The organism is Streptomyces alanosinicus (genome assembly GCF_014650595.1).
Lineage (GTDB): Bacteria > Actinomycetota > Actinomycetes > Streptomycetales > Streptomycetaceae > Streptomyces > Streptomyces alanosinicus.
This window is the reverse complement of sequence record NZ_BMVG01000052.1, coordinates 1-44,176: the sequence shown is the minus strand read 5'-3', so window position 1 is coordinate 44,176 and position 44,176 is coordinate 1. Positions and strand designations below refer to the sequence as shown.

At 68.9% G+C, this 44,176-nt stretch carries 46 protein-coding genes and 4 pseudogenes; 30 read left to right on the top strand and 20 right to left on the bottom strand.

What is annotated here, in order from left to right:
• The first annotated feature begins 626 nt into the window (after positions 1 to 626).
• The 3 genes from IE277_RS42240 to IE277_RS42230 are packed head-to-tail and all read left to right on the top strand — an operon-like array spanning position 627 to position 2,944.
• Positions 627 to 1,637: a DUF6192 family protein gene (locus IE277_RS42240; protein WP_308433476.1), complete on the top strand. Its 1,011-nt coding sequence runs from the start codon at positions 627 to 629 to the stop codon at positions 1,635 to 1,637.
• 3 nt (positions 1,638 to 1,640) lie between these two features.
• Positions 1,641 to 2,054: a hypothetical protein gene (locus IE277_RS48355; RefSeq protein WP_229882432.1), complete on the top strand. Its 414-nt coding sequence runs from the start codon at positions 1,641 to 1,643 to the stop codon at positions 2,052 to 2,054.
• A 35-nt stretch (positions 2,055 to 2,089) separates the two neighbouring features.
• The gene (locus IE277_RS42230; RefSeq protein ID WP_189959012.1) at positions 2,090 to 2,944 is read left to right on the top strand and encodes an IS5 family transposase; all 855 of its coding nucleotides are present in this window, start codon (positions 2,090 to 2,092) and stop codon (positions 2,942 to 2,944) included.
• Positions 2,945 to 3,006: 62 nt separating this feature from the next.
• On the opposite strand, the pseudogene IE277_RS42225 reads toward IE277_RS42230, so the two are convergent.
• Positions 3,007 to 3,690, bottom strand: a pseudogene (locus IE277_RS42225) (transposase); the annotation flags it as partial.
• A 137-nt stretch (positions 3,691 to 3,827) separates the two neighbouring features.
• Positions 3,828 to 4,238 carry a winged helix-turn-helix transcriptional regulator gene (locus IE277_RS42220; protein ID WP_189959011.1) on the bottom strand — a complete coding sequence of 137 codons (411 nt, stop codon included), beginning with the start codon at positions 4,236 to 4,238 and terminating at the stop codon, positions 3,828 to 3,830.
• 117 nt (positions 4,239 to 4,355) lie between these two features.
• On the opposite strand from IE277_RS42220, the gene IE277_RS42215 reads away from it, so the two are divergent.
• The 7 genes from IE277_RS42215 to IE277_RS42185 all read left to right on the top strand — a co-directional run bounded on the left by IE277_RS42215 (position 4,356) and on the right by IE277_RS42185 (position 9,751).
• Positions 4,356 to 5,069 (top strand): DsbA family oxidoreductase, encoded by a 714-nt coding sequence (locus tag IE277_RS42215; RefSeq protein WP_189959010.1) that lies wholly within the window; start codon positions 4,356 to 4,358, stop codon positions 5,067 to 5,069.
• A gap of 42 nt (positions 5,070 to 5,111) precedes the next feature.
• Entirely contained in the window at positions 5,112 to 5,777 is a 666-nt protein-coding gene (locus IE277_RS42210; protein ID WP_189959009.1) for an NAD(P)-dependent oxidoreductase, read from the top strand.
• A gap of 237 nt (positions 5,778 to 6,014) precedes the next feature.
• Positions 6,015 to 6,308 (top strand): SDR family oxidoreductase, encoded by a 294-nt coding sequence (locus IE277_RS42205; protein WP_229882431.1) that lies wholly within the window; start codon positions 6,015 to 6,017, stop codon positions 6,306 to 6,308.
• A 35-nt stretch (positions 6,309 to 6,343) separates the two neighbouring features.
• Positions 6,344 to 7,114, top strand: a complete 771-nt coding sequence (locus IE277_RS42200; RefSeq protein WP_189959008.1) for an SDR family NAD(P)-dependent oxidoreductase — start codon at positions 6,344 to 6,346, stop codon at positions 7,112 to 7,114.
• Between the two features lie 56 nt (positions 7,115 to 7,170).
• Positions 7,171 to 7,542 carry a DoxX family protein gene (locus tag IE277_RS42195; RefSeq protein WP_189959007.1) on the top strand — a complete coding sequence of 124 codons (372 nt, stop codon included), beginning with the start codon at positions 7,171 to 7,173 and terminating at the stop codon, positions 7,540 to 7,542.
• 149 nt (positions 7,543 to 7,691) lie between these two features.
• Positions 7,692 to 8,225: a cupin domain-containing protein gene (locus IE277_RS42190; RefSeq protein WP_189959006.1), complete on the top strand. Its 534-nt coding sequence runs from the start codon at positions 7,692 to 7,694 to the stop codon at positions 8,223 to 8,225.
• A gap of 359 nt (positions 8,226 to 8,584) precedes the next feature.
• Positions 8,585 to 9,751 (top strand): ISAs1 family transposase, encoded by a 1,167-nt coding sequence (locus IE277_RS42185; protein WP_189959005.1) that lies wholly within the window; start codon positions 8,585 to 8,587, stop codon positions 9,749 to 9,751.
• Between the two features lie 38 nt (positions 9,752 to 9,789).
• On the opposite strand, the pseudogene IE277_RS48350 reads toward IE277_RS42185, so the two are convergent.
• From IE277_RS48350 to IE277_RS49930, 3 genes and pseudogenes are all read right to left on the bottom strand, one after another.
• Positions 9,790 to 9,906: pseudogene (locus IE277_RS48350) on the bottom strand (SAM-dependent methyltransferase); the annotation flags it as partial.
• Positions 9,907 to 9,959: 53 nt separating this feature from the next.
• Complete coding sequence (locus IE277_RS48345; protein WP_229882430.1) at positions 9,960 to 10,538, bottom strand: hypothetical protein; 579 nt, start codon at positions 10,536 to 10,538, stop codon at positions 9,960 to 9,962.
• 28 nt (positions 10,539 to 10,566) lie between these two features.
• A pseudogene (locus IE277_RS49930) lies at positions 10,567 to 10,893 on the bottom strand (hypothetical protein); the annotation flags it as partial.
• Positions 10,894 to 11,125: 232 nt separating this feature from the next.
• Here IE277_RS49930 and IE277_RS42175 point away from each other — a divergent pair.
• From IE277_RS42175 to IE277_RS42165, 4 genes are all read left to right on the top strand, one after another.
• The gene (locus IE277_RS42175; protein ID WP_229882429.1) at positions 11,126 to 11,860 is read left to right on the top strand and encodes an NsdA family TPR-like regulatory protein; all 735 of its coding nucleotides are present in this window, start codon (positions 11,126 to 11,128) and stop codon (positions 11,858 to 11,860) included.
• Positions 11,830 to 12,099: a hypothetical protein gene (locus tag IE277_RS48340; protein WP_229882428.1), complete on the top strand. Its 270-nt coding sequence runs from the start codon at positions 11,830 to 11,832 to the stop codon at positions 12,097 to 12,099. Before IE277_RS42175 ends, IE277_RS48340 begins: the two co-directional genes overlap by 31 nt.
• 16 nt (positions 12,100 to 12,115) lie before the next feature.
• Entirely contained in the window at positions 12,116 to 12,589 is a 474-nt protein-coding gene (locus tag IE277_RS42170) for a hypothetical protein (RefSeq protein ID WP_189959003.1), read from the top strand.
• Between the two features lie 298 nt (positions 12,590 to 12,887).
• Positions 12,888 to 13,076 (top strand): hypothetical protein, encoded by a 189-nt coding sequence (locus IE277_RS42165; RefSeq protein ID WP_189959002.1) that lies wholly within the window; start codon positions 12,888 to 12,890, stop codon positions 13,074 to 13,076.
• Between the two features lie 108 nt (positions 13,077 to 13,184).
• Here IE277_RS42165 and IE277_RS42160 read toward each other — a convergent pair whose 3' ends face one another.
• The 6 genes from IE277_RS42160 to IE277_RS42135 all read right to left on the bottom strand — a co-directional run bounded on the left by IE277_RS42160 (position 13,185) and on the right by IE277_RS42135 (position 16,769).
• A complete protein-coding gene (locus tag IE277_RS42160) occupies positions 13,185 to 13,682 on the bottom strand; it encodes a hypothetical protein (protein WP_189959001.1) in 498 nt (165 codons plus the stop codon).
• Positions 13,683 to 13,722: 40 nt separating this feature from the next.
• Complete coding sequence (locus IE277_RS42155) at positions 13,723 to 14,304, bottom strand: cupin domain-containing protein (RefSeq protein WP_189959000.1); 582 nt, start codon at positions 14,302 to 14,304, stop codon at positions 13,723 to 13,725.
• 29 nt (positions 14,305 to 14,333) lie between these two features.
• Entirely contained in the window at positions 14,334 to 14,660 is a 327-nt protein-coding gene (locus IE277_RS42150; RefSeq protein WP_189958999.1) for a hypothetical protein, read from the bottom strand.
• Between the two features lie 73 nt (positions 14,661 to 14,733).
• A complete protein-coding gene (locus IE277_RS42145; protein ID WP_189958998.1) occupies positions 14,734 to 15,609 on the bottom strand; it encodes an endonuclease/exonuclease/phosphatase family protein in 876 nt (291 codons plus the stop codon).
• 3 nt (positions 15,610 to 15,612) lie between these two features.
• Positions 15,613 to 16,260: a 2'-5' RNA ligase family protein gene (locus tag IE277_RS42140; protein WP_229882427.1), complete on the bottom strand. Its 648-nt coding sequence runs from the start codon at positions 16,258 to 16,260 to the stop codon at positions 15,613 to 15,615.
• A gap of 53 nt (positions 16,261 to 16,313) precedes the next feature.
• Complete coding sequence (locus tag IE277_RS42135) at positions 16,314 to 16,769, bottom strand: hypothetical protein (protein ID WP_189958997.1); 456 nt, start codon at positions 16,767 to 16,769, stop codon at positions 16,314 to 16,316.
• Positions 16,770 to 17,751: 982 nt separating this feature from the next.
• On the opposite strand from IE277_RS42135, the gene IE277_RS42130 reads away from it, so the two are divergent.
• The 6 genes from IE277_RS42130 to IE277_RS42110 all read left to right on the top strand — a co-directional run bounded on the left by IE277_RS42130 (position 17,752) and on the right by IE277_RS42110 (position 27,784).
• Positions 17,752 to 18,852 (top strand): Rieske 2Fe-2S domain-containing protein, encoded by a 1,101-nt coding sequence (locus IE277_RS42130; RefSeq protein WP_189958996.1) that lies wholly within the window; start codon positions 17,752 to 17,754, stop codon positions 18,850 to 18,852.
• Positions 18,842 to 19,069, top strand: coding sequence for a DUF5988 family protein (locus tag IE277_RS49925; protein WP_373310997.1), 228 nt, complete (start codon positions 18,842 to 18,844; stop codon positions 19,067 to 19,069). Before IE277_RS42130 ends, IE277_RS49925 begins: the two co-directional genes overlap by 11 nt.
• A gap of 9 nt (positions 19,070 to 19,078) precedes the next feature.
• Positions 19,079 to 24,454 (top strand): type I polyketide synthase, encoded by a 5,376-nt coding sequence (locus IE277_RS42125; RefSeq protein WP_268252728.1) that lies wholly within the window; start codon positions 19,079 to 19,081, stop codon positions 24,452 to 24,454.
• 149 nt (positions 24,455 to 24,603) lie between these two features.
• On the top strand, positions 24,604 to 25,401 hold the full coding sequence (locus IE277_RS42120) for a hypothetical protein (protein WP_189958994.1): 798 nt from the start codon (positions 24,604 to 24,606) through the stop codon (positions 25,399 to 25,401).
• The gene (locus tag IE277_RS42115) at positions 25,398 to 26,816 is read left to right on the top strand and encodes an NAD(P)/FAD-dependent oxidoreductase (RefSeq protein WP_189958993.1); all 1,419 of its coding nucleotides are present in this window, start codon (positions 25,398 to 25,400) and stop codon (positions 26,814 to 26,816) included. The genes IE277_RS42120 and IE277_RS42115 overlap by 4 nt, the downstream gene beginning before the upstream one ends.
• Positions 26,813 to 27,784 carry a spirocyclase AveC family protein gene (locus tag IE277_RS42110; protein WP_189958992.1) on the top strand — a complete coding sequence of 324 codons (972 nt, stop codon included), beginning with the start codon at positions 26,813 to 26,815 and terminating at the stop codon, positions 27,782 to 27,784. Before IE277_RS42115 ends, IE277_RS42110 begins: the two co-directional genes overlap by 4 nt.
• A 566-nt stretch (positions 27,785 to 28,350) precedes the next feature.
• Here IE277_RS42110 and IE277_RS42105 read toward each other — a convergent pair.
• Complete coding sequence (locus tag IE277_RS42105; RefSeq protein WP_229882425.1) at positions 28,351 to 28,815, bottom strand: MarR family winged helix-turn-helix transcriptional regulator; 465 nt, start codon at positions 28,813 to 28,815, stop codon at positions 28,351 to 28,353.
• 128 nt (positions 28,816 to 28,943) lie between these two features.
• Between IE277_RS42105 and IE277_RS42100 the strand changes: the two genes are divergently transcribed.
• From IE277_RS42100 to IE277_RS42090, 3 genes are all read left to right on the top strand, one after another.
• A complete protein-coding gene (locus IE277_RS42100; protein ID WP_189958991.1) occupies positions 28,944 to 30,023 on the top strand; it encodes a YhgE/Pip domain-containing protein in 1,080 nt (359 codons plus the stop codon).
• A 40-nt stretch (positions 30,024 to 30,063) separates the two neighbouring features.
• Complete coding sequence (locus tag IE277_RS42095) at positions 30,064 to 30,843, top strand: pentapeptide repeat-containing protein (RefSeq protein ID WP_229882424.1); 780 nt, start codon at positions 30,064 to 30,066, stop codon at positions 30,841 to 30,843.
• Between the two features lie 122 nt (positions 30,844 to 30,965).
• The gene (locus IE277_RS42090; protein WP_189958990.1) at positions 30,966 to 31,505 is read left to right on the top strand and encodes a DUF4158 domain-containing protein; all 540 of its coding nucleotides are present in this window, start codon (positions 30,966 to 30,968) and stop codon (positions 31,503 to 31,505) included.
• A 519-nt stretch (positions 31,506 to 32,024) separates the two neighbouring features.
• Here the strand turns inward: IE277_RS42090 and IE277_RS42085 are convergent.
• Together IE277_RS42085 and IE277_RS49920 are read right to left on the bottom strand one after the other, a co-directional pair.
• Positions 32,025 to 33,773: an RHS repeat-associated core domain-containing protein gene (locus tag IE277_RS42085; RefSeq protein ID WP_189958989.1), complete on the bottom strand. Its 1,749-nt coding sequence runs from the start codon at positions 33,771 to 33,773 to the stop codon at positions 32,025 to 32,027.
• Complete coding sequence (locus tag IE277_RS49920) at positions 33,739 to 33,960, bottom strand: helix-turn-helix domain-containing protein (RefSeq protein ID WP_189958988.1); 222 nt, start codon at positions 33,958 to 33,960, stop codon at positions 33,739 to 33,741. Before IE277_RS49920 ends, IE277_RS42085 begins: the two co-directional genes overlap by 35 nt.
• Before the next feature lie 150 nt (positions 33,961 to 34,110).
• On the opposite strand from IE277_RS49920, the gene IE277_RS42075 reads away from it, so the two are divergent.
• From IE277_RS42075 to IE277_RS42065, 3 genes are all read left to right on the top strand, one after another.
• Entirely contained in the window at positions 34,111 to 35,640 is a 1,530-nt protein-coding gene (locus IE277_RS42075) for an FAD-dependent monooxygenase (RefSeq protein WP_229882423.1), read from the top strand.
• A 178-nt stretch (positions 35,641 to 35,818) separates the two neighbouring features.
• A complete protein-coding gene (locus IE277_RS42070) occupies positions 35,819 to 36,427 on the top strand; it encodes a CatB-related O-acetyltransferase (RefSeq protein WP_189959014.1) in 609 nt (202 codons plus the stop codon).
• Between the two features lie 235 nt (positions 36,428 to 36,662).
• Positions 36,663 to 37,961: an erythromycin esterase family protein gene (locus tag IE277_RS42065; RefSeq protein ID WP_189958986.1), complete on the top strand. Its 1,299-nt coding sequence runs from the start codon at positions 36,663 to 36,665 to the stop codon at positions 37,959 to 37,961.
• 27 nt (positions 37,962 to 37,988) lie between these two features.
• Here IE277_RS42065 and IE277_RS42060 read toward each other — a convergent pair whose 3' ends face one another.
• The 4 genes from IE277_RS42060 to IE277_RS50285 form a co-directional block, all read right to left on the bottom strand.
• Positions 37,989 to 38,291, bottom strand: coding sequence for an RICIN domain-containing protein (locus IE277_RS42060; RefSeq protein ID WP_229882422.1), 303 nt, complete (start codon positions 38,289 to 38,291; stop codon positions 37,989 to 37,991).
• A gap of 44 nt (positions 38,292 to 38,335) precedes the next feature.
• A complete protein-coding gene (locus IE277_RS48330; RefSeq protein WP_229882421.1) occupies positions 38,336 to 38,623 on the bottom strand; it encodes a cytochrome P450 in 288 nt (95 codons plus the stop codon).
• Between the two features lie 8 nt (positions 38,624 to 38,631).
• Entirely contained in the window at positions 38,632 to 39,558 is a 927-nt protein-coding gene (locus IE277_RS42055) for a cytochrome P450 family protein (protein ID WP_229882420.1), read from the bottom strand.
• Between the two features lie 64 nt (positions 39,559 to 39,622).
• Entirely contained in the window at positions 39,623 to 39,709 is an 87-nt protein-coding gene (locus IE277_RS50285) for a hyalucidin A family RiPP precursor (RefSeq protein WP_506005353.1), read from the bottom strand.
• 410 nt (positions 39,710 to 40,119) lie between these two features.
• Between IE277_RS50285 and IE277_RS42050 the strand changes: the two genes are divergently transcribed.
• The 4 genes from IE277_RS42050 to IE277_RS48320 are packed head-to-tail and all read left to right on the top strand — an operon-like array spanning position 40,120 to position 42,046.
• The gene (locus IE277_RS42050; RefSeq protein ID WP_229882419.1) at positions 40,120 to 40,260 is read left to right on the top strand and encodes a hypothetical protein; all 141 of its coding nucleotides are present in this window, start codon (positions 40,120 to 40,122) and stop codon (positions 40,258 to 40,260) included.
• Positions 40,260 to 40,586 carry a helix-turn-helix domain-containing protein gene (locus IE277_RS42045; protein ID WP_189958985.1) on the top strand — a complete coding sequence of 109 codons (327 nt, stop codon included), beginning with the start codon at positions 40,260 to 40,262 and terminating at the stop codon, positions 40,584 to 40,586. Before IE277_RS42050 ends, IE277_RS42045 begins: the two co-directional genes overlap by 1 nt.
• Positions 40,583 to 41,458, top strand: a complete 876-nt coding sequence (locus IE277_RS48325) for a hypothetical protein (RefSeq protein WP_229882418.1) — start codon at positions 40,583 to 40,585, stop codon at positions 41,456 to 41,458. The genes IE277_RS42045 and IE277_RS48325 overlap by 4 nt, the downstream gene beginning before the upstream one ends.
• 18 nt (positions 41,459 to 41,476) lie before the next feature.
• Positions 41,477 to 42,046, top strand: a complete 570-nt coding sequence (locus IE277_RS48320; protein ID WP_229882417.1) for a site-specific integrase — start codon at positions 41,477 to 41,479, stop codon at positions 42,044 to 42,046.
• Positions 42,047 to 42,123: 77 nt separating this feature from the next.
• Here IE277_RS48320 and IE277_RS42035 read toward each other — a convergent pair whose 3' ends face one another.
• Entirely contained in the window at positions 42,124 to 42,999 is an 876-nt protein-coding gene (locus IE277_RS42035) for a phosphotransferase family protein (protein ID WP_229882433.1), read from the bottom strand.
• 285 nt (positions 43,000 to 43,284) lie between these two features.
• Positions 43,285 to 43,745, bottom strand: a pseudogene (locus IE277_RS42030) (helix-turn-helix domain-containing protein); the annotation flags it as partial.
• Between the last annotated feature and the right edge of the window lie 431 nt (positions 43,746 to 44,176).

Below are 44,176 nucleotides of genomic sequence, written 5' to 3'. Positions count from 1 at the left end.
GACATAACCGCGGCCGCGCTCGACCGTCAGCTCCATCTCCAGCTTGCCCTTGCCGTTGAGTAGGTCTTTTTGATCCCTGGCCGTGAGGTGTGTACGGCTGGATCATCTGGGTTGTGGGGGCTGACAAGACGGCTCGGCGGTATTGCCGGGAGTGCGGTGATCCACTGCCGCAGACGATGGCGGCGGAGGCACTGTTCTGTTCAGGTCGGTGCAGGTCAAGGCGATGGCGGAGGCGTCAGAAGACCCGTGAGCGAGTCATCGCGATACAGCGTGGCGAGCAGGCGGAGTGCCCGGTATGTGGCGGGTCGTGGACGGTGGGGGTGGAGCGGTCGAGGGCGGCTGTGTACTGCTCGACCGTCTTGCCGGGTGAGGGCATGCCGTCAGCGGCGGGCGTCGCGGAACGGCGTTACGGAAACGCCGTAGCCGAACGCCTCGCGAACACCTCGAACACCCTTCGTTTTGCAGGGGGGTTGGGAGCGACTGACGGGTGCTTCGAGCGCCCCTGGTTCACGCTCTGCCCCGGCGTGTCGCGCCCGCGTCACGGTGGACGGTGACCGGGGCCGGCGCCCCTTTGACCGGTCACGTCGTGGTGGCCGGGCGGGGCCCGGGCAAGGGCGGTGGTCTTCATGACCGACGTGGCCGACCGGGTTGGGAATGTCACCCGGCAGCGTTACGAACAGCTCGTCACCCAGGCGAAGGACCTGATCGCGCAGGTCGCCCGCGCGCAGTTCGCTTTGGGGGACATGGCTCTGGAGATCGAGCCGATGAGGTCGGTGGGCGGGTCGATGCCGAACGGCACGGACGACCTGTTCACGGTGACGGAGTCGTTGCAGATGTTCGCGGACGACATCGGCGTCGAGCGGCGGACGGTCGAGGACTGCCGCTACACCGCCAACCGGTGGCCGAAGGGACGTCGCAAGGAGGGGGTGTCGTTCACCGTCCATCGCATCCTGGCCTCGGTTGTGGACGAGGACGAGCGGTGGGCGGCGATCGAGGACGCGCCATTCAACCCGCGCACCGGCGCGAGGCAGTGGACGCTCGATGGCGCGAAGCGGGTCGTCGGCCAGCGCGTTGACCGCCCGGTGACGGTGGATGAGAAGATCCAGGCTGTCGCCGATCTGACCCGTGATGACGAGGTCGCCGCGCAGGTTGCCACCGATCTGCTGAAGCGGCCGGCGGTGACCGAGCACGTCACTCCAGCTGAGCGGGTGCGGGTTGTCACGGAGCTGACCAGGGACGACACGGTCGCGAAGGAGGTCACGACCGGCTTGTTGCGTCGGCCGGCCGTCGCCCGGACGGCGATGCGGGACGACACCACCCGGATGCTCGTCAACCGTGCGCAGTTCGACAACTCGAACGAGACGCGCGAGCGGATCCGGCAACGCACTCCGGCCGTCCGCGTGATCGAGCACACCATTGAGTACCTCGACCTGGTCGGCTCCTGCCACGGTTTCGTCGCCACCCTGGGTCGGCTGGTCCCGCAGCTGCGTGGGCAGGAGTCCACCGAGGACGAGCGCGAGACCGTCCGCCGGCAGATCGGCCGGGTCCGTGCGGCGGCGGACTGGCTCGAAGGCGCCCTCGACAATGGCGAGTTCACCCTGGACGAGCAGCTCGTGCAGCTCCTCAAGGGCGAGTAGGCCATGCCGCGACGCCGGGAAGCCCGGCCGCTGGCCGAGCACTACGGCGACCTGGTCCGCGTCGCCCTGATGGAAGCACGCCCCGCGGGCCTGCACACCTACCAGCTCATGGCCGCCACCCGTCTGACCCGCTCGCAGGTCGGCCGCGGCATCCGGCACGTCCGCGACGTCGTCGCCGCGGAGAACCTGACCCCGATCACCTGGACCCGCCGGGACGGCTTCATGTTCTCCGACGACCCCGCCGACTGGATCGAGTACGACAAGCGGCAGTTCCGGCAGATCCTCGGCCGGCTCACCCGGGTGATCACGGGCACGCTCGACCCTCACCTGGCCCGCTACCCCGACGACGAATGGGCCCAGCTCGCCACCGCCCAGCTCACCGGCGTCCGCGCCACCCTCGCCCAGCTCTCCAAATAGCCCCGTCCACCACCGATCACTCTGCCGAGCCAGTCATGCCCGCTGCTTCCCGTCGCCGCCGCTACCCGTCCGACACCTCCGTCGCCGAATGGGCCCTCCTCGAACCCTTGCTGCCGGTCCCGGCCTGCCAGACCAAGGCCGGCGGCCACCCCGAGAAGTGGCCCCGGCGGGAGATCGTCGACGGCATCCGCTACATCGTCGACAACGGCGCGAAGTGGCGGGCCCTGCCTGCGGACTTTCCCCCGTGGGAGACGGTCTACGGGTTCTTCTGGAGGTGGAACCGGGCCGGGGTCGTTACCTACATCCGTGACCAGCTCCGCCGGAGAATCCGTACCGGCAAGGGCCGCTGCCCTCACCCGGTGACCCTGATCGTGGACTCCCAGTCGGTCAAGGGCGCCTCCACGGTCGGCCGGGACAGCCGCGGCTACGACGCCGCGAAGAAGATCAACGCCCGCAAGCGACATATCACCGTGGACACGCTCGGCCTGCCCGTGATGATCACGGTGACGCCCGCCGACATCCAGGACCGCGATGCCGCCCGCGACGTGTTCTGGCGCCTGCGTCTCACCCAGCCGCAGATCACCCAGGTCTGGGCCGACCGCGGCTACGCCGGCGAACTCGTGGACTGGGCCCGCGAACGCCTCTGGCTCACCCTGCGCATCGTCTCCCGGCCCAAAGGCGTGAAGGGCTTCGTCGTCCTGCCCCGCCGTTGGAAAGTCGAGCGCACGATCGGCTGGTGCATGAACGCTCGCCGCAACGCACGCGACTACGAACGCCTCCCGCAGCACTCTGAAGCGCACCTGAACTGGGCACTCATCACCATGATGACCCGACGCCTGACCCGCAAGACCCCCCGGGCAGGCAGCTGGTCGAAGAAGTCGCCAGGCTGATCAGGGCTGATTCCATACGAGCGTATAGCGCCAGAACAGCCGTCGTCGCAACCGTGCCCCGGCATGACGCGGTCGGAGCGGACCCGGCCGACCTCGACCGGCAGATCGCGCAGGACCCAGGCCAGGCGGGTGACGTCGTAGCCGGCATCGCTGACGATCACGATGTCCGGGTCCCCGGCTTGCCACTGACCTGCGGCGATGAGCCGTTCAACGACTCCCCGGAGCTGGGCGGCGGTGACCGCGGTGGCGTCGTCCACCGGTCCGAGCCGGACAACGTCCAGGATCGCGGTCCAAGAGGTGGCGCCCGGCTCCAGGCCGGCGACGAAGGAGTAGGGCCAGCCCGGGATGAACTGCGACGCCGTCTTGGCCCGGCCATAGACATGGCAGAACAGCCGCTCGGCCGAGCACGGCGCGTCCGAACGAAGCCATGGCGACACATCGACGGCCAGGACCAGACGCCCGCCGTCGAACCGCGGCAGCGACAGCCCGGCCAGCACCGTCCGCACCTGCTCGACATCGATCCGGCCGTGGTTCAGGCCTCCGTACATCGCTCCGTGCCCACGCCGGTGCTCGGGCAGCAGCGTCAGGTCCACCGGGGACTTCACCGCACCGTTCGCACACAGCACCGCATCTGTCAGCTCGAACAACTCGTCGCGCCGAGCGGTCAGACACTCGTAGAACTCGCCCCGGAAGCGTGACGCTTCCGCGAACGCATCCCTCCGCACAACATCAGGCAGCAGAGTCACCCTCACGGCCTTCGTCTCGGTCACGTGCACCTTGGTCGGAGCACAGGATCAGACGAAGGCCGCCCCCTGTCCGGCAAACCCCCAGGTGAGCGACTCAGTACGAGACACCGTTCGAGGCCGGAAGAAAAAGAACAAGCTCAGGACCGGGCTGCTGGTGCCGCAGCGCGGGCCCGGTGCGCGCGGATCTCGTCGTGGTGGTCGGCGGCCCAGCCGATCAGGGATGTCACGATCTCGTGGAGGCCGCGCCCCAACGGGGTGAGGGAGTACTCGACGCGCGGTGGAACCTCCGCGTATGCGGTGCGGGTGATCAGACCGTCCTCGTGGAGCTGGCGGAGCGTGAGGGTGAGCATCCGCTGGGAGATTCCGGGGACCTGGCGCTGCAGGTCGGTGTAGCGCAGCGGGCCGGCCTCCACCACCGCGATGAGCAGCAGGCTCCACTTGTCGCCGACGCGGTCGAGGACCTGCCGGATGAACTCCATGTGCTCGGCGGGGATGCGGGCACAGGGCCCCACCGCCGCAGCGCCGCCCGAACTGCCGGTGACCTCCATGACGCACATTCCTCTCCGGCACGAACACCAATGTGCCTTTTGTATCGACTTCCATACTGGCCCATCATGGCGCTACGAACAAAAAGTAGGAAGCAAGCGCAGGCAGGGAGACGCGTCATGAAGATCGAGATCTGGGCCGAGGTCACCTGCCCCTGGTGCGGACTGGGCAGCCACCGTCTGGACCGGGCCGTGGAGCGGTTCGAGCACGGCAATGAGGTGGAGGTCGTCCACCACTCGTTCCCGCTGAGCAGCTCCTTCCCCGTGGATGAGACGTTCAGCGTCCGTGACGCGCTGCTGCGCCGGCACGGCATGGGCGGCTCCCAGGCCGAGGCGTCCACGCGTGGGATCGAGGCGCTGGCCGCAGCCGAGGGACTCACCCCCTACAGGGTGCTGGACAACCTGGTCGGCAACACCGACCTGGCGCACGAGTTCCTCGCCCATGCCTCCGCCGAGGGCAAGAACCGCGAAGCCTGGGACGCGATCTTCCGCGCCTACTTCGGCCAGGCCCGCCCCGTCTTCAGCATGGACGACCTGCTCGACCTGGGCCAGGAGATCGCTCTGGACCGCGAGGGCACCCGCCGGGCGCTCACCGAGCACCGCTACCAGCGGCAGGTCCGCGACGATGCCGCCCGCGCCCAGCGCCTGGGCGCCACCGGCGCGCCGTTCATCGTCATCGACGGCAAGTACGGCATCCCCGGGGCCCAGGACAGCGACGGCCTTCTCGACGTGCTGCGCACGGCCTGGGACGCATCCCACCCGCTCACCCTGACGACCGACGGCGACGCTCCGCTCTGCGGCCCCGACGGCTGCGCCGTACCGGCCCACAGCTGACCTCCACCGGTCACTCCCCTGCCCGAAAGGCGTTTGATCACCATGAGTAGCCTCCTGGTCCTCGGCGGCAGCGGCCGCACCGGCGCCCACGTGCTGGAGTACGCGGCCCGGCGCGGCCACCGTGTCCGCGCCCTCGTCCGAAACCCCGACAAGGTGCAGGCACCGGCCGGCGTCGAGCTGATCCAGGGCACCCCTGCGAACATCGACGACATCCGCCGGGCCGCCGAAGGCACCGAGGGGGTGATCAGTGTGCTGAACAACGGCCGCGCCTCCGACAACCCGTGGGCCAAGCCGGTCAGCCCGCCGATGTTCATGACCGACGCCGCCCGCCGCACGCTCACCGTCATGGGCGAGCAGGGCATACCCCGCATCGTGCTGACGTCTACGCAGGGCGCGGGCGACGACTGGGCCCGGCTCAACCCGCTGGTCAAGGCGTTCATCGAGCTGTCGAACATCAAGGCGGGCTTCGAGGACCACACCGGTGTCGACCAGGTCGTCCGCGCCTCGTCCGGCATCGACTGGACCCTGGCCCGCGCCGTCACCCTGACCGACAAGCCCCTGAGTGGTCCCGTATGGGCAGCCGAGGCCGGAACCGAAAAGCCCGGCGCACGGATCAACCGCGCCGACCTCGCCCAGTTCCTCGTCCAGACGATCGAGGACGACACCTGGATCCGCAAAGCCCCCCTCGTCTGGAACACACGAGGATGACCCGCCCCATGATCCACACCCACCTCATGCGCAACAGCTTGGCGCGCCGTCCGTCGACTGCGACGCCGGACTGGAGTGACGTGACAACAACTGACACCCCCCGCACCGGCATCGCGTTCAACCAGCGCCTGCGCGTCGTGTTCGACGATCTGCGAGTCGGACGTCGACAATCTCCAGCCGCAGATCGAGTACACCTTCTACGGCGCTGTCACCGCGGCCCGCGCGGTGCTGCCCGCGATGCGCGAGGCCGGCGTGGGGACGCTGCTGTTCACCACCGGCGGCGGATCGATCCACCCGGTCCCCATGTTCGGCAATGTCAACGCCGCCGCTGGCGCCCTGCGCAACTGGGTGCTCAACCTGCACAGCGAGTTGGCGGGATCCGGTATCTACGCTGCGCACATCGCCATCAACACCTGGCTCGGCGAGGGCGGCCCCGAGGGCATCCCCTCGGCCAGCCCCGAGCAGGTCGCGCCCCTGTACTGGGACCTGTACGAGCGCCGCGACCAGGCCGAAGCCGTCTTCAACGGCTGACACCCCCACTTCCCGAACACCGCGAGGACACCAGCATGACCAGCACGCTCAGCGGCAAGACCGCTCTCGTCACCGGATCCAGCCGCGGCATCGGCCGGGCCACCGCCCTCGGCCTCGCCCGCGAGGGGGCCCTGGCCGCCGTGCACTACGGGCGCGACAAGCAGGCCGCCCAGCAGACCGTCGACCTTATCGAGAAGGACGGCGGACGGGCCTTTGCCGTCGGCGCGGAACTGGGCACGCCCGGCGCCGTCGACCAGCTGTTCCACCAGCTGGAGGCCGGACTGCGCGAACACACCGGCGAGACCGTCCTGGACATCCTGGTGAACAACGCCGCCGCGACGACGCCCGCCGGCGTCGCCCCGGAAGAGGTGTCCGCCGAGCAGATCGACGAGATCTTCGCAGTCAACGCCAAGGCCCCCTTCCTCCTCGTCCAGCGAGCTCTCGGGCTGATCCCGGACGGCGGACGCTTTATCAACATCTCCTCCGCGGTCACGCGCATGGCTGAGCCGTCGCAGGTCGTCTACGCGATGTCCAAGGGCGCGCTCGACCAGCTCACGCTGCACTTCGCCCGGCACCTCGCCCCTCGGCACATCACGGTCAACAGCGTGCTCCCCGGTCTCACGGACAACGGCAGCGCGGTCTTCCAGATGCCCGGGGCGCGCGAACAGATGTCGCAGCTGTCGGCGTTCAAGCGCCTCGGTGAGCCGGAGGAGGTCGCCAATGTGGTGGTCTTCCTCGCCACCGACCGGGCGCGCTGGATCACCGGAGCCTCCCTCGACGCCACCGGCGGCAGCCTCCTCGGCTAGCGGCCCGCTCCGCCGCGTCCCCTCCCTCGCTCTCTCCCCGAAAGACTCCACCCCTGATGAACATCTTCCTGTGGATCGTGCAGGCCGTACTGGCCGTCATGTTCGCCATGGCCGGTGTCATGAAAACCACCCAGCCCAAGGACAAGCTCGTCGAGAAGCTGCCCTGGGTGGCCGACTTCTCAGCCGGCACCGTCCGCTTCATCGGCATCGTGGAATTCGCCGGCGCCCTCGGGCTGATCCTGCCCGCGGCCACCGGTATCGCCACCGTGCTGACACCACTGGCCGCCGTCGGCCTCGGTATAGCGATGCTGCTGGCCGCGACGTACCACGCCCGCAAGAAGGAATTCCCCGCGATCGGCCTCAACGCCGTCCTGCTGATCCTTGCCGTACTGGTGGCCTGGGGACGCTTCGGCCCGTACAGCCTCTGAAGCCGCCATCGCTCCGATTCCCATGTACGGGGGCCCGGTTCGTCACAGATCACCGGGCCCCATCGCCCGCCCCACTTCTTACTGCTCCGCCCTGACCGCCCCACCGGCGTTGTACAAGTGGTCGAATCACGAGAAAAGGAGTTCCAAAGATGAATGCAGAGCAGACCAATTCCGATCGATCCTCGAAGAAGGCTCGATTCATCAAACTTGGACCAGGCAAGGGTCTGGAAACTCGCGTCAACATCGCACCGCTCTACTTGCTCAAAGCGGGCGCCGCCCATACCGACGGCCAGTACTCAGTCCTTGAGGTCTCGGTGAACCACGACCTCCCACTCCACATCCACGACACCGCTGACGAACTCTTCTTCCTGCTGGAAGGCACGCTACGGGTGACCTTTGACGACGAGCAGCATGAGGTCGGCCCGGGTAGTTTTATGTTCCTGCCTGCAGGGATTCCCCATGCGGTTAAGCCGGTAGGGGAAACCGTGCCGCGTCTTCTGCAGATCTCGGTTCCCGGAGGTTTCGAGCACTTCATCGAAGATATGGTTGAGCTTCAAGCCAAGGGTAAGGCGATGGACTTGGATTCGGAGGAGTTCCGAGAGTTCTCGCGTAAGCAGGACTGGACCTTGCTCGGGTCGGCTGGAAGCGCTGATCCCAACACTGACGAACCGCAGGCTTCGTAGCTGCTCCGGAATCCGGGCTGGTCCTTTTCCAATTTGATGACGGGTGGATGATCCTCCTGTAATTGTTGCCTTGATGGCATTTGAAAAGAGCCGCGGGCAACGGCTGAGCGGCAATCGGCCGAGCCGGCGAGGGTCCGCAGCTTGGCGCGGGTCCGGCCGAGACCACTGGTCAGAGGGTTCCGGCGGGACCAGGGGCTTTGTATGAAAGCGATCGGTCCGGGTTCGGTGCAGTGATCCGTGACGTGCCGTCATGTCTTGGTCTGGGGCCGGTAACAGAGCAGGCACGGCGCCGGTGATCATGTGGTTGTCGAGACCCATGAGAACCGAGCGAGACCGTGCCTGCCCCCGCATCATCTCCCATGCCCTGCGTGCTGGACCAACTGACCCGCACCGAAGCCGCCGCGCCCGTCGCCGATGCCGTGCGACTGCACCACTACCTGGCCCTCGTACCCGACCCGAGGGGTCGCCGGGGCCGCTTGTACCCGCTGGTCCCGCTGCTGTCGGCCGCCGCGGCGAGCGTCCTGGCCGGTGCACGGTCGCTGACCGCGATCGGTGAATGGCTCGCCGACGCTCCGCGCTGGGCGTTGCGAGCCCTGGGCTTCGCGCCCGACCCGCTGACCGGCCGGATCCCGGTGCCGCACCCGGGCACCGTGCGCCGGCTGCTGGCCCGTCTGGACGGTGATGCGCTGGACGCCGCGATCGGCTCCTTCCTCACTGCCCGGAATACCCCCACCGCCGCGGGCGGGCTGCGGCCGATCGCCGTGGACGGCAAGACCGTACGCGGCTCGCGCACCGCCACCTCCCCGGCCATCGCCCTGCTGGCCGCCATGACCCACACCGGAGACGTCCTCGCCCAGCGCCAGGTCGCCGACAAGAGCAACGAGATCCCCGCCTTCGCCCCGCTGTTGGACACCCTCGACCTGACCCACACGGTGATCACCGCCGACGCCCTGGACACCCAGCACGCCCACGGCACCTACCTGCGCGAGCGCGGCGCCCACTACATCGCCCACGTCAAGGCCAACCACCCCGGCCTCTTCGACCGCGTCCGCCGTCTGCCCTGGCGCGAGATCACCCTCGACCACTACGAGCGCACCCGCGCCCACCACCGCCAGGAGATCCGCAGGCTCAAGACGGCCGCCTTCGACCACATCGACTACCCCGACGCGAAGCAGGCCCTCCAAGTCGTCCGCTGGAGACGGGACTTCACCAGCGGCAAACTCACCATCGAACGCGTCTACCTGATCACCAGCCTGCCGCCCGGCGCAGCCACCGGCGCCCAACTCGCTGCCTGGATCCGCGGCCACCGGACGATCGAGAACCTGCTGCACCACGTCCGCGACCGCACCTTTCGCGAGGACGACTCCAAAATCCGCACCGCCGCCCTGCCCCGCACCATGGCCAGCCTGCGCAACCTCGCCATCAGCGTCCACCGCCAGGACGGCCACACCAACATCGCCGCAGCCCTCCGCCAGAGCGCCCGCGAACGCCTCCGACCCCTGACCGCCCTCGGCATCACCGGATGAACCCGGACAAGATCACTTCACGCAAAGACCCTGCGGTCAAACAGTCTCGGTAGCTGCCTCAGAATCCAGCGGCGGTAGTGAGCGTTGTGGCCCCAGGGATAGGCGGCATTGAACCGTTCAAGAGCCCGAAGGACACGAGGCGACAAGACCTTCATCCACCCAGTTCATCAAGTCCCGGCAGCATGCACACCCCCTTCCGGAACAAAGATCAACAACGCCGGAAGGAAGAAAAACACCTACTGAGGTTCGCGACGAACTCCTCCTCGAGATGCGAAGCCACGTCCACTGCCGACACCTCGGGGCCGGCCACGACCCTCTCCCACAACTGCGCACCCTTCGTGAGCGCCGCTGTGACCTCAGCAGGTGTGAGCTGTCGCCACGAAAGCCCGCGGCGTCGCAGTACGACACCAACCGCCTCCGCCCAGTCTTCGGGGTTCACCCCCGGCCCGGCCTCATGATGGGCAAGGTCGTGCACCGGAACAGGCGGTAGTCCGCGGCTTCGAATGCGCTCCATGCCGAGTCCGGCCGCGAGCGCTGCCGCGGTCTTCGCGGTGTCACGCTCCAGACTTCCGGGCCGGCTATGGGTCCATTCCGGGTCCAAGTCGATGAGCAGGCCTGGGGCCGGCTCGGGGAGGTACAGGTCGAAGCGATCTTCCCTGCGCCCGGGCAGGCGGAGGCGGTGGTCCAGTCTTACGCTGAGCCCGGACGCAGCCTCGACGAGCATGGCGACCTTGCATTCGAACGGCGAGCGGCGCGTGCCCGGTGCAGTCCGGGCATCCGCGTCCATTGGTACGGTTGGCGAGCGTCGCCGGCCAGAAATGCCCTTGAGCGCACTCCCACTCGCACAGATCGTGAGACTGCGGGCGCAGGGTGTCCGGACTACGGTCGGGTCGGCTGAGGTTTCGGCGGAACTGCCGTGCCAGCGCAGGATTCAGATCGGCCAGCGATTCCCCCGGGCCGGGGGCCCGGTTGCGGCGCTTCCAGCACTCAGGGCACCCCGGGGGGGTGTTCCGTCCCCACGCGTGGGGGTCTGTCCGGTAGCGCCCTCCCGTCTGCTTGTACCGGCACGTTCCGTCCCCACGCGTGGGGGTTCGTCCATGGCTGCCAGATTCTCCTGCGCGGCTCGCACGTCCGGCTCCCACGCAAGGGTTCCTTCCTCATCGAAACCAGCAGGTCATCGACGGTTTCCTTATCGGAACTCTCGCCAAACCGTCTTGTGATTTCGTGCCTAAGTGTCCAGCCTCATAGACGACATCCCCCCACATCACCGCAGGTCACGCCAGCTTTTCGCCTGGACATTTTCACGCGAGCTGCTTGAGACACTTTCACGCGAGTTACCACCAGGCGCAGGTTCAGGCGAGAGACGACGATCCCATGCACCGACGCACTGTCCTCGGTGGCGCGGTCGCCGCGATGGCAGCCCCCATCCTGGCCGCCGTGCCGGACACGCACGACAGGGCCGGCGGACAGGCCGCCGCCCTGCGGCTGACCACGAGCGCCTACCGCAGACTCGACGGCACCACCCCCTCCCGGGACCTCGCCGACGCGGTGGACGGCCATATCCGGCTCATCCAGACCATCACCCGCAGCGCAGCCAGCGACGCAGACCGGGCGCGGCTGGCCGCCGTGGGCAGCGAGGCCGCCTCCTTCGCAGGCTGGCTCGCGTGGGACAAGGGCGACCACGGGTCGGCCCGCTCCTGGTACGGCGGAGCCGTCAAAGCCGCACGAACGTCCGGAAACTCGCTCCTGACCGCCTACCAGACCGGCACGCTCGCCCAGTTCGAGGCACACGCCGGCAACGGCGTTCAGGCCCTGAACCTCGCCCGCCGTGCCCGCCGCGTGCTCGGCGAACAGCGCCCGGCCGTCGCCGACGCCTGGCTGTCCTGTGTCGAGGCCCTCGGGCACGCGGCAGCCGGGGACCAGCGCAGGGCTGACCAGACCCTGACCGCACCCCGCGCTGCGGCGGAGGCGCTGACGGCCGACCAGGATCCGCCACCGTGGCCGTGGGTGTTCTCCTTCACTCCGGACAACGTGGCCGCTTGCCGCGTCACCTGCGGTGCACGCCTCGGGCTGCCGGGATGGTGCTTGATCAGGACGTGGAGGCCCTGACCACCGGCCATGCGAAACAACGCGCACTGCTGGTGCTCGACATCGCCGCCGGGCACCTCGCCGGCGGGCGGGTGGAGGCCGCGTTCGCCCTCGCCTCCAGCGCGCTCGACACCGGCCTTCAGTACCGGTCCGGGCGGATCGTGGAACGCGCCCGTGCCGTGCGCCGTAGCCTCACCACCAGCTCACCGCCCAAAGTGGTGCGGGACTTCGACGAACGCCTCCACGGCGTCTACCTGTAGGGAGGATGACCACGGCATGAGAGTGGGAATCACCGGACACCGCGGGCTGAGCACGCAGGTCGAGGGACAGGTACGGGCTCTCCTGGCCGACCAGGTCAAGGAGTACGCCCAGGCCGAACTCGTGGGCGTCTCGTGCATCGCCGACGGCCCCGACGCCTGGTTCGCCGAAACCGTCCTGCAGCACGAAGGCCGACTTGAGGTCGTCATCCCTGCCACCGAATACCGCCAAAGCCTGCCCGACTGGCACCACCCCGTCTACGACCGTCTCCTCTCCCGCGCCGCCGACGTCCACCACACCGGCATCACCGAGTCGACCTCCGAAGCCCATCAGGCCGGATCCGAAATCCTCGTCGGCCTGGTGGACGAGCTGATCGCCGTGTGGGACGGGAAACCGGCGCGGGGATACGGGGGGACTGCGGACGTGGTGGCATACGCCGAACGGACCGGCGTCCCAGTGCGGGTGCTGTGGCCCCAGGGCGCCAGCCGATGACAGCAGCATGCTCGCGCCCTCCGCCACCGTGGCACGCGAGTGGGTCGACCGATGCCGATCCGAATGGAGCCCCGCGTGACCACGGCGCCCGCCATCGACCTGCGCCGCTACGGACACACCGACGCCATCCAGGAGCTGCCAGGCGGGCGGCCACATCCTGCTGACCAGCCGTGGTCGGGGGTCATGGTCGGGGTTGACGGCAGCGTGGTCGGCGCCGTGGTCGGTCTGGCCATCGGTGGGGGCCGTCGTTCAAGGTGGGGCGATGAGCGAGCTCTGACCCGGTGACATTACTGACGAGATGCGCCAAGCCGTGGACACGGCCCGGCGGCAGGGACTGCAGAAGGACCTGCGCACCCTCGCGGCCAACATCCGCGCCGACGCCGAAGGCCGGTACGCCGGCGCGGAGCCCGGCTGGCAGGCCGGAGTCGAGTGGACGCTGCTGTGGATCGAGAGCACCGCCAGTCAGCTGACCGAGGGCAGGCCGTAGCAGGCCAGCGGTCTCCTCCACCTGCTTGTCGAACCTCGTCTGTGCCATCGGCCGTGCCCTTTCGGTGTGCGTCCAGGCGCCTCACACCCGGAAGCAGACACCCCCTTCCTATCCGGCCATGGCATGGGCGAAGGGGGCCGCAATGGGGATCGGTGACGCCTGTCCTGCCACAACTGGGTACGAGTGCTGAGCCGAGGAGTCCTTGCCCACGGGATCTTTCAGACCCGTCCGGGTGGGCGCAACGATGAGCTCCGCTCCGCGGGCCTTCGCGCTGACGGGAATGCCCGCCGCCCGCCGTGCCCTGCGGTACGTCAGTGCCCACCCCATGTCGCGGCGGATTTTCCCGTCTGGGTCGAGTTCCGTACGCCACCACAGCCAGCCGAACATCATTTCGCGGCCATCGGCGCCAGGGGCTGCGAAGGCGAACGTCGCGGTGCGGCCCACCTTTGTCAGTGCTTCGGCTGTCTGCTGAGCCTTGCCGAGTGCGATCAGGTCGCGGCGGATGTCCTTCCGGGCAAGCTGGCGGATGCCACGGACGAACATGAGGAGGAAGATGGCGACGCCCAGCGCGATGACGGTGCCGACAAACGCCCAAGTCGTGCTCATCGTGCGGCCACCCGCCGAGGCAGCTCGCCGGTGCTCCCTGTCACGGCTTCATCCGGGGGTTGAGGGCGACCAGCCGGTCCCGGAAGCTGGTGTCGGGAGTGTTGTCGTACGTCCGGCCGGTTTCGGGGTCGAGGTAGCCCCAGGCGCCTTGTCGGCCTGCGCCGCAGAGCATCAGCGTCAGGGTCCTGCCGGGCTCCGAGATCGCCGTGACTTCGTGGTACACGTCCAGGGGCAGGTGGTTGGAGCCGCCGGCGGTGTGCGTGTGGGTCTCGGTTGCGACCTTGCCGTCGACGAGGGTGTACCGCTGCTCGGTGTAGGCGCCAGACAGGACGTGCGAGGTGAACTCCCACGGGTGGTTGTGCGGCTTCGGGCTCTGGCCATCGCGGAGGTCGGGCGCGAACCACAGGTTGATTTTCCTGGTGTGGGAATCCTCCCGCCGCAGGACCAGCTCGCCCTTGTAGCCCTGCTCGTCCGGGTCCGGCACGAGGGTCCAGCTCTCGGGGCTGGTGAACGTCTCCCAGGCGAGGGTCTCCTCCGGGGCGTGCTCCTTCAGGCCGTTCACGGCAGCCTCGTACAGGTCCAGGTCGACGGCGAGACCGGGAACGACCTCAACGCGGTCCACGCTTCCTCCTTGATCAGGGGATGGGGTATTTACGGCAGTTCGAACGCGTTCCACAGGACGTGGCGGGCGAAGTGCAGTTGTGAGGGGTGCAGCTGCAGGCCATCGGTCCGGATGATGACCTCACTGGGCGCGGAGAACGGCGCCGACAAGATGGCCTGCACCGTTCGGCAGTCATCGCACCCCTCCCGCGGCCGGAGAACGTCGGCCCTGTGGTCGTCCTGCAGGTGGGCACCGGCCGCGAGAGCGATCCTCTCCTCGTCGACTGCCCCCTGGGCCGGGTCTTTCATGCACTGCCACCAACTGTCTGCGAACTCACGGCAGATCGCGCAGTCAGCGACTTCCTCAACCGACGTCATGCCTCAGTCCCCGAAAGCGCCGCCGCAGTGCGCGCGGCGCGGGTCAGCCTCATCATCGGCGCACCCTTGGCTGTCAGCGGTACGCCCACGGGCGGTCGGTGTCGATTGCGTCGGTGTCGAGCTGGAAGGCCAGGCCGTCGTGGTCGCTGGCGCCGGCGGGCTGATCGAGTCGCCGGTAGCCGGAGACGGCGGGAGCCAGCGGGCCGGACACCCACACCTGGTCGATGCGGTCGTCGGTGGCGGTCGGCTCGAGCAGCGCCTGGTCCTTGGTCTGCTCGAACAGGTGCCAGGCGACGTCGACGTAGCCGTTGTGTGCGAGCTTGCCGGTTACGCGCCGGTCCGGCTCCAGGTCCAGGGGCGCGATCATGTCCCCGCGTGGCAGCAGCGTGCGTGAGCCGACGTTGTACGGGCGCATCTCGGCATAGTCGGGCAGCGGGTGGCTTGAGGCGGCCGGCGGGTAATTGACGTCACCAGCCAGCACGGCGTAGGGCCCGTAGCGGTAGCCGCGGGTGGCGGCGTAGTTCGCCTCGATCAGGGCCTGTTCGGCGGAGAACGGGGTGAAGTGGAGCGGGAGGAAACTCAGCGGCGCCGGCAGGCCGGGGATGTCGAAGCTGGTCACCGCGAGCCCGTGCAGGGCCTCGGTGCCGAAGTCCGGGTTGTGTCGGCGCCAGCGGCCCAGGACTTCCCGGCGGTAGAGCAGCGCGGTGCCGTAGCCGCTGCGCGACGGGGCGAGCGGAGCCGCGTCCAGGTCCAGGTCCTCCAAGGCGCGGGCGAGCTGCTTGTGTCCGTAGAGGTGCCAGTCGACGACCTCGCACAGCATGACGACGTCGACCCGGTCGGCGGCACTGTTGATCCGCTCAGACAGTTGCGGCCAGCGGTCCTCGGGGTTGCCGTCCCCGTCCTTGAGGCCTCCGTGCCCCAGGTTCTGTACGACGATGGTCAGCTGCACCGGTCATCCCCTCGTTGTGGTGTCATCGGCCGGTTCCGTCAAAGGGACGTCGGCCAGGTGCTCCCAGACGATGTGACGGCCGTCGTGCCACTGCGAGACCAGTGCCAGGGTGGGGAAGGTGAGCGTCGCCTCGCTGCCGTCGATGTCGCTGAGCGACTGCTTCAGCTCGCCGCGGTCGGCGAGATGTGCGTCGCGTCCGGCGTACGAGATCGATGTGTGCGGGTAGTAGGTCGCCGGGATGAGCGGCCAGCGTTCGCCGACGACCTCGCGCGTCGCCGTCCAGGTCGCCTCCCACAGGCGGCGGGCCGCGCCGCCCGGCCGGGCGGCGCACTCGATGGCCACGTTCCCGATCGCCGGGCGGGCAAAGGTCAGCTCCACCGCGCCGGTCCCGGCCACGGCCTTGCGGACCCGGGAGGTGATCTCCTTCACCTCCTGGTCGCTGGCCTCCTGCTCGGGCCCGGAGTGCAGCACGGTCACGTGCAGCCACTTCGCGGGTACCGCCTCCAGGCCCGGGCGGTGGGTCAGCTCCCGGTACCGTTCCACCAGCTCGCGCGCCGCCGCCGGTTGGGGCAGCAGGTGCCAGTGAAGGTCTCGGCGTCCGGCCGGCCACGCGTTGGTACGGCTCTCCACACGCTCGAAGAAGTTCTGCAACGCCCCTCCCCGTTCGTCGATGTGGTGGTGACGGTACCCGCGCCGATGGTGGGTCAGCGCTTCTTCTTGGGCTTCTTTCGCGTGGGCTGGGCACGCTGCCCCGTTCGCGGCCCGCGGGGCGGAGGTCCGGACGGCTTCAGTGGCGTGGCGGCCGCCGCCTGCAGGATGGTGAGCAGCTTCGACTTGAGCATCTGCGCCTGCTCCGGCGTGGTCGCGGCCGCGGGCGTCCCCAGCAGGTGCGCCTTGAGGACGGCGAGAATGTCCCACTCCCACGGCCCGCGCTGGGACGGCTGGCGGGGGATGAGCCGGGCGTAGGAGTCGTCGTACAGCTGCGCGAGGAACTGAAGCGCATCGGCGTCGGAGACGTCGATGACACGCTCGCGGGCCGGGGCGCCGATGGCACGTCCTTCCACCTCGCGCAGGTGGCGTACGAGCGTCAGCCGCAGGGCTTGCGGGGCGGGCACGTAGCGCGGGTGGGTGTTCATCGCGGCGGCCACCGCAGCAGCCACGCAAAGGTCCACCGGACCAGGCGAGTTGAGAGTCATCGGGCCGGTGCCGGCAGGAATCTCACGCAAGACAGCGAGGGCGGCCTCACGATGGGCAGCGGGCCCGTGCTGTTCGATCAGCCCGATGGCTGCTTCGGCCATCACTTCGTTGGGGACGGTGACGTGGAGGACCTCCTGGATCGCCCGGAGCGCGTGGTCCAGGAGCCGCAGGGCCTCCTTGGTGGCGAACTCGTACCGCTCTGTAGGTCCGCAAATGGAATGTCCCGTTCCGCTGTGGCAGGCTGGTCTTCCCTGTCTGTCTCACTTCGGGGACACGGCACTTCTGTCTCGCGATCTTGTCCCTGCGCCCGCGGCGGGCCGACCACTTGGCCACCAGATTGGATGTCGAGGGAGCGTAAGACGGCAGCGCCCCGTGCAACACGGTTGTGCAGCTGCGCGTACGTGTGGGTTCTGGCGCCGTCGGCCGTGGCGATCTGAACGGGGACCTGCTGGAGACAACGGTGCAACATCTGCGTGATGCCCAACAGTTTGCTCCTGATGTCGGGGGTGTCAGCCGATCTCTTGTCTCGCGGCTCGGCCGGGCAAGTCAATGGCGCACCCAGCGGTCCCGCGGCAGCGGTCCTCCGCCACCCCGCAGCCTGGCGTGTCTGAGAAGCGGCTGCCGTTCTCGGACATGTTCATGACGCCTCTCGTGGCGTTGCAGACGGTGGAGGATTTCCAGCGGCGCAGGTGAGTGCCCTGGCGGCCGTACTGGGGCGCTGTCTGATACCGGGCGTGGTGATGCCGCGGGAGTGGCCAGAGGCGCAGGGCTGTCTTGTGGGAGTAGATCGACTCGGTTGTACTCGGGGCGACGTAATCGGGCCTGTCCGGGGGCGCGTTCTGCTCCGGGGATCGGGGTGGTCAATGGTTCCGTTCGGATTGCACTTGATCGCGGTCCAGGGCAGGTCTAAGGGCGCCGCTCACTCTATGTTGAGGATGACAGCCCATGCTGCGTAGCACCTTCGCCAAGCGCGCTCCCAGTTCGCCGACGCCATCCCCGGACCTCGCCGCTGCCTTTCCGTGCCCCGAGGGCTGGTACTGCCTCGCGGCCTCCAACGAGGTGGCCTCGAGCAGGCTCATCACCCGGCGGTTGGCCGGCGAAGACGCAGTGATCTATCGGCTTCGCGACGGCAGCCCCAAGGCGATCCGCCCCTACTGCCCGCACCTCGGGGCTCATCTCGGAGTGGGTGGCAGGGTAGAGGGTGACCATCTCGTCTGCCCTTTCCACCACTTCGCCTTCGCCCCTGACGGCGACTGCGTTCGGACCGGCTATGGAGCTTCTGTCCCCAGGGCCCGGCTGACTGTGCTGCCTGCCCGCGAGCAGAACGGCTTGCTCTGGGTGTGGTACAGCCACCAAGACTCGCCTCCCGCCTGGGAGCCTTTGGACATCCCCACCCCCGAGGGAGTCGCCAGCGCCCCGCGGTGGGTCAGCGCCGACTTCAACAGCCATGCCCAGATGGTGATCGAGAACTTCATCGACCTGGGGCACTTGGGCGCGCTCCACCAGGCGGCCTGCACCGTCATCACCTCACCTGCCTTCGACGGAGTGGACTTCACCGCCCGATATCAGCTCGCTCGCCGGTGGGTCGGGGGCCGCACGCTTACCTCAGAGACATCGGTATACGGCAGAGCCCTGGGCGCTGGGGTCGTCATCGCCCGGCTGGGAAATTCCGTCCAGGTCCTCGCTGCTCTCCTACCCGTCCCTACGGATCCCGGCAGGGTCCGGCTTCGCCTCCTCACGATGGTCTCGATCTGCGCGCCCCTGTTTCCCGGCGGCCGGGCGACCCGCATACCGCTCAAGATCCTCGCGAACGCACTGAACCAAGGCGCCTTGTGGAGCACCGCCAAGGACGTCGCAAAAGACATCCCCGTGTGGCATTACAGCCGGTACGAGCCACGCCCCCGGCTGGCTAAGGGGGATGGTCCCATCGGCCCCTTGCGTCGCTGGGCCAGCCAGTTCTACCCGGCCCCTGAAGGCGGGGCAGACGGCGCGGTGTTGGACCCGGGCACCGGGCAACGGGGTGGAAGCAGTGGGGATGGCAGCTGAGGTGGCGGCGGGTTCGGGGGCTGGTGGTGCTGCACGGTGGCCCGACAGATTTTCCACGTCTCTACCAGCTGCAGGGGCGCCCGCTGACGCGTCGCGGCTGGCGGCGGCCTATTACGGGCGCCACGAGCGTTTCGAGCCCATCGGTGCCACGGAGTTGGTGGCGGGGTGGCGAGTGCTGGTCTTCCGGTTTGCCTACAGCACAGCGGTCGCGGATTAGGAGTGTGTGATGCCGGGTTGCGCGAGTGGTTCGGTGGCGGTCATCGGTATGGGGTGTCGGTTCCCCGGCGGGGTCAGTTCCCCGGCAGGGCTGTGGAATCTGCTGGTGGATGTGCGGGATACGGTGGGCCCGGTGCCCGCCGACCGATGGAACGCGCGGCGGCTGAAGGCTTTTCAGCACCCGGATGACGCAGAGCGTTACGACCGGGGCTGCTTCATCGACGGGGACATCTGGGCCTGGGAGCCCGAGGCACTGTCGGTGGCGATGCTGGAGGCTGCGACGGTCGATCCGCAGCACCGGTTGTTGCTCGAAGTGGCCTGGGAGGCGGTGGAGCACGCTGGGGTGCCCGTCGACCGGCTGCGTGGCAGCCGCACCGGCGTGTACCTGGGCATGTACGCGGCGGACAATCTGCTGCGCGACGCCCGGCCGGTGGAGGACTACCCCGATGTGGTCTATGCGTTCGGGAATTTCCCGGCCAACGCTGCCGGGCGAGTGGCGTTCGCGATGGACCTGCGCGGCCCGGTCATGGTGGTGGAGACGATGTGCTCCTCCGGTCTGGTCTCGGTGCATGTGGCCTGCACCGCGCTGGCCGCTGGGGACTGCGACGCGGCGCTGGCCGGCGCCGCGCTGCTGATGCCGTCGCCGGAATGGCTGCACTATGAGGCCGAGTGGCTGCTGTCCCGCAAGGGGCAGTGCTTCGCCTTCGACGGGCGGGCCGATGGCTATGTACGCGGCGAGGGCGCGGGGGTGGTGCTGCTCAAGCGCCTGGAGGACGCGGTGCGCGACGGGGACCGGGTGCTGGCGGTGATCCGCGGCTCTGCGGTCAACGCGGACGGGCAGTCGGAACGGATGACGGCTCCGTCCACCCTGGTGCAGCAGGACGTCTTCCGGGCAGCAGTGGCCCGCTCAGGTGTCGATCCGGCCGGGGTGGGCCTGGTGGAAGCGCACGGCCCGGGCACGTACGTCGGCGATCCCATCGAGTACACCTCGATCAACGCGGTCTACGGCAACGGCAGGGGCCGGTGTGCTCTGGGGTCGGTCAAGACACACATCGGGCACTGCGAGCCCGCCTCGGGGCTGGCCGGACTGATCAAGGCGGTGGAGTGCCTGCAGCACGGCCTGATCCCGCCCAACCGCAACTTCCGAACGTGGCATCCCTCCATCCCGCTCGATAACGGATCCCGGCTGTTCGTGCCGGTCAATGCAGTCCAGGAGTGGCCCGTACCAGGAGAGCGGCGCACCGCGGCGGTCTGCTCGTACGGGATCTCCGGGACCAACGCGCACATGGTCCTGGAGCAGGCGCCGCCCACGCGGCCCGCACGGCGCACGGCGCATGCACGGACGCCGGCCGAGGCGGCGGTGGACCATGACGGCACGGCGCGGGTGTTCTTGTTGTCCACGAACTCGGCGCAGGCTCTGCCTGTTGCAGCAGGACGGCTCGCCGACTGGCTGACTGGTGACGGCGCCGCAGCCACACTGCCCGATCTGGCGCACACCCTCGCCCTGCGGCGGACTCCGGCGGGCGAACGCGTCGGTGTCGTGGCGAGCTCGCGGCCCGCGCTCCTTGAGCGGCTGCGGCTGCTCGCAGCGGAGGAGGAGACCGAGGCGGTTGCTTCCGGGCACGTGGTGCTGGCGCAGAGCCCCGGTCCGGTGCTGGTCTTCACCGGTCAGGGCTCGCAGTGGGAGGGCATGGGGCGCAGTCTGCTGGAGACGGAGCCGGTGTTCGCCCAGTGCGTCGCGCGGATCGAGCCGCTCATGTTGCGCGAGGGCGGGTTCAGCGTCACCGAGTTGTTGCGGGGGACCGTGCCGCTGACCGGCGTCGACCGCATCCAGCCCGCCCTGTTCGCGCTCCAGGTGGCGCTGGCACAGCTGTGGAGGTCCTGGGGCATCGAGCCCGCCGCGGTGATCGGTCAGTCCCTGGGCGAAGTGGCCGCCGCCGTGGTCGCCGGGGCGCTGACCCTTCAGGACGGCGTAGCGGTGATCACCCGCCGGGCGGGGCTGCTTGCCGAGACGGCGGGCGGTGCGATGGCCTCCGTGCTTCTGGGGGCGGACGAGGTGGCCCGCGACCTGGCGGCCGCCTCGGCCACCGAAGTGTCGATCGCCGTGCTCACCTCTCCGGAAGCAACCGTGGTCTCCGGCGACGCCGCCCAGGTCGCAGCTCTCGTCGCCGACTGGCAGGAACGGGGCGCGGTGGCCCGCATGGTCGACGTCGACGTGGCCTCGCACTCGGCCCAGATGGATCCCATCCTGGATCGGCTGCACGCCGCGCTCGACGGCATCTCCCCGAGCACCCCCCGGATCCGCTACTACTCCACGGTCACCGATGACCCACGCGACCAGGGGCCGCTGGACGCCCGCTACTGGGTGGACAACCAGCGCGGGACCGTCCGCTTCTCCGCCGCCTGTTCCGCCGCGCTTGCCGACGGGCACCGCCTGTTCGTCGAGTGCTCCCCCCACCCGGTCGCGGTACGGGCGATCGGCGCCGTCGCCGCAAGCGCCTCGATACGCGACGTCTGCGCAGTCGGCAGCCTGCGCCGCGATGCCCCGGGCCAGGAGTCCTTCCTCACCCACCTCGCATCAGTTCACTGCGCCGGATGGCCGGTGGACTGGGCAAGCCGGTACGGCGCGGGTGAACTCGTCGACGCGCCGACCGCGTCCTGGCATCGGGCCCACTACCGCAAGGACCCGCCGTACCGGCTGGTCGCTCCCGGTCTGGTAGGGGCTGATCAGCACAGTCTGCTCGGCGCCCATGTCCACGACCCGGATCAGCCCGGCCGCCATCTGTGGCAGACGCCGATCGGCACCGGCCGTGTGCCCTGGCTCGCAGACCACCGCGTGGCGGGAGTCCCGGTGATGGCAGGTGCCGGCGTGTGCGAGATGGCCCTCGCCGCAGCGGCCGCCGCCTTCGGCACGGACACCGTGGCGGTCGAGGACCTCGTGCTGGAGGCGCCATTGGTGCTGGAGCCCGAGCCGATGGTCAGCGTGCGGCTAGAGCGCGATGGCGACGGGGGCCGGGTGGTGGTTCTCTCGCGCACCCCGGACGACCCGCCGGAAGCCTTGGTCGTCCATGCCCGGGCCACCGTCCTGCCGTTGACCGCCGCCCCTGCCCGGCGCCCGGAAACCGTCTGCGAGGCAGGCAGCGAGTGGACCGATGTCGCCCCCGCCGACCTGTACGCCCGGTTCCGGGAGCGCCATGACGTCACTCACGGCCCCGCCTTCGCCGGACTGGAGCGCATCCAGCTGCCGCCCAAGAGGGATGAGGCACTGGTGAGGCTGCGCATCCCCAACGAGGGCCGGGTCTCCTCGTGGATGATGCGGCTGCACCCTGCCCTCCTCGACGAGGTCGTGCAGAGCGCCGTCGCCATCTGGGTCAACCGGTATCCCACCGCGCCCGGGCCCGTCGTGGTCGCCGGGTTCGACGCGGTACGCGTGTACGGGCCGACCGGCCATGCGCGCCGCGCGGCCGTCCGGCTCCTGGAGGCCGACGCGTGGAGCGCACGGGCCAGCGCGGTGCTCATGCTGGCGGACGGTGAGGTGGTGGCCGAGATGGAGGACCTGCGCCTGGTCAACATCACGCCCCCCGAGCAGCGGTACACCTCACGCCTGTCCCATCTCGCCTGGACTCCCTCCGCGCCGCTGTGCCCCACCGCGCCGGCCGGCCGCTGGCTTGCCGTCACCGAGGACGACGGACCGGCCGCCCGAAAGGTCCGCGCTGCACTGGCGGACGCCACGGCTGAGTGCCGGAACCTGACCGTCCCGCTTGGCGAGGACCTCGCCCCGGTGCTGGCTGAGCTCGCCACGGCCGCCTGGGACGGCGTGGTCCTGGTCGTCGGCGCCGACGCGTCCTCCCCGGCGCTCTCCGGCGGGCAGCATGCGGGCTCCGTTGCAGATCCCGTCGGCGCCGACAGGGAGCAGGGGGGACCCGAACCGGACACGGCAGCTGCCGGTACGGAGGAGGAACGGGTGGCACGAACGATCGCTGCCATCCAAACCCTGGCCGGACTGCCTCGGCCTCCCAAACTCCGGATAGCCGCTGCTGGTGGGGATGCGGAACTCTCCGTAGCGGCGGTCCGCGGAGTCGTGCGAACCGCCGCGTACGAAGTCCCCGAACTAGCGGTCAGCCTCACCGAGTTCGACGAGGACGCCGATCCCGCCGCACTGGCGGTGACACTCCTGGCCGGCGGCCCGCCCGGCGAGTACGCCTGCCGCGGAAAGGACCTGTTCACCCTCCGCCTGCGCACCGGCGCCCCGCAGGAGCCCGGGGAGCAGCGGACCACCCTGACCCCGGTCCGGTCCGGCGGCGCATACCTCATCAGCGGTGGCCTGGGCGGCCTCGGTCTGCTCACCGCCGAATGGCTCGCCGCCCGCGGCGCGGGCCACCTGGTCCTCGTCACACGCTCGGCTCCTTCCCCGCAGGCCCGGGCGGTCCTGTCCCGCCTGCGCGCGGGGGGAACGTCCGTCGCCGTGGTCCAGGGGGACATCGCGGCCCTCGGCATCGCCGACCGCGCCGTGGCCCAGGCCACTGGCACCGGCGCGGCGCTGCGCGGGGTGTTCCACTGCGCCGGGGTCCTCTCCGACGCCACCCTCGTCACCGTCGACCGGGCCAGGCTCCGGCGTACCTGGCGCGGCAAAGTCGACGGGGCCCGGGCCCTGCACGCGGCGACGCTGGGGCACGAGCTGGACCACTGGGTCATGTACTCCTCGGTCGCCTCGCTGCTCGGCTCCCCTGGCCAGTGCGCCCACGCCGCAGCCAACGCCTGGCTGGACGGCCTCGCTGCCTGGCGCCTCGCGCGCGGACTGCCCGCCACATCCATCCAGTGGGGCGCCTGGAGCGAGGTGGGCAGCGGGCAGCACATGGCGGACCGCGGCGTCATGATGATCTCTCCTCAGGAGGGCATCGACGCCCTGGAACGCATCCTGACCGCCGGGCACGGCGTCATCGCCTACTCTCCGATCGACCTGCCCCAGTGGCTGGCCTCCTACCCCGGCGCAGCCGCCTCCGCGCTCTTCGCCGAACAGCTCGGCGACCGCACCCCTGGGCCGGACGAGTCAGCCGTACTGAGGGAACTTCGGGAGGCCGAGCACGACGCACAGCGGCAGCTGATCCTGGAGGACCACATCATCGGCCACGTACGGGAGATCCTCGGCGGCACCAGCACACGCATCACCGCTCGCACCTCCCTGGTGGCACTCGGCGTGGATTCCCTGAGTGCGGTACGGCTCAAGCAGCAGCTCCAGAACACACTCCGGATCGGCATCGACGGCGGCATCCTCTGGCTCAAGCCCACCGCCGCCGGCCTCGCCGAATGGATCATGCACCGTATGGGGTACCGGTCCGGGGCCGCACCCGACGGTGAACCCGACGCAGCCCTCCCCACGCCATAACCACGGGCACGGAGCCCAGCCGGCACCGTCGATGCTGCTCCGGGGACCGACACCGCCGACGCGTGCCGAACCCTCCACCGGCCACCCCGCCCCACCCCTCAGCCCCGAACTGCCAGAGCAGTCACCGAAGTCGACAATAGGCGGGCACGATGAGCAACACAGTGAGCAGCCACCTCGCGCTGCAGTACGGAAATGACGTGTTCCTTCCGGCGGGCATCGCCTTGACGACGCCGCTGGTGCTCCTCGCGATCCGGGAGTACCGGCGGGAAAAGCCCGCGCTCGCACTGCTCATTCCCATCGCCCTGATGTCCGTCTTCGCGGACTCCGGCGCCCGTTTCCTCACCGGCCTGCGGATGGTGCCCGCCGAGGAACATCCGGTGCTGTACCAAGCGTTCGGGTATCCCACGCCGGCCTGGACGCTGGCGCTCTACACCTCGTACTTCGCCTACCTCGCCTACCTGGGCCACCAATCGATATCCGAGCGGTGGCCCAGGAAGAAGTTCTGGCTGGTCATGGCATTCCTTTTGACCTTCGAGATCGCCTTCGAGTACGTCCTGATCCATGCGATGGAGCTTTGCTCGTACGTGGGGGAGAACCAGCCGCTGCGCATGTTCCGACTGCCTCTGTTCTGGCCGGTCGTCTGGATCGCGTGCCCCGTCCTGGCGGGCATGCTCTTGTGCGTCTTGGGCGAGCATCTGAAGAGCGTGCACAGGCTCCTGCTTCTTCCGATCATCGCGAGCGGCAACATGGGTTTCGCGGTCGTACTGGCCTGGCCTACCGTCCAGGCTGTGCACTCTCCCCTGGGGTCGGCGGGTGTGTCGGCGATCGCCGTGGCCAACGTCGTCGCCATCGTCCTCACCCTGCACGCGGTCGGCCGGTTCTCCGCGAGCCCGTCGGGCGCGCCCGCGCCGGAGCAGGCCGCCGTGTCCCATGGTGCCCGGCGATGAAGGCGAGGAGGAGCACAGCCCCCGCTCCATCCGGGCATGCGGTTGTCATCGGCGGCGGAATCTCTGGACTGCTGACGGCGCGGGTCCTGACGGACTTCTTCACCCGGGTCACCATCGTCGAACGCGACCCGGAGGCCGGCTCCCGGACGTATCGCAGTGGGGTGCCGCAGGCACGTCATCCCCATGTGCTGCTGGCCCGCAGCCAGCGGATCGTCAGCGAGCTGTTCCCTGGAATCGAGTCGGACTTCGACGGACTCGACGTACCCGTCTTCGACTTCGGTCTGCGCTCCAGGATGCTCTTCGCCTCCGGGTTCTCACCGCCGGTCAGAACAGGGGTCATCTGCCGCTCGATCAGTCGGCCCCGTCTCGAAGCCGCCCTGCGTGACCGAGTGCGACGCCTGCCCGCCGTCCATTACCGGGCGGGATGCCGAGTCACTGGACTGGAGTTCGATCGTGCCACATACACGGTGACCGGGGTTTCGGTCGTGCCGCGCGAGCGCCCCAAGGACGCCTCAGCCCCCGAAACCCTGCACGCCGATCTGGTCGTGGACGCCAGTGGCCGCACCTCGCATCTGGCGGACTGGCTCGCGTTGCACGGCATACCGCGGCCGCCCGTCTCCACGGTGGATCCCCGCCTCGGGTACGCCACCCGTCTCTATGCCATCCCCAAAGGCGTCTCGTTCGACTGGAACATCCTGGTTGAATTCACCCGATTTCCCGCCGTGACACGCGGCTGCGTCGGCCTGCAGATCGAGGGTCGGCAGCTCCTGTTCACCCTGCAAGGGGTCGGCGGCGACTATCCGCCCGGAAACGAGAAGGAGTTCCTGGCGTTCGCGGACTCGCTGCGCATCGGATTCGCCGAGGTGCTCAGGACGCTCCCACCCCTCTCACCGATCCACTGCTACCGCGCCACCACCAACCGGTGGTACGCGTATCACCGGATACGGCGATGGCCCCACGGCCTGATCGTCGTCGGCGACGCCAACTGCGTCTTCAACCCCATCTACGGGCAGGGCATCACCGTCGCCGGCCAGGAAGCCTTGCTGCTGCGCGACATGCTCGCCCAGCGTGGCCACCGCGATATCACCGCGGCTTTACGTGATCACCGCACACGTCAGGCGCGCCTCCTGCGCTGGCCCTGGCTGCTGTCCACGGCCGTGGACCGAGGATGGCAGGAGGGGCCAGCCACGCTCTTCACCAGGGTCGCTAACCGCCTGATGGACGCCTGGCAGCAGTCCATCCCCGGCGACAGCGACATGTTCCACCGCTTCATCAAGGTCACCCACATGCTGGCTCCGGTCAGCCCGCTGCTTGCACCCCGGGCGACGGTCCGCATCGCGCGCACCCTGCTGCGGGGCGACCGGACCATTCCCCATCCGGCACCGACCACGCCCAGCGTGGAGGCAACGCGATGAATCCGCACCGCACGGACCAGATCGACGCCCCGGCCTCCCGCACACGCCCACGTCGGGGCACCCGCCTCTCACCCGCCGCGGCCTGGGCGACCACGGGCACGGCATTCCTGGCCGTCCAGACATGGGTGATCGTCCGATGGCTCGCCGACGGTGATGTCTCCCCCACCCGTCCACCGGAGTACGGGCTCTCCCCGGCGCGGCAGGCCGTTTTCACCACCGGCGAAGTAGCGGTGGTACTGGCCGTGATCGTGTGCGCCTGGTGGATCATCCGCGACCTGCGCAGAAAGGGCCAGGTCACCATCCACGCCGCCTTGTTCATCGGATACGGCTCGGCCCACTGGATGGACCCCGTGATGAACTACAGGCATTGGGGATTCGCCAACACCAACGCCACCCTGCACGTCACCAGCTGGGCTCCCTACCTGCCCGGTTGGAGCGGCCCGGAACGGCTGCCCCAGCCCCTGATCTTCGCGACTGGGCTGTTCTTTCCTCTGCTGATCCTGTGGATTTGGCTCGCCCTTGGCCTCGCCCACAAACTGGCCGCTCTCCGCCCGCACTGGGGCCGGCTCCGGCTCGCGGCGGCGCTGCTGCCTCCCGTTATGGCCCTCGACGCCATCGCGGAATCCCTGCTGATCCATGTCGGAGCCTTTGCCTATGTCGGAGCCTCACCGCGCTACTCATTGTTCGGCGGGCACTGGTACCAACTGCCGCTGGCCGAACCCCTCCTCTGCTCCGTACTCTTCGTCCTGCCCACCGCCCTGCTCATCGTGACCGCACAAACCCAGGGCCGCGAAGTCCCGTTGTTCTCCGGCACCCAGCACATGGCAGGAACCCGGCGAGTCTGGATGCGCCTGCTGAGCGGCATCGGATTCACCCACATGACCCTCCTCCTCTGGCTGGTCGCGATCAGCTTCTTCCTCCAGCACCCCACCATCCCCCAGGACACACCCCCCTTCCTACGCATGTAGCTGCCGAGCCATTCACGCCTGTCATCCCGTACACGGGGGCTGGCTGAAGGCGGCCGGGAGTTCTACTGACCGGCGCTGGCGCCGGTCCGGTGCGGGATCGAGCTGTCCGTACCGCGGTACACGCTCCAGCTGTGCCGGGACACCGCGATCGGCCCCTCCCATCACCACATCAAACATTCAGCCCAACGGGCCGACTACTTCTACGGCTGCGGGCCAGATCAGGGCCTGTGCCGTTGGATTTTCGGCGAGGCGGTAAGTAGAGCCCCCGGTCGCCAACAGCTGCAATGAGTCAACGATCACAGGGGGTGTCCTGTCGCAGTGCATCTGGCGAATGGGGGGCTACTGACCTGCTGGGCTGCCAGGTGATTTGAGAACGCCGGGGCTCGTAGTTCTCAAACGACCTGGCTTTTGCGGAAGCCCCGTTGACGATAGAGACGGAAGCGCCTCGACGCCGACCCAGTCTCGCCGGGTCCGGCCGCCGGAGGCGGCCTCGGTGGGCTGTCTTCCTATCGCAAGGTCTGCCGAGGGCGTCGCCACTCGGCACACGGTCGCGGCCCCCTTGCCTGTCAGCCGTTGGTGGCCTCGGATGGTTCTGGCACCGCCTTGCCCAGGGCGGCATGGAGGTTGCCAAGGGCGGCGAGTGTCTGCGAGATCTCCGCGTCCGACGCCTCCAGGAGCAGCTGGCGGAGGGTCGGTTCGGCGTCCCGGCTTCTGGCGTGGTGTGCCTGGGTGCGGGCGTGTTCGGCGATCTTGGCGATGGTTCGGCGCCGGTCGGCTGCGTCGGTGCTCAGTTCGACGAGTCCCCTCTCGCGTAGTGCCGCGATCACCGTGGAGACGCGGCTTTGGGCGAAGCCGGTGCGGTGGGCGATCGCGCCGACCGGTTGCGGGCCGGCGGTGTACAGGCATTCCAGCACCAGGAGCTCGGTGGGCCCCAGGTCGGAGGAGTCCTTCATGGCTGCGGTCGCGGCGGCGGTGAGCCGCCTGCCGAGCTGGTGCAGGTCGGCAAGGTTCAGGGAACTGGTCGGTACCACGTGCGAGCCCTCCTCTGGGAACACCCCGATAGTACATCTCTCAAGATGCATCATGATAGATGTATCTTCAGAGATGCGTATTGCGGCGTACTGGCCGCAGCCTCGCCAGCCCAGCCCTAGGAGGATCCGTGGCCCGAAAGATCATGCAGGCCCTGCTGTTCCCGTTCGCCCTGTCCGTGCTGCTGGTCGGCGTCTACACCGCCGCCATGCACGCACCGGCCCCGCACGAGATGAAAGTCGCGGTCGCCGGACCACCGGCCCAGACCGCCCCGCTCGCCGCCTCGCTGCAGAAGGCGGTGGGCCACGCCTACGACATCACCACTGTCACCACGAGTGAACGAGCTCGCCAGCTGGTCGAACACCGGACCGTGGCAGCCGCGTACGTCCCCGCGCCGTCCCCGGGCGACCGCACCGCCGGCACGGCCAGCACCTCCTTCGCCCAACCAGCGCAGCCCAACGGGCCCGTCCTCTACGTCGCCTCCGCCGCCGGAGCCGCCGGCGTGACCATGGCCGCCGCGCCCTTCGAGAACGCCGCCGTCCAGCAGCGCCAGTTCCTCCAGGTCCGCGACCTGGTCCCGCTCAGCCCCCACGACACCAGCGACACCACCACCATGTACGCCTCCATCGGCCTGACCCTCGCGGGCTACCTCCCCGTCGTCGTCCTCACGACCGCCTTCGGACCGGCCCTCAAACGACGCCGCGCCGTAGCCGCACTCGCCGCCTTCGGCGCCGTCACCACCATCACCATCTGGGCCGTCGCCGGACCGGTCCTGGGTGCCCTGCACGGATCCGCCCCCGCCATCTGGGTCACCGGCTGGCTCACCGTCATGGCCGTCGGCATGGGTACCTTGCTGCTCTCCCGCTTCTGCGGACGGCTGACCGCCCTGCCCGCCGCCGCGATTTTCATGTTCCTCGGCATGCCCGCCTCCGGCGCGGCCCTGCCCATCGACACCATGCCCGCGCTCGTCCGCGCCTTCCACGACGTCCTGCCGCTGACCTCAACCTCCGGCAGCCTGCGCCAGATCATGTACTTCGACGGCAACGGCATCGCCGACTACTGGCTCACCTTGGCCCTATGGGCCATCGCCGGCCTCGCGCTGACCGCCGCTTACGACACCCTCAAGGCCCGCCGCTCCACCGGCCGCAAGGAAACCTCCGACGACAGGGCCCCTCTGCCTCTCCAGGCCGTGCCATCTACCAGCCGCTAACAACAACCCACCGCGCCCTGCCGCACACGAGAGGGAAACCGTGACCGACACACCACCGCCGTCCAACGGCCACAACGCCACCCACACGCCCAGCGGCGCCGCCCCCGCCGCGGATCCCTTGACGCTACTCGCCACCAGCACTGACCTCGAAGACGTCGACTTCACCGGCCTGGACCTGCGCGCAGCCCTCAAGAATCCCGCCGCCGCGCCCCGGACATTCACCCGCTGCACCTTCACCCAGGCCACGCTGCGCGGCGCCCACCTCGCCGAGGCCGTCTTCACCGACTGCACCGCCCACACAGCCGACTTCACCGGCGCGCTGCTCGACCAGGCTCGCATCGACCGCGGCAGCGCGGCGGGCGCGAACTTCACCGACGCCGACTGCGGCGACCTGCTCTGCGACGGCGCCGACCTCGCCAACACCAAATGGAGCGGTGCCATGCTCGGCGGCGCCACCTTCACCGGCTGCCGCATGATCGGAGCCCGCCTCACCAGGCATCGCGGACTGGGCATCACCTTCACCCGCTGCAACCTGGCCGTGGCCAACCTCAACGGCCTCAGCCTGCGCGGCAACCACCTGACCGGCATCCGTTTCACCGAAGCCGACCTCGGCGGCGTCGACTTCCGCGACACCACCCTCGAAGACTGCCGACTCGCCGACGCCAACCTACGAGCCGCCGACTTCACCGGCGCCGACCTATGCGGCGCCGACCTCGGCGAACTAACCCTCGACCTGGCCACCCAACTCCGCGGCGCGGTCATCTCCCCCGACCAAGCCGCCCAGATCAGCGCCGCTCTCGGCCTGACCGTCCTCAACTGATACCCAGGAACGACACAGCCGGTCCGGGAGGGGCCGCGCCCCGCCCCCTTCGATCTCCTGTAGTGGGCCGCTGAATGCCCTGCACGTACGCCGGGTCAAACGGCGGTCCTGAAATTCCTGTTGTGGCGGGCCGGTTCCCCAAGCCGTGGCTGGAGCTGCCGCGAGACGCGGTCGAGCACGTCGCCCGCCAGGTTCAGGTGGCTGCCCGTGAGCTCGCGCAGTACGCCTTCACCTCCCGTACGACCAAGCGACACCGCACCGAGATCCGGGATCTGACCGGCTGGCACGAGTGCACCGGCACCGACCTGGTGAAGCTGACGTCGTGGCTGGCCGACGAGATCTGGCACAACGAGCGGCGCGCGGAAGCCGTCCGCGCCGAACCGCTCAGGCACCTGCGCGAGAAGCGGATCGAACCAACCACAGCCGACCAGATCAGCACGGTGGTCCGCCCCGCGCTGCACCAAGCCGAGGACCACGCCATCGGCGAAGTCGCCGACTGGCTGGCGCGGGCGCAGAGGTGTACGTGGCGGCTGGACACCCTCCACCATCCCCGTCAGCCCACTCGACCTCGACCAGATCCAGGTCCATCGCCACCACCAGCACTCACGTACATGCCGACAGCGCCCCTGACAGGTGCACTGAGAACGAGACCAGCGAAGTGAGATCAAACCCCACGAACGAAGCAAACGCCGCCACTCAGAGCACACCGCCACGAGAATCTGCCACCACGGACGAGAACGAGTGAGAATCCGACAGCTTCAATGCGACAGGACAGGGGGGCGTCTCATGACGCTGTCCCTTGGGCCGGACAAAGGCCACGGTCAACGAGAAAGGGACACCAGAAATGCGAACCTACACCGGGTGTAGGCCCTCAATTGGAATGTCCCGTTCCGTTGCGGCGACCTGCGTGTCTTCGGCTTGTCTCATTCATGGGACACAGCATCGTGTCTCACGATCTTGGCCCTTCGGGCACGGCCGCAACGGTGGAGAACGGTCGGAGCCCCTGGGCTGTTGAGCGAGGTGGTTGAAGTCTCGGCTCGTCAGCCCGGGGGCTCCGTTGGTTCCGTATCCTGCCGCGATCGGCCTGCCGTATGCGCTCGTGCAAGCGGCAGGCCGAGCGCCGTTTCACCTTGGCGCTGGCCCGGGGCGAAGCTGTGATCGGTGTCGGTCTGGAGATGGGGCTAGAGGCTCGTCTCTTCGATGTCGTCCAGGGCGGACTTCAATCCGTTCGACCCGTCCGGTTGCCGGATGGGCGTGTCCAGGACCGAGTCGCGGCTGGCGAGTGATGCTGTCTGGTACGAGCTGTTGCTTGAGTCGATCGACGCCGCCCAGTGGTGGGAGTTCCAGGCGGCCGACGCCGACTTGTCTTTGAGGCCGAGGCGTCCGGTGGGATCGGTGCGGTTGATGGGGTCGCCGTGGCAGTAGGCGTAGGGGTTGATGCCGCCCGTGCCGAAGGGGCTCAGGCTGTCGGGGGCAGTGAACCGCATCAGGCCCGGGTGATAGAGGCGGTAGCCATTCCCCAGGTGATAGCAGCCGGTTGCCAGGTTGGTGTGTTGACCGGTGAAGCCCAGGACGCTGTCAGCCGTGGCGCCCGGGCGGTAGCCGTAGGCGGTGTAGGCGTAGTCCTCGTGCCTCGTGGGCGTGCCGGCCATCAGCACGGTCTGCTGGCCGTCGATCCCCAGCAGCCGGGTTTCGCTCTGCTGGCCATCGCTGTGCTGGGCCACGCATGTCTGGCCGAACCGCAGCAGGCGGGTGTGCTGGTCGCCGATGGCCACCGATGCGAGCGTGTCGGCCCGGTAGGACAGCACGTGGGTAGTGCCATCGGTGGCGACCTGGCTCAGCAGCCGGTTCAGCGGGTCGTATCCGTAACTGGTGACCGAGCCGACCGACTGCAGCCGGCCCAGGTCGTCGTAGGCGAGGGTGTTCCCGGCTTCGTCGGTGCTCAACCGTCCGGCCGCGTCGTGGCGCAGGTCGGTCGAGGACGGGTAGCCGGGGTGGGTGTGTGTGATGCCGGTCAGCTGGCAGGGGTCGGAGCCGTTGGCGAAGTGGTAGGTCGCTGTGTCGGACGTCTGGTCGGAGAAGTCGGTCTGGCAGCTGGTGACGTTGCCGTAGTCGTCGTAGGCGAAGGTCTGGCTTGCGATCACGTTGTTGTACTCATCGCGCGGGAGCGATTCTCCCGTGCAGGCATACCCTGTCAGCTGGTTTCGACTGTTGTAGGTGAACGACTCCTCACGCAGCATCGTGCTACCGATGCTCAACGTCCGTGCGCTGAGCAGATCGTTGGCCTGCCAGGTCTGGGTGAGCGTCCAGGAGTCGCCTTGGCTGTCGACGATGGTGCGCGTGATCTCACGGCCGACGTCGTCCCGGGTCAGCGTCGTGGTCAGGGTGTATTGCGACGCCAGGTCTTGGGCCTGCCACCCGCTCAGGCGAGAGGCGTCGTCGTAGTTCACGGTGACCTGCATGTCTGGGTCGGCCACCGCCGAGATCCGGCCCCAGCTGTCGCGGGTGATCGTCTCGAGGGCACCGTCGGCCCCGGTATAGGTGTGGGCGAGACCGTTGACGGTGTAGGACGAGGTCGTGGTGGTCTGGGGCTGTCCGGTGATCGTGGTGGTTTCGGTTTCGGGCAGGCCCGAGGGGTAGTAGGTGTAGCCGAGCGTGGTGGCGCCTTCGGTCGCTGCGGTGAGGGCACCGGTGGTTTTGTCACGGGTGAACGTTTGGCTGAGCGTGCCGGCCTGTACCGAGGAGACGGCGTTGTCGAGTTGCGGAATGTATGTGTAGGTGTAGATCTTGTTGTCGGATCCGGTGACCGATGCGGGACGGGGATCTGTGTCGCTGGCGTAGGTGTAGGACCAGCTGCGTCCGCCTGAGGCGGTGGCCGTCATCCGGCCCAGCCCGTCAAAGTCCTGGGTACCGTAGGCGGCATCGTTCACGGCAAGCTGGGTGAGCAGCGCCCCGCGAGGACCAGCGGCGGTAGACGGTGTGCTTGCCGACGCCGGCTCTGGCCGCGACCGCCTCGATGCTGAGGTTCGCGTAGCCGACCTCCAGGGCCACGTCGAGCGTGGCCCTCATGATCGCTTCAGCTCGGTTGTCGGCACGGCTGGCACGGCGATCGGTCATGCCACCACTCTAACGGCACGACACGTGCCGTATTGACAGCGCGTGGCTCTGATGATCAAACTCATTACCGGCACGGACCGTGCCGTGCCGTGCCGGACTTGGTTCAGCCATCGAAAGACAGCCATCGAAAGACTGTGGGGGAAGCGGCCAGTGACGGACGCCGATGTGATCGTGGTGGGAGCCGGCCCGACCGGCCTGATGCTGGCCGGTGAACTGCGCCTGGCCGGTGTGCGCCCGCTGGTCCTGGAGCGGCAGCCGCGGCGCCGGGACACACCCAAGGCCGGTGGCCTGGGCGGGCAGATCCTTCAACTACTGGGCTACCGAGGCTTGTTGGAACGCTTCGAGGCAGCCTGCGCCGACCCCGTCCCGGCTCCCCGGTTCCCCTTCGGCGGTGTGCATCTGGACTTCACCCAGCTGACAGACTCCCCGATGCACGCCCTGCCGCTCCCGCAACCGCAGCTTGAGCGCCTGCTCGACGACCGGGCCTGCGAACTCGGTGTCGACATCCGCCGCGGACACGAGGCGACCGGGGTCAGCCAGGACGACGCCGCGGTGATCGTGGACGTGCGCGGCCCGGACGGGCCGCACCGGCTGACCGCCCGCTACCTGGTGGGGTGCGACGGAGCACGCAGCCGGGTGCGTGACTGGGCCGGTATTCCGTTCCCCGGCACCGCCTACCCGGAGGTCAATCGACTGGCCCAGGTCACCTTGCCCGATCCGGTGACCGTGCTCGCCGACGGCGGTCTCACCGTCCCCGGCTTCGGCACGATCCGCGCGGGTTTCACCCGGACCGACCGAGGTCTGTTCGCGGTCGGCGCGTCGCCCGCCTCCAAGGTCGTCTCCCTCTACACCATCGAAGACGAGACCACCGAGTACGACGACGACGCACCGATGACCGTGCCCGAACTCCAGGACAGCGTGCGCCGGGTGCTCGGCGCGGACCTGCCCGTGGGAGAACCTCTTCGGCTGTCGCGGTTCACGTTCAAGGCCCGGCAGGCCGAGCGCTATCGCGACGGGCGGATCCTGCTGGCCGGTGACGCGGCGCATCTGTTCCCCGCCACCGGTGTGGCGCTCAATGCCGACATGCTGGACGCGGTCAACCTGGCCTGGAAGCTGGCCGCCGACGTCCACGGCTGGGCACCGGCCGGCCTGCTCGACACGTACCACGACGAACGCCACCTCGCGGCTGCCCGCACCATGCTGCACACCCAAGCCCAGGTGGCACTGCGGCGCGCGCACGACCCGGCCGCCGAGGCGCTCCGCGCACTCTTCCAGGAACTGCTCGTCGACGAGCAGCCGTTGCGCCGCATGGGAGCGGCCCTCTCCGGCGCCGACATCCGCTACCCGATGCCCGGCCCCGACCACCACGCATTGGCCGGCACCTTCGCACCCGACCTCACCCTGCACACCGACCAGGGCACAACCAGCGTCGCCGGACTCCTGCGCACAGCCCGGCCCGTACTCCTCGACCTCGCCGACCGCCCGGACCTCCGCCAGGCCGCCCAGGACTGGCGGCAACGCGTCGAGGTCCACACCGCCAAGACCGACGACCGACCGGCCGACGCCCTCCTGATCCGTCCGGACGGCCACATCGCCTGGGCCGCGGCCATCGACGAACCGGCCGCCGGCGCCGCACCCGCGCTGCGCGAAGCGCTCTCCGACTGGTTCGGCGCTCCCTGACAACAACAACGCCGATCACCGATGCCCGACGGCGCGGACGGGGCGTCCACCCGATCATGCGGATGACTGCGACATCCGCCGCCAGGTACTGAGGCCCTCCAGGCCCGCAGACATCCCTTCAGGAAGGAAGCAATCCGTGACATCGCCTGTTCCTGCCGACCCGACCGTGGTGCACCCGATGCCCGAGCAGCCGCGGGTCGTGCTGCTCAAGCCGCTGATCACCTCGCCGCTGATCGAGGTCGGAGAGTTCTCCTACTACGACGATCCCGATGACCCGACCGCGTTCGAAACCCGCAACGTGCTGTACCACTCCGGGCCGGAAAAGCTGGTCATCGGCAAGTTCTGCGCGCTGGGCGAGGGCGTGCGGTTCATCATGAACGGCGCCAACCACCGCATGGACGGCCCCTCGACATTCCCCTTCCCCATCATGGGCGGTTCCTGGTCCGAGCACTTCGACCTCATCACCGGCCTGGCCGGACGCGGCGACACCGTAGTGGGCCACGACGTCTGGTTCGGCTACCGGTCCACGGTGATGCCCGGCGTCCGCGTCGGCCACGGAGCGATCATCGCCTCCGGATCCGTCGTCGTCGACGACGTCCCCGACTACGGCATCGTCGGCGGCAACCCGGCCCGCCTCATCCGCCGCCGCTACAGCGACACCGACATCGACCGCCTGCTCGCGCTGGCCTGGTGGAACTGGCCGCTCCAGCACATCACCGAACACCTCCGCACGATCATGTCCGGCAGCATCGACGACCTGGAGAACGCGACGCCCCCGCTTCGGTGAACCACCCACGTTCGAGAGAGCCGGACCCAGGCCCGCGACTGCTGCCGATGCGCGGTGGCTTTCAGGCATGGGTGATGACCTGAGCAGCACGAGTGGCTCCCCAGCCCCTCACCGCAACGCGGTAACCGCACGGATCCCGGGAGCACCGACCGCCATCCGGCTCCCGTTCCAACCGGCCTACGTCCCGCTCCCCTTTCAGACTCAGATGTACAGACTTCGGAATCGAGTCGTCAGCATGCCTGCTTCGCCCCACCACAACCCGTTCGCCGACTGGCTGCGCGCCCACGCCGTCCCCCTCACCCACCTCGACCCTGAGGCGCCGCTCGATGACCTTGAGCCGCTCCGCGCCGTCATCGGCGACGCCCGTGTCGTCGCGATCGGCGAAAACTCCCACTTCATCGACGAGTTCGCCCTCATGCGCGAGCGCATCCTCCGCTTCCTGGCCGAACGCTGCGGCTTCAACGTCCTGGCCTTCGAGTACGGCTTCAGCGAAGGCATTCCCCTCGACGGCTGGGCCCAAGGAGAGGGCACGGACGACGACTTGTCGGCCCACCTCGCCGCAGCGATCCCCGTGGGAGTCGACGCGCCGCTGCGCTGGATGCGCCGGCACAACGGCACAGCCTCATCCCCGGTGCGCTTCGCCGGCATCGACATCCCGGCGGCCGGCGGCTCCTTGCTTCCCGCCCTGGCCCCGGTCGCCGACTACCTGCGCCAGATCGACTCCGAAACCCTGCCGATGGTCCAGACGGCGATGCGGATCGCCGAAACGTTCGCCGGTGGCTCCGGAGCCGTCGCCGCGCCCGCGTGGGCACGCCTGGCCACCGCCGAACAGGACACGCTCAGCGCGGTCCTGGCGCGCCTGGTCATCCGGTTCCGCTCCGTCGAGCCGCTGTACGTCTCCCGCGGCGACCAGCGGAGCTACGACGTCGCCCTGCGCTGCCTCGAAGGCGCCTGCCACGCCGACTACACCTTCCGCGCCATGGCCGACCTCTTCGCCGGAAAGGGGCTGGCCGCCGACACCTCGTCCCGGGACGTCTACATGGCCGGGTCGGTCCTGTGGCACCTGGAGCACTTCGAACCGGGAACCCGCATCGTGCTGGCCGCCCACAACGCCCACATCCAGAAAACGCCCATCTCCTTCAGCGGCCACCTCACCGGGCTCCCCATGGGACAACACCTGCACCGCGCGCTCGGCGACGACTACTTCGCCCTCGGCCTGACGAGCACCACCGGACACACCGCGGAGATGCCCCGCGACGAGAACACACCCTTCGGCTTCACCGTCGACGCCACCGCACTGGAACCGCCCGAGCCGGGAAGCATCGAGGCCGCCTTCGCCGACGCCGAACTCGGCCTCAGCATCGCCGACCTCCGCCAGGCACACTCGGACGCCCATGACAACGCCGGCCACGCCCCGGGCCCCGACCGCATCCGCATACAGAGCGCCTACCTGCACACCCCGATCCTAGAAGCGTTCGACGCCATCCTCCACACCCCGACCTCCACCGTGGCCGACAACCTCAAGGGCCTGTGAGGCAGGCCCTGCCTGCCTCACAGGTTCCTACTGTTGGTGCCACCTGTCGTACTGGTCGGAGGGATCGCAGGGCGTTGTCTGTACGACGGTGCCGTTGCGCACGCTGGGTGTCGACAGGCACAACCCGTTCGACACGCTCTGCCACACGTCGTACCAGCCTGACGGCGGCCCGTTGGGGTTGTCCGCGAAGTAGACGCGCCACTGCTGGGCGGGGTCGGCCGCGTCGCAGAACGCCACCCTGGCCGTGATCGAACCCGAGGCCGGCGCGGTGATGCACCATCCCGTGCGCTGGTTGGTGAAGGGGCCGTGCGACAGGGGTTCCGACGACACTCCGGGTGTGGTTCTCAGGTGGGCGGAAGCCTGGCCTGCCTCGGCTACCGCAGCGTGAGGCGGCCCTGGAAGTTCTCCGGGACCGGGGCGAAGCGGAGGGCCATCGTGACGGCTTCCGGGTCGGAGACCGTCAGGCGGTAACGCGTGCACAACAGGTGGCACAGCGCCATGAGTTGAACGGTCGCGATGTCGGCGCCGATGCACTTCTTGGGCGCCCAGCCGAACGGCACGTAGCAGGTGCGGTCCGCCGGGCCGTGCGGCGCGCCGGGCAGGAAGCGATCGGGGTCGAAGACGTCGGGCTGCTTCCAGACCCGCTCGTCGCGGTGGATCATGTGCGGGCTCAGCAGGTACCACTGGCCCGCCTCCAGGCGGTCCTGCCGAGGTCGAAGGCGTACTTGGACCGCCGTACAAGGAGCAGCGGCGGGCTCCACATGCGCAGCACCTCCTTGACGAACCGGTGCGTCACCGGCGCTGCCCGCGTCGGCGCCGTGCGGAAGGCGGCCGGTTCCACGCCCGCCAGTTCGGCGGTCAGCCGCTGCTGCCACTCGGGGTTGCGGACGAACTCGTACAACAGGCTCACCGCGGCCGTCCCCGGCGGACCGGCGATGGCGGTGAGGACGGCGGTCACCACGTCGAGCGCACGGTCCATGCCGAGGTCGGGCAGCAGGTCGACGAACGGGTCGGCCAGGTCCGGCTCGCGAGTCCGCTTGCCTCGGGCGCGCTCACGCAGGACCCGGCGCACGACCAGACCTGAGCGCACTTGAACGGCGTTGAAGCGAAGGAGATGCCCTGTCCCGCCCGGCTCGGGCGAGACCAGGCGCAGCAGTTTCATGTGCAGGTCCAGGACCACGAGGTCCGCCTCGCGGGCGGTGAGGCCCGCGAGCGCGAGGGGCAGCAGGGACCGTACGGCCATGTCCTGGGTATGCATCACCAGGTCCGTGTCCTCGTCGAGTCGTGCGTCGATGATCCGTTGCATGCGCTCGATCAGGCGGCCGTGGTGCTCCTCGGTGGCGAGCGCATGGAGTTGGGTGAGCCAGACGGATCGGATCCGGCTCCAGCGGACCGGGGTGCTGGTGCGCTTGCGTACGACGTCGAGGAGACGGTCGTGCATGACGAACCGGTGCCAGTTCGTGGCGCTGACCCGGCGGGCCGCCTCCGGCTCGAAGACGGCGAGGCGTTCGTCGTCGATCCAGAAGACGCCGTCCTCCTCGGCACTGCGCATCCGCATGAGGCGGAGGAAGTCGTCGGGGTGCTGCGGGGTGGTCATCGTGAGCGTTCCCCTCGTGGGGCGCGGGGGGCCGACCGGGCGTCGGCTCCCCGCGCCGGGCCGGTCAGATGTGGTGGTACAGGTACCAGAAGTACTCGTACAGGCGTCGGATGTTGAGGGCCGACATGGTCTGGCGATACAGCGCGCGCATGGAGGTTCACCTCCTTCAGGGGCGATCGGCGCGGGCGCTCAGCACCGCGGTGAAACGCGGCGGAGCGAGCGAGGGGCCCACGTGGGGACCGTCGCCGACAGGGGCGACCGAGAGGTGCCAGTCGCGGGTGATGACGTGGACGAGGTCTTCTAATTAGAGGCCGCAAACGCCCGCATTCGGCGTCTCACCGAGAAGACAGCAACCTTGCGAACAACATGCCCAGGTGCTCGGCGAACATGGCGCCGCCACGACTCGCACAGGCTCGCCCCAGCGGGCGCGAGCAATCCCAGGTCGGTAACGATCGACCCGTGCTGAAAGGACCAGCCGTGTCCTCATCCGCGACGTCACGGACAACCACCGCGAAGCAAACACACAGGTCAACAGCCTGCCGAGCCAGCGAACTCAAGATAGTGCAGGAGCAGGCTGGCCACGATCATGCGTCCACCACCTCCATCTACACCTGCGTGTCTTCCGACTTCCGCACCCGCACCCTGCGGCGGGCCCTGGACGCCACGGTCGAGGCCGCGCTCAAGCCCGCGAGGAGGGCCTGATGAAACGCCAGGTCAGCTACCAGTGGCGGCTGCGCGAGCGGATGGCCGCCGCCGGGGTGTTCACAACCAGCGAGCTCGCCCCGCCGCTCGCCGAGCGGGGCATCAACCTCTCGCTCTCCCAGGTCCACCGCCTGGTCACCGGCACTCCCGAGCGGCTGTCCCTGCCGGTGCTGGCCGCCCTCTGCGACATCTTCGACTGCACCCCGGCCGATCTGATCGCCACCAGGGCGGAGAACACCGCCATCCGCAAGGTCGCCACCGGCGACGCGGTCGTCGATCTCTCGGCTGTCCGGCCCAAGCGCGCCCGCATCCGGCCTGAAGGATGAGCCGCACCCGCGTCCGCACCGAGGACCTGTTCTGCGCACGATGCCGACGGGCGGTGCAACTGAAGGCAAACCACTGGCCGGAGGGCTACCTCTGCGGACGTTGCTTCGGCCAGGCCCTGGAGACCTACGGGACTTGCGCTGGCTGCGGCGTCGATCGGCTGACCCCGGGGATTGCTGCCGACGGCGGCAAGCTCTGCACCGACTGCGCCGGTGGCCTCGGTGACTTCACCTGCGAACGGTGCGGCCAGGAAGCGCGGCGCTACCGCCGCGGAGTCTGCGGCCGATGCGTCCTGGCCGAGCGCCTCCACGAACTACTCGACGACGGTTCCGGCAGCATCCGGCCCGAGCTTCTTCCGTTGTTCGACATGCTCCGGCAGGTGAGTCGCCCTTGGGGCGGGATCACCTGGGCCAAACTGCCTCATGTTCAGCGAAATCTGCTGGCCCTGGCCCGCGGCCACGTTCCGCTCACCCATGAGGGGCTGAGCCAACTCATGCCCTGGCGATCAGTCGCCTACTTGCGCGATCTCCTCATGCAGAGCGGCGTCTTGCCGCCGGCCGACCGGCACTTGCTGCTGTTCCAACGGTGTCGCGCCGAGAAACTATCGACCGTCAGCGATCCCGAGCACCGCAAGCTGTTGGAGCTCTTCGCCGCCTGGCACATCGAACGACGTCTCCGCGCCCTGGCCGGCCGTGGCCCGCTCACCGGCAGCCAGACCCAGCAGGCCCGCAACGAGATCCACCTTGCAATCGCCTTCCTCGACCACCTCGCTCAGCGTGGACGGGCCCTCGCCGACTGCACCCAGGCCGATGCCGATACCTGGTACGCAGGCGGCTACACCGCCCGACGCCTCACCCACGCCTTCCTCCGCTGAGCCATGCGGTCCAATCACATGCCCGCCGTCACCATCCCGCACCGCTCGACAGACAATCCCGCGCCGATCACCCAGCACCAGCGGCTCGCGCTACTGCGACAGCTCGTCAACCGCGACGACGTCCCGCTCCAGGACCGCGTGGCAGCCGTCCTTGTTCTTCTCTACGCACAGCCGCTGACGCGGATCACCAGGCTCATCACCGACGACATCCAGCACGAGGACGGCAAAGTCCTCGTCCGGCTCGGCGACCCGCCGTCGCCCGTCCCGGCCCCGTCGGACGGAATGCTGCTGGACTACCTGGGGCAGCGGCCGAACACCAAGACCGCGACCAACCCCGATGCCCGATGGCTCTTCCCCGGCCGCCGGGCCGGACAACCCATGACCCCGGAAGCTCTGGCACCCCGGCTCCGCCACCTAGGTTTCCCGACCCGGCCAGGACGCACAGCGGCAATCCGCCAACTCGTCCTCCAGGCCCCGGCCCCAGTGATCGCCCGGATGCTCGGCTACAACGACGACCACACCACCCGGATCGCCGAAGCGGCCGGAGGAACCTGGCGTCACTATGCCCCCGGCGACCACTCATGTTGACCACGAACCGTCAGAAGCTGAGGAATACGCGGCTCCCGATTACGCGAGGTCGCCAGTGAACCCCAGAAACCTGGGGTTCAGGCGTGGACCAGTTCCAGTGCCTGCTTCAGGTTGTGCTCGGCGATGCCTGCCATGAACGCTCGGTCGTGGAATTCCCCATCGAGCAGCCGCAGTGGACCCGCCGTCAGCGAGAGCCGCTGTGCGAGCATGTAGAGAGCGAGCCGACCCTCGTCCAAGCCGCCCACCCTCAACGGCTGGTAGGCGTCGTGCAGTCGGATTTGTAGAAACACGTGCTCCCACTCGACGTCGAAGTACATCGATCCCTCGATGTCGATCGCCACGGGGTTCCCGTCCGCGCCCACCAGAACATGGTCGGGTCCCAGTTCGCCGTGCACGACTGCGTACTCCGCGCGTGGTCGCACCGCCGCCGCCAAGCCCAGCAGCCGCTCCTCCAGCCGGTCCCGGGCGGCCGCGATCCGCGGATCGCGCGAAGCTGCCTCGGCAAGGTCCCGCAGCGCACGGTCGAGAACCACCCCCTCGCACGACGTACCGCGCGATGTTCCTCCTCCGTCGACCACGGCCACCTTGCCGTACGCCGGTGCCCGGTGCCCCCGCATCGCCCCCAGTGACTCCGCGAGTCGGTCCATGACCGGAGCAGCCGCGCCCGGCGAGCGCGCGAGCAACTCCTCCAGGTTCTCCCCCTGAAGGTCCTCGACGATCGCAAGGTCGGCCGGGCAGTGAGCGCCGTCACGGTCGACGAGACGGATCGCCGGAACGCGGACGCCGAGCGCGTCCAGCCTCGCGTGTGCGGCCTGGAACAGATCGAGCCCGAGGCCGGGCGAGAACGGGTCAGTGAGGTCGTCGTCTCCCTCGGCCGTCGGCCAGTAGTTCTCGGCGTCGTCCCATAGGTAGGCGATCGCCGTCGTCGCGTCGTCCATCACCAGGCGGTACACGCCCTTCTTACTGCCGCCCGCGACCCGCTCGACTGCCTCCAGCCGCCGCCGACCGCCCAGCGCGGCCTGCGCCGCACCCGCCAACTGCTCCCGTGTCGCCGACCTGGGTGTCAAGTTCCGAACCGCCTCTCCGCCATGACAACCCGCGAACCCTACGGGAGCATCGACGTGGGGACGATTGGTTTTCTCTGGATCTGAGCACTCGCCGGCCCGAGATCACTGACAGTGACCGCCTCGCACGGCTCCGTAGGAAACTGGCGACAGTGGAATACGCGAGGTCGCCAGTGCGAGTTCGGCCGAGGTGAGGTCGAGCAGCCACTCGGAGCTGAAAGACGCGTCACTCCACGCCTTGCCCCAGGCGGCCTTCTGGTCGAGATACGCGCGGTACTGGGCGACGCGGGTGTCGAAGATGCCGCGGGTCACCGCGCCGACTGCAGCGGCCCCCTCGGGCGTGTCCGCAAAGTCCGAGTCACGGAAGCCCCAGCCCTCCTCAGACGCCACCTTCCACCACCGCTCGCGGCCGTCAACCCCCTGCCCGCTCGCCTGGTCACGAAGCCGTGCTCGGCCAGCTTGCGCAGGTGGTAACTGACCAGCGACGGCGTCCCGTCGACATGCTCGGCGAGCTGAGAGGCCGTCGCAGTGCCCGCGGCGTAGAGCAGCCGGTAGAGCTGCATCCGTAGCGGGTTCATGAACGCCCTCAACCGTGACAGCTCGGTGATCTGCTCAGGCTCGTGCTTCGGTCGCATGCCGCCACCGCAGATGTGAAGCGAAAACTTCGCAATAATGCCCTCAGGTTCTCGCTCGGCGAGAAGGGTCGGCTTCACAGAGGTCCGTGGCGGCCATTGCGCTACGCGCGTTCCGGCCGATCCGCCACCCCGCCGCAGCCCCCGTCAGAGCGAGACATCTATTGCCCCCAGCGGTTGATCACCCGCAGAATTCCACACTCGCCAAATACTGTCCCTCTACCAGTTGAACGTGATTCGATCGGGTTCTCCCGGCAGATGTCAGGGGAGGGTTGTTTCTGAGACGAAGCGCTCTACTTCTTTGGCGCGGCGATCCATCTGCGCGGTGATCTGCTCGGCCACGTGGCTGACCACTTTGGCTACCTCATCGGGGTCTAGTGTCCCGTGATCCGGTTCGTGTCAGTTCGCATTGTTGTTGACGAGTTTCTTCACGT

Excerpts from the sequence above, each read along its gene's own strand:
- IE277_RS49925 (WP_373310997.1), top strand. The coding sequence starts at position 18,842 with ATGGCAGCTGAGGTGGCGGCGGGTTCGGGGGCTGGTGGTGCTGCACGG.
- IE277_RS42110 (WP_189958992.1), top strand. The coding sequence starts at position 26,813 with ATGAATCCGCACCGCACGGACCAGATCGACGCCCCGGCCTCCCGCACA.
- IE277_RS42240 (WP_308433476.1), top strand. The coding sequence starts at position 627 with ATGACCGACGTGGCCGACCGGGTTGGGAATGTCACCCGGCAGCGTTAC.
- IE277_RS42065 (WP_189958986.1), top strand. The coding sequence starts at position 36,663 with ATGCCTGCTTCGCCCCACCACAACCCGTTCGCCGACTGGCTGCGCGCC.
- IE277_RS42185 (WP_189959005.1), top strand. The coding sequence starts at position 8,585 with ATGCCCTGCGTGCTGGACCAACTGACCCGCACCGAAGCCGCCGCGCCC.
- IE277_RS48340 (WP_229882428.1), top strand. The coding sequence starts at position 11,830 with ATGGTGCTTGATCAGGACGTGGAGGCCCTGACCACCGGCCATGCGAAA.
- IE277_RS42200 (WP_189959008.1), top strand. The coding sequence starts at position 6,344 with ATGACCAGCACGCTCAGCGGCAAGACCGCTCTCGTCACCGGATCCAGC.
- IE277_RS42115 (WP_189958993.1), top strand. The coding sequence starts at position 25,398 with ATGAAGGCGAGGAGGAGCACAGCCCCCGCTCCATCCGGGCATGCGGTT.
- IE277_RS42150 (WP_189958999.1), bottom strand. The coding sequence starts at position 14,660 with ATGACGTCGGTTGAGGAAGTCGCTGACTGCGCGATCTGCCGTGAGTTC.
- IE277_RS42205 (WP_229882431.1), top strand. The coding sequence starts at position 6,015 with ATGCGCGAGGCCGGCGTGGGGACGCTGCTGTTCACCACCGGCGGCGGA.
- IE277_RS42195 (WP_189959007.1), top strand. The coding sequence starts at position 7,171 with ATGAACATCTTCCTGTGGATCGTGCAGGCCGTACTGGCCGTCATGTTC.
- IE277_RS48320 (WP_229882417.1), top strand. The coding sequence starts at position 41,477 with ATGCCCGCCGTCACCATCCCGCACCGCTCGACAGACAATCCCGCGCCG.
- IE277_RS49920 (WP_189958988.1), bottom strand. The coding sequence starts at position 33,960 with ATGACCGATCGCCGTGCCAGCCGTGCCGACAACCGAGCTGAAGCGATC.
- IE277_RS42045 (WP_189958985.1), top strand. The coding sequence starts at position 40,260 with ATGAAACGCCAGGTCAGCTACCAGTGGCGGCTGCGCGAGCGGATGGCC.
- IE277_RS42175 (WP_229882429.1), top strand. The coding sequence starts at position 11,126 with ATGCACCGACGCACTGTCCTCGGTGGCGCGGTCGCCGCGATGGCAGCC.
- IE277_RS48325 (WP_229882418.1), top strand. The coding sequence starts at position 40,583 with ATGAGCCGCACCCGCGTCCGCACCGAGGACCTGTTCTGCGCACGATGC.
- IE277_RS42230 (WP_189959012.1), top strand. The coding sequence starts at position 2,090 with ATGCCCGCTGCTTCCCGTCGCCGCCGCTACCCGTCCGACACCTCCGTC.
- IE277_RS42130 (WP_189958996.1), top strand. The coding sequence starts at position 17,752 with ATGCTGCGTAGCACCTTCGCCAAGCGCGCTCCCAGTTCGCCGACGCCA.
- IE277_RS42070 (WP_189959014.1), top strand. The coding sequence starts at position 35,819 with ATGCCCGAGCAGCCGCGGGTCGTGCTGCTCAAGCCGCTGATCACCTCG.
- IE277_RS42055 (WP_229882420.1), bottom strand. The coding sequence starts at position 39,558 with ATGACCACCCCGCAGCACCCCGACGACTTCCTCCGCCTCATGCGGATG.
- IE277_RS42125 (WP_268252728.1), top strand. The coding sequence starts at position 19,079 with ATGCCGGGTTGCGCGAGTGGTTCGGTGGCGGTCATCGGTATGGGGTGT.
- IE277_RS50285 (WP_506005353.1), bottom strand. The coding sequence starts at position 39,709 with ATGCGCGCGCTGTATCGCCAGACCATGTCGGCCCTCAACATCCGACGC.
- IE277_RS42215 (WP_189959010.1), top strand. The coding sequence starts at position 4,356 with ATGAAGATCGAGATCTGGGCCGAGGTCACCTGCCCCTGGTGCGGACTG.
- IE277_RS48345 (WP_229882430.1), bottom strand. The coding sequence starts at position 10,538 with ATGGACGCGGATGCCCGGACTGCACCGGGCACGCGCCGCTCGCCGTTC.
- IE277_RS42165 (WP_189959002.1), top strand. The coding sequence starts at position 12,888 with ATGCGCCAAGCCGTGGACACGGCCCGGCGGCAGGGACTGCAGAAGGAC.
- IE277_RS42120 (WP_189958994.1), top strand. The coding sequence starts at position 24,604 with ATGAGCAACACAGTGAGCAGCCACCTCGCGCTGCAGTACGGAAATGAC.
- IE277_RS42160 (WP_189959001.1), bottom strand. The coding sequence starts at position 13,682 with ATGAGCACGACTTGGGCGTTTGTCGGCACCGTCATCGCGCTGGGCGTC.
- IE277_RS42190 (WP_189959006.1), top strand. The coding sequence starts at position 7,692 with ATGAATGCAGAGCAGACCAATTCCGATCGATCCTCGAAGAAGGCTCGA.
- IE277_RS42170 (WP_189959003.1), top strand. The coding sequence starts at position 12,116 with ATGAGAGTGGGAATCACCGGACACCGCGGGCTGAGCACGCAGGTCGAG.
- IE277_RS48330 (WP_229882421.1), bottom strand. The coding sequence starts at position 38,623 with ATGATCCACCGCGACGAGCGGGTCTGGAAGCAGCCCGACGTCTTCGAC.
- IE277_RS48355 (WP_229882432.1), top strand. The coding sequence starts at position 1,641 with ATGCCGCGACGCCGGGAAGCCCGGCCGCTGGCCGAGCACTACGGCGAC.
- IE277_RS42210 (WP_189959009.1), top strand. The coding sequence starts at position 5,112 with ATGAGTAGCCTCCTGGTCCTCGGCGGCAGCGGCCGCACCGGCGCCCAC.
- IE277_RS42220 (WP_189959011.1), bottom strand. The coding sequence starts at position 4,238 with ATGGAGGTCACCGGCAGTTCGGGCGGCGCTGCGGCGGTGGGGCCCTGT.